General features: G+C 57.5%; 59 protein-coding genes (2 of these 59 cut by a window edge). 20 read left to right on the top strand and 39 right to left on the bottom strand.

Annotated features, from left to right (window positions below; translation table 11 throughout):
* A protein-coding gene (phnA, locus tag ACR0DJ_RS12195) for a phosphonoacetate hydrolase (RefSeq protein ID WP_480685129.1) crosses the window boundary here: on the bottom strand, positions 1-778 show its 5' portion. It extends 467 nt beyond the left edge of the window; only the first 778 of its 1,245 coding nucleotides appear in the window; its start codon is at positions 776-778; the stop codon falls past the left edge of the window.
* A gap of 18 nt (positions 779-796) precedes the next feature.
* Positions 797-1,984 carry a 2-aminoethylphosphonate--pyruvate transaminase gene (locus ACR0DJ_RS12190; protein WP_170346844.1) on the bottom strand — a complete coding sequence of 396 codons (1,188 nt, stop codon included), beginning with the start codon at positions 1,982-1,984 and terminating at the stop codon, positions 797-799.
* Positions 1,985-2,104: 120 nt separating this feature from the next.
* Between ACR0DJ_RS12190 and ACR0DJ_RS12185 the strand changes: the two genes are divergently transcribed.
* Entirely contained in the window at positions 2,105-2,995 is an 891-nt protein-coding gene (locus tag ACR0DJ_RS12185; protein WP_425079143.1) for a LysR substrate-binding domain-containing protein, read from the top strand.
* Between the two features lie 24 nt (positions 2,996-3,019).
* On the opposite strand, the gene ACR0DJ_RS12180 is transcribed toward ACR0DJ_RS12185, so the two are convergent.
* The 7 genes from ACR0DJ_RS12180 to glyA form a co-directional block, all read right to left on the bottom strand.
* On the bottom strand, positions 3,020-5,041 hold the full coding sequence (locus tag ACR0DJ_RS12180; protein ID WP_480685128.1) for a putative 2-aminoethylphosphonate ABC transporter permease subunit: 2,022 nt from the start codon (positions 5,039-5,041) through the stop codon (positions 3,020-3,022).
* Positions 5,038-6,153 carry a putative 2-aminoethylphosphonate ABC transporter ATP-binding protein gene (locus ACR0DJ_RS12175; protein ID WP_480685127.1) on the bottom strand — a complete coding sequence of 372 codons (1,116 nt, stop codon included), beginning with the start codon at positions 6,151-6,153 and terminating at the stop codon, positions 5,038-5,040. Before ACR0DJ_RS12175 ends, ACR0DJ_RS12180 begins: the two co-directional genes overlap by 4 nt.
* A gap of 132 nt (positions 6,154-6,285) precedes the next feature.
* On the bottom strand, positions 6,286-7,305 hold the full coding sequence (locus ACR0DJ_RS12170; RefSeq protein WP_170346841.1) for a putative 2-aminoethylphosphonate ABC transporter substrate-binding protein: 1,020 nt from the start codon (positions 7,303-7,305) through the stop codon (positions 6,286-6,288).
* 269 nt (positions 7,306-7,574) lie between these two features.
* A complete protein-coding gene (locus ACR0DJ_RS12165) occupies positions 7,575-8,414 on the bottom strand; it encodes an EamA family transporter (protein WP_480685126.1) in 840 nt (279 codons plus the stop codon).
* Positions 8,415-8,451: 37 nt separating this feature from the next.
* Positions 8,452-8,748: an FAD-dependent oxidoreductase gene (locus ACR0DJ_RS12160; protein ID WP_480685239.1), complete on the bottom strand. Its 297-nt coding sequence runs from the start codon at positions 8,746-8,748 to the stop codon at positions 8,452-8,454.
* Between the two features lie 123 nt (positions 8,749-8,871).
* Complete coding sequence (locus ACR0DJ_RS12155) at positions 8,872-9,627, bottom strand: DeoR/GlpR family DNA-binding transcription regulator (RefSeq protein ID WP_480685124.1); 756 nt, start codon at positions 9,625-9,627, stop codon at positions 8,872-8,874.
* Positions 9,628-9,789: 162 nt separating this feature from the next.
* Positions 9,790-11,025: a serine hydroxymethyltransferase gene (glyA, locus tag ACR0DJ_RS12150; protein WP_480686264.1), complete on the bottom strand. Its 1,236-nt coding sequence runs from the start codon at positions 11,023-11,025 to the stop codon at positions 9,790-9,792.
* Between the two features lie 138 nt (positions 11,026-11,163).
* Here glyA and ACR0DJ_RS12145 point away from each other — a divergent pair, with 138 nt between their 5' ends.
* The 10 genes from ACR0DJ_RS12145 to pqqE all read left to right on the top strand — a co-directional run bounded on the left by ACR0DJ_RS12145 (position 11,164) and on the right by pqqE (position 19,342).
* Positions 11,164-12,048, top strand: a complete 885-nt coding sequence (locus ACR0DJ_RS12145; RefSeq protein WP_480685122.1) for a LysR family transcriptional regulator — start codon at positions 11,164-11,166, stop codon at positions 12,046-12,048.
* Positions 12,049-12,268: 220 nt separating this feature from the next.
* Entirely contained in the window at positions 12,269-13,015 is a 747-nt protein-coding gene (locus tag ACR0DJ_RS12140; protein ID WP_480685121.1) for an ABC transporter ATP-binding protein, read from the top strand.
* On the top strand, positions 13,012-13,803 hold the full coding sequence (locus tag ACR0DJ_RS12135; RefSeq protein ID WP_480685120.1) for an ABC transporter permease: 792 nt from the start codon (positions 13,012-13,014) through the stop codon (positions 13,801-13,803). Before ACR0DJ_RS12140 ends, ACR0DJ_RS12135 begins: the two co-directional genes overlap by 4 nt.
* Positions 13,800-15,401, top strand: a complete 1,602-nt coding sequence (locus ACR0DJ_RS12130) for a sensor histidine kinase (RefSeq protein WP_480685118.1) — start codon at positions 13,800-13,802, stop codon at positions 15,399-15,401. The genes ACR0DJ_RS12135 and ACR0DJ_RS12130 overlap by 4 nt, the downstream gene beginning before the upstream one ends.
* Before the next feature lie 3 nt (positions 15,402-15,404).
* Positions 15,405-16,088 (top strand): response regulator transcription factor, encoded by a 684-nt coding sequence (locus ACR0DJ_RS12125; protein WP_170346833.1) that lies wholly within the window; start codon positions 15,405-15,407, stop codon positions 16,086-16,088.
* A gap of 102 nt (positions 16,089-16,190) precedes the next feature.
* Positions 16,191-16,292, top strand: coding sequence for a pyrroloquinoline quinone precursor peptide PqqA (gene pqqA / locus ACR0DJ_RS12120; protein WP_480685117.1), 102 nt, complete (start codon positions 16,191-16,193; stop codon positions 16,290-16,292).
* Between the two features lie 23 nt (positions 16,293-16,315).
* Positions 16,316-17,212, top strand: a complete 897-nt coding sequence (gene pqqB, locus ACR0DJ_RS12115) for a pyrroloquinoline quinone biosynthesis protein PqqB (protein WP_257601191.1) — start codon at positions 16,316-16,318, stop codon at positions 17,210-17,212.
* The gene (pqqC, locus tag ACR0DJ_RS12110; protein ID WP_480685116.1) at positions 17,209-17,958 is read left to right on the top strand and encodes a pyrroloquinoline-quinone synthase PqqC; all 750 of its coding nucleotides are present in this window, start codon (positions 17,209-17,211) and stop codon (positions 17,956-17,958) included. Before pqqB ends, pqqC begins: the two co-directional genes overlap by 4 nt.
* On the top strand, positions 17,958-18,230 hold the full coding sequence (pqqD, locus tag ACR0DJ_RS12105; RefSeq protein ID WP_170346830.1) for a pyrroloquinoline quinone biosynthesis peptide chaperone PqqD: 273 nt from the start codon (positions 17,958-17,960) through the stop codon (positions 18,228-18,230). Before pqqC ends, pqqD begins: the two co-directional genes overlap by 1 nt.
* On the top strand, positions 18,230-19,342 hold the full coding sequence (pqqE, locus tag ACR0DJ_RS12100) for a pyrroloquinoline quinone biosynthesis protein PqqE (RefSeq protein ID WP_480685114.1): 1,113 nt from the start codon (positions 18,230-18,232) through the stop codon (positions 19,340-19,342). The genes pqqD and pqqE overlap by 1 nt, the downstream gene beginning before the upstream one ends.
* A 2-nt stretch (positions 19,343-19,344) precedes the next feature.
* On the opposite strand, the gene ACR0DJ_RS12095 is transcribed toward pqqE, so the two are convergent.
* Genes ACR0DJ_RS12095 through ACR0DJ_RS12065 form a run of 7 tightly spaced genes read right to left on the bottom strand, consistent with a single transcriptional unit; the run spans position 19,345 to position 24,518 of the window.
* Entirely contained in the window at positions 19,345-19,941 is a 597-nt protein-coding gene (locus ACR0DJ_RS12095; protein WP_480685113.1) for an ABC transporter ATP-binding protein, read from the bottom strand.
* Entirely contained in the window at positions 19,938-20,687 is a 750-nt protein-coding gene (locus tag ACR0DJ_RS12090) for an ABC transporter permease (protein ID WP_480685111.1), read from the bottom strand. The genes ACR0DJ_RS12095 and ACR0DJ_RS12090 overlap by 4 nt, the downstream gene beginning before the upstream one ends.
* A gap of 6 nt (positions 20,688-20,693) precedes the next feature.
* On the bottom strand, positions 20,694-21,659 hold the full coding sequence (locus ACR0DJ_RS12085) for an ABC transporter substrate-binding protein (RefSeq protein WP_480685109.1): 966 nt from the start codon (positions 21,657-21,659) through the stop codon (positions 20,694-20,696).
* 20 nt (positions 21,660-21,679) lie between these two features.
* Positions 21,680-21,928, bottom strand: coding sequence for a PepSY domain-containing protein (locus tag ACR0DJ_RS12080; protein WP_170346825.1), 249 nt, complete (start codon positions 21,926-21,928; stop codon positions 21,680-21,682).
* A 15-nt stretch (positions 21,929-21,943) separates the two neighbouring features.
* Positions 21,944-22,381: a cupredoxin domain-containing protein gene (locus tag ACR0DJ_RS12075; RefSeq protein WP_170346824.1), complete on the bottom strand. Its 438-nt coding sequence runs from the start codon at positions 22,379-22,381 to the stop codon at positions 21,944-21,946.
* A gap of 19 nt (positions 22,382-22,400) precedes the next feature.
* Positions 22,401-23,372 (bottom strand): YVTN family beta-propeller repeat protein, encoded by a 972-nt coding sequence (locus ACR0DJ_RS12070; protein WP_480685107.1) that lies wholly within the window; start codon positions 23,370-23,372, stop codon positions 22,401-22,403.
* Positions 23,373-23,384: 12 nt separating this feature from the next.
* On the bottom strand, positions 23,385-24,518 hold the full coding sequence (locus ACR0DJ_RS12065; protein WP_257601401.1) for an ABC transporter substrate-binding protein: 1,134 nt from the start codon (positions 24,516-24,518) through the stop codon (positions 23,385-23,387).
* 366 nt (positions 24,519-24,884) lie between these two features.
* Between ACR0DJ_RS12065 and ACR0DJ_RS12060 the strand changes: the two genes are divergently transcribed.
* From ACR0DJ_RS12060 to ACR0DJ_RS12050, 3 genes are read left to right on the top strand one after another with little or no spacing between them, the layout of a single operon-like run.
* Positions 24,885-25,424 (top strand): SRPBCC family protein, encoded by a 540-nt coding sequence (locus ACR0DJ_RS12060; RefSeq protein WP_425079158.1) that lies wholly within the window; start codon positions 24,885-24,887, stop codon positions 25,422-25,424.
* Positions 25,411-26,355, top strand: a complete 945-nt coding sequence (locus tag ACR0DJ_RS12055; RefSeq protein ID WP_480685104.1) for a YncE family protein — start codon at positions 25,411-25,413, stop codon at positions 26,353-26,355. Before ACR0DJ_RS12060 ends, ACR0DJ_RS12055 begins: the two co-directional genes overlap by 14 nt.
* A complete protein-coding gene (locus ACR0DJ_RS12050; protein WP_170346821.1) occupies positions 26,352-27,170 on the top strand; it encodes a quinoprotein dehydrogenase-associated SoxYZ-like carrier in 819 nt (272 codons plus the stop codon). The genes ACR0DJ_RS12055 and ACR0DJ_RS12050 overlap by 4 nt, the downstream gene beginning before the upstream one ends.
* Position 27,171: 1 nt before the next feature.
* Here the strand turns inward: ACR0DJ_RS12050 and ACR0DJ_RS12045 are convergent, their stop codons facing one another.
* From ACR0DJ_RS12045 to ACR0DJ_RS12015, 7 genes are all read right to left on the bottom strand, one after another.
* Positions 27,172-27,726, bottom strand: a complete 555-nt coding sequence (locus ACR0DJ_RS12045; RefSeq protein ID WP_171170163.1) for a PQQ-dependent catabolism-associated CXXCW motif protein — start codon at positions 27,724-27,726, stop codon at positions 27,172-27,174.
* The gene (locus tag ACR0DJ_RS12040) at positions 27,723-28,565 is read right to left on the bottom strand and encodes a substrate-binding domain-containing protein (RefSeq protein WP_371813750.1); all 843 of its coding nucleotides are present in this window, start codon (positions 28,563-28,565) and stop codon (positions 27,723-27,725) included. Before ACR0DJ_RS12040 ends, ACR0DJ_RS12045 begins: the two co-directional genes overlap by 4 nt.
* Positions 28,549-29,052 carry a c-type cytochrome, methanol metabolism-related gene (locus ACR0DJ_RS12035; protein WP_425079161.1) on the bottom strand — a complete coding sequence of 168 codons (504 nt, stop codon included), beginning with the start codon at positions 29,050-29,052 and terminating at the stop codon, positions 28,549-28,551. Before ACR0DJ_RS12035 ends, ACR0DJ_RS12040 begins: the two co-directional genes overlap by 17 nt.
* A gap of 69 nt (positions 29,053-29,121) precedes the next feature.
* On the bottom strand, positions 29,122-30,924 hold the full coding sequence (gene xoxF5, locus ACR0DJ_RS12030; RefSeq protein ID WP_170346817.1) for a lanthanide-dependent methanol dehydrogenase XoxF5: 1,803 nt from the start codon (positions 30,922-30,924) through the stop codon (positions 29,122-29,124).
* A 136-nt stretch (positions 30,925-31,060) separates the two neighbouring features.
* Complete coding sequence (locus tag ACR0DJ_RS12025; RefSeq protein WP_368040374.1) at positions 31,061-31,450, bottom strand: c-type cytochrome; 390 nt, start codon at positions 31,448-31,450, stop codon at positions 31,061-31,063.
* Positions 31,451-31,472: 22 nt separating this feature from the next.
* Positions 31,473-32,306, bottom strand: coding sequence for an S-formylglutathione hydrolase (gene fghA / locus ACR0DJ_RS12020; RefSeq protein ID WP_217355958.1), 834 nt, complete (start codon positions 32,304-32,306; stop codon positions 31,473-31,475).
* A gap of 1 nt (position 32,307) precedes the next feature.
* Complete coding sequence (locus tag ACR0DJ_RS12015; protein WP_117873003.1) at positions 32,308-33,420, bottom strand: S-(hydroxymethyl)glutathione dehydrogenase/class III alcohol dehydrogenase; 1,113 nt, start codon at positions 33,418-33,420, stop codon at positions 32,308-32,310.
* A gap of 165 nt (positions 33,421-33,585) precedes the next feature.
* Between ACR0DJ_RS12015 and ACR0DJ_RS12010 the strand changes: the two genes are divergently transcribed.
* Both ACR0DJ_RS12010 and ACR0DJ_RS12005 read left to right on the top strand, forming a co-directional pair.
* Positions 33,586-34,200, top strand: a complete 615-nt coding sequence (locus ACR0DJ_RS12010; protein WP_425079162.1) for a hypothetical protein — start codon at positions 33,586-33,588, stop codon at positions 34,198-34,200.
* Between the two features lie 29 nt (positions 34,201-34,229).
* On the top strand, positions 34,230-35,009 hold the full coding sequence (locus ACR0DJ_RS12005) for a pentapeptide repeat-containing protein (RefSeq protein ID WP_170346815.1): 780 nt from the start codon (positions 34,230-34,232) through the stop codon (positions 35,007-35,009).
* A gap of 5 nt (positions 35,010-35,014) precedes the next feature.
* Here ACR0DJ_RS12005 and ACR0DJ_RS12000 read toward each other — a convergent pair whose 3' ends face one another.
* On the bottom strand, positions 35,015-36,046 hold the full coding sequence (locus tag ACR0DJ_RS12000) for a quinoprotein relay system zinc metallohydrolase 2 (protein WP_425079163.1): 1,032 nt from the start codon (positions 36,044-36,046) through the stop codon (positions 35,015-35,017).
* A 122-nt stretch (positions 36,047-36,168) separates the two neighbouring features.
* On the opposite strand from ACR0DJ_RS12000, the gene ACR0DJ_RS11995 reads away from it, so the two are divergent.
* Positions 36,169-36,981, top strand: a complete 813-nt coding sequence (locus ACR0DJ_RS11995) for a quinoprotein dehydrogenase-associated SoxYZ-like carrier (RefSeq protein WP_170346813.1) — start codon at positions 36,169-36,171, stop codon at positions 36,979-36,981.
* 15 nt (positions 36,982-36,996) lie between these two features.
* Here ACR0DJ_RS11995 and ACR0DJ_RS11990 read toward each other — a convergent pair whose 3' ends face one another.
* From ACR0DJ_RS11990 to ACR0DJ_RS11920, 15 genes are all read right to left on the bottom strand, one after another.
* Positions 36,997-37,350 (bottom strand): hypothetical protein, encoded by a 354-nt coding sequence (locus ACR0DJ_RS11990; protein ID WP_170346913.1) that lies wholly within the window; start codon positions 37,348-37,350, stop codon positions 36,997-36,999.
* A 32-nt stretch (positions 37,351-37,382) separates the two neighbouring features.
* Positions 37,383-38,057 carry a hypothetical protein gene (locus ACR0DJ_RS11985; RefSeq protein WP_480685098.1) on the bottom strand — a complete coding sequence of 225 codons (675 nt, stop codon included), beginning with the start codon at positions 38,055-38,057 and terminating at the stop codon, positions 37,383-37,385.
* Between the two features lie 45 nt (positions 38,058-38,102).
* Positions 38,103-40,358 carry a PAS domain-containing sensor histidine kinase gene (locus tag ACR0DJ_RS11980; protein WP_480685096.1) on the bottom strand — a complete coding sequence of 752 codons (2,256 nt, stop codon included), beginning with the start codon at positions 40,356-40,358 and terminating at the stop codon, positions 38,103-38,105.
* A 2-nt stretch (positions 40,359-40,360) separates the two neighbouring features.
* A complete protein-coding gene (locus ACR0DJ_RS11975) occupies positions 40,361-41,518 on the bottom strand; it encodes an FIST N-terminal domain-containing protein (protein ID WP_170346810.1) in 1,158 nt (385 codons plus the stop codon).
* A 9-nt stretch (positions 41,519-41,527) separates the two neighbouring features.
* Positions 41,528-42,247 carry a response regulator gene (locus tag ACR0DJ_RS11970; protein ID WP_257601176.1) on the bottom strand — a complete coding sequence of 240 codons (720 nt, stop codon included), beginning with the start codon at positions 42,245-42,247 and terminating at the stop codon, positions 41,528-41,530.
* A gap of 110 nt (positions 42,248-42,357) precedes the next feature.
* Positions 42,358-43,539, bottom strand: coding sequence for a hypothetical protein (locus ACR0DJ_RS11965; protein ID WP_480685093.1), 1,182 nt, complete (start codon positions 43,537-43,539; stop codon positions 42,358-42,360).
* The gene (locus ACR0DJ_RS11960; RefSeq protein WP_480685091.1) at positions 43,536-44,210 is read right to left on the bottom strand and encodes a hypothetical protein; all 675 of its coding nucleotides are present in this window, start codon (positions 44,208-44,210) and stop codon (positions 43,536-43,538) included. The genes ACR0DJ_RS11965 and ACR0DJ_RS11960 overlap by 4 nt, the downstream gene beginning before the upstream one ends.
* Complete coding sequence (locus ACR0DJ_RS11955; RefSeq protein WP_480685089.1) at positions 44,207-45,106, bottom strand: vWA domain-containing protein; 900 nt, start codon at positions 45,104-45,106, stop codon at positions 44,207-44,209. The genes ACR0DJ_RS11960 and ACR0DJ_RS11955 overlap by 4 nt, the downstream gene beginning before the upstream one ends.
* Complete coding sequence (locus ACR0DJ_RS11950; protein ID WP_480685088.1) at positions 45,106-46,065, bottom strand: VWA domain-containing protein; 960 nt, start codon at positions 46,063-46,065, stop codon at positions 45,106-45,108. The genes ACR0DJ_RS11955 and ACR0DJ_RS11950 overlap by 1 nt, the downstream gene beginning before the upstream one ends.
* Positions 46,058-46,429 carry a hypothetical protein gene (locus tag ACR0DJ_RS11945; RefSeq protein WP_170346804.1) on the bottom strand — a complete coding sequence of 124 codons (372 nt, stop codon included), beginning with the start codon at positions 46,427-46,429 and terminating at the stop codon, positions 46,058-46,060. Before ACR0DJ_RS11945 ends, ACR0DJ_RS11950 begins: the two co-directional genes overlap by 8 nt.
* A complete protein-coding gene (locus ACR0DJ_RS11940) occupies positions 46,426-47,331 on the bottom strand; it encodes a DUF58 domain-containing protein (RefSeq protein WP_480685087.1) in 906 nt (301 codons plus the stop codon). The genes ACR0DJ_RS11945 and ACR0DJ_RS11940 overlap by 4 nt, the downstream gene beginning before the upstream one ends.
* Complete coding sequence (locus ACR0DJ_RS11935) at positions 47,328-48,284, bottom strand: AAA family ATPase (RefSeq protein ID WP_425079173.1); 957 nt, start codon at positions 48,282-48,284, stop codon at positions 47,328-47,330. Before ACR0DJ_RS11935 ends, ACR0DJ_RS11940 begins: the two co-directional genes overlap by 4 nt.
* Before the next feature lie 84 nt (positions 48,285-48,368).
* Positions 48,369-49,295 carry a hypothetical protein gene (locus ACR0DJ_RS11930; RefSeq protein ID WP_170346802.1) on the bottom strand — a complete coding sequence of 309 codons (927 nt, stop codon included), beginning with the start codon at positions 49,293-49,295 and terminating at the stop codon, positions 48,369-48,371.
* Between the two features lie 975 nt (positions 49,296-50,270).
* On the bottom strand, positions 50,271-51,380 hold the full coding sequence (locus ACR0DJ_RS11925) for a ParB/RepB/Spo0J family partition protein (protein WP_480685085.1): 1,110 nt from the start codon (positions 51,378-51,380) through the stop codon (positions 50,271-50,273).
* Positions 51,377-52,684 carry an AAA family ATPase gene (locus tag ACR0DJ_RS11920; RefSeq protein WP_170345133.1) on the bottom strand — a complete coding sequence of 436 codons (1,308 nt, stop codon included), beginning with the start codon at positions 52,682-52,684 and terminating at the stop codon, positions 51,377-51,379. The genes ACR0DJ_RS11925 and ACR0DJ_RS11920 overlap by 4 nt, the downstream gene beginning before the upstream one ends.
* Positions 52,685-53,380: 696 nt before the next feature.
* Here ACR0DJ_RS11920 and ACR0DJ_RS11915 point away from each other — a divergent pair.
* The 3 genes from ACR0DJ_RS11915 to ACR0DJ_RS11905 form a co-directional block, all read left to right on the top strand.
* Entirely contained in the window at positions 53,381-53,851 is a 471-nt protein-coding gene (locus ACR0DJ_RS11915) for a DnaA N-terminal domain-containing protein (RefSeq protein ID WP_480685084.1), read from the top strand.
* A gap of 40 nt (positions 53,852-53,891) precedes the next feature.
* Entirely contained in the window at positions 53,892-55,031 is a 1,140-nt protein-coding gene (locus ACR0DJ_RS11910) for an aminotransferase class I/II-fold pyridoxal phosphate-dependent enzyme (RefSeq protein WP_480685082.1), read from the top strand.
* A 78-nt stretch (positions 55,032-55,109) separates the two neighbouring features.
* A protein-coding gene (locus tag ACR0DJ_RS11905) for a helix-turn-helix domain-containing protein (protein ID WP_480685081.1) crosses the window boundary here: on the top strand, positions 55,110-55,410 show its start. Its footprint extends 308 nt past the window's final position; the window shows 301 of its 609 coding nt (coding positions 1-301); its start codon is at positions 55,110-55,112; its stop codon lies off the right edge, out of view.

Below are 55,410 nucleotides of genomic sequence, written 5' to 3'. Positions count from 1 at the left end.
ATCCATCCGCCAGATGCTTGGGCTTCATGCCGTGATCCGCGGTCACCACGATGGCCGCACCCAATTCATCCAGTTCGCCAAGATACCGGTCGAACATGGCATAGAAATCGAGTGCACCTTTTTGATCGGGTGCAAACTTGTGCTGGATATAGTCGGTGGTCGACAAATACATCACGTCGGGCTTGAACTCTTTCAGCAGCTTGACGCCAGCGGCAAAGACAAATTCGGAAAGCTCAGCCGAGTAAACCTCGGGGACGTCCATGCCCAGCCATTTGCTGGCGTTGTCGATGCCATGTTCCGCCAGCGTCGTTTCGCCCGACCGTTCGGAAGAAAAGGCAACCGCCCTGCCTTCGTCAAATTTCAGCCCGGCACCCAGCAGCGCGCGCAGCTTGTCCTTGGCGGTCACCATCGCCACACGGAAACCCGCGTCGTAGAACTGGGAAAAAATGGTCGGCGCACGCAGGAAACGGACATCATTCATCATCACCTCTTCGCCACTGTCCGGGTCGATGAGGTAGTTGCCGCAGATTCCATGCACGATTGGCGGACGACCAGTGGCAATCGAAAGATTGTTGGGGTTGGTGAACGAGGGGATAACGGAATGTGCCAGCCGGTCCGTGCCCTCTTCCCGGATCCGCTTGAGGTTGGGCATCAGCCCTTTCGCAATCGCGACATCGAGGTATTCCGGCTCGCATCCATCAAGGCAGATGGCTATGGCGGGCACCTTCGGCGTCGGATAGACGCGCTCATTTGCTTCGACAGGGGTTTGAATGGTCATCTGTATTTTCCTTGATGTTTAAGCGGCCAGCTTGGCGCGTTCTTCCAGTGCCCGAAGAGGAGGAGCGGCGCTTGTCACACCCATTTCTTCCAGGGATTCCTTTGCTGCGTTCACAACCTTACGCATGACGTCTTCATCCATCTGACCGATACATCCGACGCGGAAACTGTCGACGACGGTCAGCTTGCCCGGGTAGATGATGAACCCTTTGTCCTTCATCAGATTGTAGAACTGATCGAATACGAACCTCTCATCGGCGGGGCAGAAGAACGTGACGATGATCGGGCTGAGCCAACGATTGTCCAGCAGCGTTTCGAAACCCAGTTCGCGCATCCCCGAAACCATGACGTCCCGGTTGCGGGTGTACCGTGCGCCGCGGCCGGCAACACCGCCTTCAGCGGCATGCGCCCGAAGCGCTTCGATGAAGGCCGCGACCACGTGCGTCGGCGGGGTAAAGCGCCACTGACCGGTCTTGTTCATGTGCGCCCACTGGGCGTGCACATCCAGAGACAGGGAATGACTGTTGCCCTTTGCGGCTTCCAGCTCGCTCTTGCGCGCCACAATGAAGCCAAAGCCGGGAACGCCCTCGATGCACTTGTTGGCCGAAGACACCATGGCTTCATATCGAATATCCGAGGGCCTGAGTTCGATCGCGCCAAAGGCAGACATCGAGTCGATCAACAGCTTGCGTCCGGCTGCATATGTGGCTTGGGATATTTCCTCGACAGGGTTCAAGATACCCGAGCTGGTTTCGCAGTGAATGGCAACAACATGCGTGATGGCCGGGTCATCCGCGAGAATGCGCGCAACCTCGTCGCCCCGTGGCGGCAGGTAATCGCCCTTGTCCAGCACGATATGGTCCCGCCCCAGATACTGTAGCGTCTGCGCAGAACGCTGCCCATAGGCGCCGTTGGCCAGTACCAGCGCCTTTCCTTCCGGTGGGATGAAGGATGCCAGCATTGCTTCGACCGAGAACGATCCGCTGCCTTGCATTGGCACGCAATCGAACGCGTCGGCGCCGTCACCAAGCAGGTCCAGCAGGCTTGACCGCAGCTCTCTTGTCATGGCGCGAAAGTCGTCGTCCCAGCTTCCCCAGTCCTTCAGCATGGCCTCTTTCACGGCGTAGGACGTTGTCAAAGGGCCGGGTGTCAAAAGGTATGGTTCGCCAAGGCGCGGTTGCTCGATTTTTGGATGGGAAGGCGTCATTACCGGGCTCCAGAACAGCGTTTTCACAAACACCATTGCAGCAACGGTTGCTATATGTGAAATTGCAAATATCAATCTAATTATAAGTGCAGCCTATGCACAAATCATTGGGGACCGGTGATGCGGCACAGCCAGCTCAAAGCCTTTCATTACGTGGCCAAACATGGCGGGTTTTCCCGCGCGGCCGAGGCACTTTTTCTGACGCAGCCGGCGATTTCCGAACAGGTTCGAAAGCTGGAACAGGAACACGACCTGCTGTTGTTTCAGCGCGAACGAAAACGCGTGAACCTCACCCCTGAAGGGGAACAGCTTTACCGGTTCACAAAACAGTATTTCGAGATCGAAGATCAGATCGAGGACTACCTCTCGGAAACCAAGGCCGTGATCGACGGAGAATTGCGGATCATCGCCGATTCAGCGCATCACATGACGTCTTTCCTGGGGTCGTTTCAAAAGAAATACCCAAAAATCACGATCACCGTTCGATCCGGAAACACCGAAGAAATTCTGGAAGAACTTCGGTCGTACAATGCAGAGATCGGCGTTGTCGGCAGCCTGTCCCCTGGCAAGGATATGGATGTGTTGAATCTGGGGTCCACTGAAATCGTGGCCTTCGCTGCGCAAGGCATGCTTTTGGCATCCAAACCTTCGCTTTCTTTGGAAGAACTGGCCGATCTGCCGCTGGTTTTCAGAGAGCACGGGTCAAAAACACGTCAGAAACTGGAAGAAGAAGCCGAAAGGCGCGGTATCGCGTTGAATCCTGCAATCGTTGCGGAAGGGCGCGAGGCCGTTCGCGAGCTTGTGGCCTCGGGCGCAGGCATCGGATTTGTCTCTGAAGCAGAGTATGGGCATGATGATCGGTTGCGGCAAATCAAGCTGAAAGGCGTGAAGTTGCAAATGGGTGAAAGCATGATTTCGCTTTCGCAACGGCGCAACGTAAAGATCATCCGAGCCTTCATGGACTTCGCCCAGCGCGCGCTGGAAGAAAAAAGCCCCCCCGCCGATACCTGACCGGCGGGGGCAGGGTTCCTTTGGCTACCTGCTTCGCCAAGCCTGAGTGCGCTTGAGAATGCCTTTTGAAGCAATCAGGTGAACGATCCGGGCAGCAGCATTGGTGTAAAAGATCATCATGCCCATCGCCGCCGCAGGCGCGATATCCCCGGCATCATCCATGTTCAGCACCGCGATAGAGGCCAGCGTCGTTTTGGGAGAATAAAGAAACACCACTGCCGACACGGTCGTCATCGCGTTGACGAACAGATAGATCGAGATGTCCAACACCGCCGGCAGACAAACCGGAACCGTTACCCGTGCAAACAGCTTCATCGTCGGTTGTTTGAGCGAGGCAGACACCGACTCAAATTCCCTGTCCATTTGCTTGAGCGCGGTGACGGCCGTCAGGTGCGATACGGTGTAGAAATGCGTCACGGTGCAAATCACCAAAATCGCCATCGTGCCGTAAATCCCGTTCAGCGGATTGGACGGGTTGTTGAAGAAGAAGATGTAGGACAGCCCCAATACCATGCCCGGGATCGCCATGGGCAGCATCGCGAACATCTGGAAAATCGACCGGCCGGTTCTGAACCCGTTTGATTTTTCCACCAGATAGGCCCCGAAGAACACAACCGTCGTGCCGATGACTGCCGTCAGCAACGCCAGTCTGATCGAGTTGAAATACGACCCCCAGCCGCCGCCGTCCATTCTGTTGAACTGATAGTTCTTGAGGCTCAGGCTCAGGTCGTAAGGCCAGAACTTGATCAGCGCCGCAAACTGACACACAGCCAGAAGACCAACGATGAACAGGCCGATCAGGCTGCAATAGATCAGGAATATGCGGTCAGCTTTCGGGTTTGGCGTCGCCTGATATGGCACGGAACGGGCCGAAAGCAGCGCCACCTGCTTGGACTGAACCATCCGGTCGATGGCAAAAGCCAGAATGGCCGGGATGACCAGAACCACGGATACCACGGCGCCCATTTCAAAGTTCTGCTGGCCGATCACCTGTTTGTAGATATCCACGGCAAGCACGTTGAATTGACCGCCAATGACCTTTGGCAGTCCGAAATCAGTGATCACCAGGTTGAACACGACAAAGGCCGCCGAGATCAGGCCATAGCGCGCGCCGGGTATCGTTACGGTCCAGAAGGTCCGCCATGGCGTCGACCGCAAGCTGGCCGCAGCTTCATACAGGCGCGCGTCAGATATCGCGAGGGCGGTCGATATGATCAGGAATGCGTGCGGAAAGGTAAAGAAAACCGATCCGATCACGATGCCGATGGGGCCGTATATACTGGCACCAAACAGCAACTCCTTGATCATCCCCTGGTTGCCGAACAGGTAGACCAACGCGATGCCCGGCAAGAGCGACGGAACCAGGATCGGTGCCATCGCAATGAGGCGAAAAACGCCCTTGAACCGCATGCAGCTTCGGTTCAGCGCATAGGCGAACCAAAACGCCAGTGTCACCGTCACAATGGTGCTGACAACCGAGATCCAAAGCGAGTTCTTGATCGAATTGAACAGTGCCGGTGTCGAGAAGTAGTTGATGAAATTGTCCAGCCCTCGCGACTGGACCGGCCGCAATTGCACCCGGCGGAACGTGTTGGAATCAAGCTCGACCCAATCGGTGCCTTCATTCAAAGTCGACCCGACAAGAAAGCGCCCGGTATCCGTCGTGTTGCGGATCTTGTACATGACCGGACTGCGAAAGCTGAAATCGGGGAAGAGTCCGGTCACAGGCAAACGCCCGTCGGAACCCGTCACCAGATCAGAGTCGGAAAAGACCCCCAATTGCCTGTTCAACTCGTCAGCCGACAGGATCGTTCCATCAAAGACGCCCGCGTCGTCACTTACCTGAAACTCGTACTGGGACAGCTCTATCCGATAGGTCGAAAACGACTTGGACAGCATCGTGTAAAGCGGCAACGCCAGTGTCACGACCAGATACAGCGCGATCACCATCATGCTGCCGCGCATCAGGATATCATCACGGCTGAGCTTGGGCTTGATGTCCGGCCCGACAGGCAGGCTGTCCTGATTGGTAGAAACCGAGCTCATGCCTTGGCCTCCGGCACGTCAAACGCCATAAGGCGGTTCTCGGGGAGCTCAATCACCATGCAGCGCCCTTCTTCCAGTTCCAGACGACGCACGGCGTTGATCGAGAAATCCGCGATCAGTTCCGATGATCCGAACCTCTCGTTGTGCAATCGGCAGCGCCAGAACGAACCCAGGAACTCCATCTCATCAAGCGTCACCTCTATGCAGTTCCGATTGCCGCCCGTGTCGAGGTAACCAGCTTCATGAGGGATGATGTCTTCGGGTCGAATGGCCGCGATGATCGGGGTTCCATCGTTGAACTTGTGGCTGAGGCAGGCAAAGGTCTTTTCCCCGACGCTCAATCGTCCGCCTTTGGTAACCTGCGACCGGATCTGGTTCATTTCACCGATAAAATCGGCAACGAACAGATTGGCCGGTTCCCGGTAGATTTCGGTAGGAGGCCCCACCTGTTCGATTACCCCGTGATTCATGACCACGATCCGGTCTGCCATGGCCAGCGCTTCTTCCTGATCGTGGGTCACCATCACGGTGGTCACACCCAGCTTGCGCTGCAACTCCTTGATCTCATGCCGCAGATGAACGCGCACTTTGGCATCCAGCGCCGACAGGGGTTCGTCCAGCAGCAAAAGTCCGGGATTGGTTGCTATGGCACGCGCCAGTGCAATCCGTTGCTGCTGCCCACCTGACAATTGCGCCGGATATTTCTTGCCCTGATCCGGCAGACCAACCAGGTTCAAGAGTTCGTTCACCCGAACAGCGATATCCGATTTGCTGCGGCCGGTGTTTTCAAGGCCAAAGGCGATGTTCTTTTCAATCGTCAGGTTCGGGAACAGAGCGTAGGACTGAAACACGATCCCGAAATCCCGCTCGGACGGGGGCAGATTGGATACGTCTTTGCCATCCTGCATGACCGTACCCTTTGTCTGCAAATCCAATCCGGCAATCGCCCGCAAAAGAGTGGTCTTGCCGCACCCGGATGGGCCGAGAAAACAGACAAATTCCCCTTCATTGATTTCCAAAGAGATGTCCTTGAGCGCCAGAAAGCTTCCGAACGCTTTCCACAAATTCTGGATGCTGAGATACAGTTCACCGGGTGGTGTTTTCTGAAGCACGGGAGAGGTCCTCACATCTGCACCTCGGGCACGGCCGATCCTGGCCGGTTGAATCCGGGTGAGTAAGTTGTTTGTCGGGGAACAAGAGACTGGTGCGCAGGAGAGGCACGAAAGCCTCTCCTGCCAAAGGGGTTACTTCGCTTCCGACTTTCCGTCATAGCGAGACTGCCATTCCTTCAGGATTGCCGCGCGATTGTTGGCGGCAAACTCAAAATCATTTTCGATCATTGCATCCAGAAGACCGTCTGGGAAGTGCTCAACCGGTTTCGCAACGCCCGGATAGGCCACGACGGCATAGCCGGTGTTGTACATCTCGTTGGCCTCTTTGGTGACGGTGAAGTCCACCAGCTTCTGCGCGGCCTCCAGATTTGCGGTACCGGCGACAATTGCGGTGGCTTCCATGTCCCAGCCCACGCCCTCAGAAGGCACGATGATCTCAAGCGGCGCGCCGTCGGCTTTGGATTTTGCTCCGCGGAACGCGAAAGAGATGCCAATCGGGATTTCGCCTGCCGCGGCCAGTTTGCAGGGTTTTGAACCTGAATGGGTGTACCGCGCGATGTTCTCGTGCAGCGCATCCATGTATTCCCAACCACCTTCTTCACCGAACATCTGCAACCAGCTGGACACGTCAAGGAACCCGGTGCCCGATGAATTCGGATTGGGCATGATCACCTGATCTTTGTACATCGGGTCGGTGAGATCCTTCCAGGATGTCGGCGGGGTCAGCCCGGCTTTCTCTGCCTCGACGGTATTGTAGCAGACGGCAGCAACCCAGGCGTCCATGCCGACCCAGGCAGGGGGGTTGTCGCCATCAACAAATTTTTTGTCCAGCTTTTCCACACCGGCCGGCGCATAAGGTTCCAACATACCTTCTGACTTCAGCAGCAGCAGCGACGTGGCGGCCAGGCCCCAAACAACGTCTGCCTGAGGATTATCACGCTCTGCCAACAATTTCGCCGTAATGATCCCGGTCGAGTCGCGAACCCAATTGATCTTGATATCAGGGTGGCTTTGATTGAACGTCTCGGCGTACCGCGCCAAGTCTTCCGCCTCGACTGCGGTATAAACTGTCAATTCCGTTTCCGATGCCGCAACCGTTGCCGTTAGCGCACCTATAGTCAGAGCTGCGAGAAATGATGTTTTGTGTTTCATTGTGATCCTCTGTTGGTGATTATGTTGTTTTCGCCATTCTTGCGCGGCGTTCGAACTCGATTATTGTGCACCGATTGTTTGACAGCAGTTTGACAGATAAAAACGCCAATAAAAATCGATTATATCTTCGATGTCATAAGCATTACTTATAGATGGAAACCACCCGTCCCGGTAGATCATTGCGGAACTGGATCAGAACGATCAACAGAACATCAGGGCATGTAAAAGGCGCTGAATTCTTCAGACTTTCTTGCGGTGGCGCAAAACGCTCAACGTGTCATCGCAAGCAGTCCTATCCCGATCGCGACAATGATCGCTGCAAGAAGCCTGTTGGACTTTGGCCCCTCGCCGAACCACATCACACCAATAAGCGACGCAAAGATAACCGAACTTTCCCTAAGCGCGGATACCACGCCCAAGGGCGCAATGGTCTTGGCATACAGCACCAGCCCATACGCCAGGCCAGAGATGACGCCGCCTGTCAGGCCCGCCCAGACATAACGCCTGGGCAGTGCGACGAAACGCTGCCATCTGGTCGCGAAGATAAACCCGGCAACAAGTATTTCGGCAACGAACAATGCCGCAATGTATCCCAGTACGTTCCCGGACAGCCGGATACCAATACCATCCACAATCGAATAGGACGCTATCATCAGGCCGGTGCCAAACGCCGCCGCCACGGCGACCCAGCTTGTGTTTCGGCCCAGCCCGACCAAGGACAGGCACCCAATCCCAGCCGAGATGCAGACAATGCCGACCCACGCGATCGGCGGCAGAAACTCGCCCGCGAAAAGAATGGCACCCACCGTGACCAGGATTGGCGTCATCCCGCGTGAGATCGGGTACACCACCGACAGATCCCCATGTTTGTACGCGGTGTTGAGAAACCAATAGTACCCCCAGTGGATCAGGGTCGAGCCGATGATGAAGGGAAGCGCCGCCCAAACCGGCAAGCCGATAAAAGGCAACGCAATCAGCGCAGGCACGGCATGGCCAAGCGCCACCAACCCCAAAACAACCGCTTTGTCGGGCGCGCCTTTGACAACCGCATTCCAGAGCGCGTGCAACACGGCTGCGGTCAATACGATGAGAACTGCCTGTATTGTCATTGTGGCCCGACGAATTGAGCTGAAAACTTGTCTTGCGTCACAATTCGGCTTTCGGAGCGCTTTTTGCGCGCGCATGCAGCGGCTCGACCAAAGCTTGACCTGTATTGCGGCGGCAACGGTTTAGGGGACTCAAACCCGCTGGGCAATGCAACCCCGGCGAGGGGCGGATCAGGTTGGTCATTGCGGGTTGGTTGCACAACTGACGATCCAGACCAGCCGCATGCCATGTGGTGCCACGGCTTGGTTGCCCATGCTCAAAAAGCACCACGTCGCGATGCCCCTTTCCGGTCTGATGAAACGCAACCGCGCAGCCAATGATGATGCCTCCGACAATGACATGTCGCGCAGCGTGGAAGTCTGGTATCAGCCATCGGCTCGCTCCGTACTCAGGGATTCGAATTTCCCTTCACCCTATTTGCACTTTGCAAATTTTGGCAATTGTTTTCCTGTTTTTGCGTTATGCCTTCACAATATCCACGGGTTGGCTTTGCAGCGCGCCAGCTATGCTGTCTGGCAACTCCTCATCCACCACCAATGTCGCTTTCACCGGCAGCGGTTTCATCACGATCGGACCAACCACGTCGAACTTGCTGCCATCAGCCAGGATCAGCGGCCGCTGCGCCCGCTGCATCATCATATGACGCAGGTTGGCGCCTTCCAGCGAGAAGTCCGTAAACAATGCCCGAGAGCTCACACCGCCGACCCCGATCAACGCATATTCCGCATTGTATCGCGACAGGTGGTCGAGCGTGTCCAAACCCAATGTGGCATTCACTGAAAAATCCAGCCGCCCGCCCAGCAGCGTGACTTCGGCGGCCGCCGACGCCAACACGGATGCAATCGTCAAATCATTGGTATATATGGCTAGGTTTTGCCGCACAGCCGCCAGAGCCTGCGCCGCCGCCACTGTCGTTGACCCACTGTCGATTATCACGCTGGCCCCGTCCGGGATCACGCTTGCCACATAGGCTCCGATCCGCTCTTTGCCTTGCGGATTGGTTTGAGCCCGGTCGGCCATCGGAGGTTCCCGCCTGCGAATACTGGTCGCGCCGCCCCGCACCTGATGAAGCTTGTTCTCCAGCGCCAACTGTTCAATATCCTTGCGCACGGTTTCCCGGGATACACCAAGCCGTTCAGTCAGCGAGCGGATCGAGACCGCAGGCTGGCGCGAGACTTCTTCCAGTATGATGGCGTGGCGTTCGGGTGCGAGCATTGGCCGGCCCTTTGGTTTCGGACTGCACGAATATGCCAAAATTTGCAAACAGGGTACAGCCCAAACACCCGATCAGGCACGCGTAGCCATGGCCGCCGCGGTGACGCCCTCACACCAGTGGTCCAGAGCGGTCAATGGACCCTGCCACCGGGCACGCAGTGACTACGCCGGGTAGATGGGGAACGATTTGCACAACGCGGCGACCGAAGCTTTGCAGCGCAGAATGGTCGCGCCGGTATCATCCCCGGCCTCAGCTTCGATCAAATCCGCAATGACGTTTGCCAACTGGTCGAACTCGGCCTCTTTCATTCCACGGGTCGTTGCCGCGCTCACGCCCAGGCGCAATCCAACCCATTCTGGCGGTCGCGTGCTGTCATTGGGGATCGCGTTTTTGTTGGTCGTGATATTGGCCTTTTCCAGAACGACCTCGGCACGTTTGCCTGTGATACCCTTGGGGCTGAGGTCCACGAGCACCAGATGCGTGTCAGTACCTCCTGACACGATACGCAACCCCCGGGACTGCAAGGTTTCTGCAAGTTTGGCGGCGTTGGCTTTGACCTGCGCGCCGTAGTCCTTGAATTCATCCGTAAGCGCTTCGGCGAGGCAAACCGCTTTGGCCGCCAGAACCTGGCTGTGGATCGAACCCTGAACACCGGGGAAAACCGCAGATTGCAGCGTCTTGAACCAGTCCTCGTTGTTGGTGAGGATCAGCCCGCCACGAGGACCACGCAGTGTTTTTGTCGTGGTGCAAGTCACAATGTCCGCGTGCGGAAAAGGCGAAGGGTGCACGCCCGCGGCGACCAGCCCGGCAATATGAGCCATATCCACGTGAAAATGCGCGCCGACCTTCCTGGCAATTTGTCCCATGCGCTCGAACTCGATTTCGCGCGGATAGGCAGACCCACCCGCAATCAGCAGCTTTGGCTGGATTTCCTCGGCCAGTTTTTCCAGCGCATCGCAGTCAATGACCTCGGATTCGGCATCGACACCATAATGATGCGGTTCGAACCAGCGCCCCGACAGGTTGGCCTTCAGACCGTGACTCAGGTGACCGCCGGCGGCCAGATCCAGCGACAAGACCCTGTCGCCCGGCTTGAGCAGCAGAAAGAAAACAGCAAGGTTCGCCTGGCTGCCGGAATGGGGCTGAACGTTGGCATAGTCGCACCCGAACAGTTCCTTGGCGCGGTCGATTGCCGCCTGCTCGACGACGTCGACGAACTGACCACCCCCGTGGAACCGGTTTCCCGGGTATCCCTCAAGCGTCTTGTTGTTCATCTCATGTCCGAGGGCATCCAACACCGCGCGGCTGACGATGTTTTCGGACGCGATCAGCTCAATTTGATGCTGCTGACGCTTTTTCTCGTTTGCAAGAGCTTCTGCGACCACGGGGTCGGTCATCCCGACTGAGTTTTCAAAGTGCCGCGACATCCGGGCTCCTCCGATGCGATTACGTTTTCTCCAGAATTCCAGAGTTCCACTGGCCGAAGCAAATCAGTATTGCTATTTATTTGCCGCAGAAAAACTAAGGCTCAAGTGATGTCACTTTCTCCTCGTCGCCCGAAAGGTCCACATCTCAATGCCCTCCGAGCATTTGAAGCAGCGGCTCGGCTGGGCAGTTTTGCCGCGGCGGCAGACGAGCTATCCGTTACTCCGGGCGCGATAACTCAGCACGTCAAGACCCTGGAAGCCTGGACCGGCACCCAACTTTTTGTTCGAAATGCCCGAGGGGTCGAGATGACGGCGCTTGCCGAAGAGCTTTTGCCCGGGTTCACCCAGGCGTTTGATCAATTGGGAATGGCCGTGCAGGAACTTCGAACCAAGGCCCTACCGCGCAAGGTCAAAGTTGCTGCGTTGCCATCGATCGCGCAGTTGTGGCTGGCCCCGCGGCTTGGAACGCTTAGGCGAATTGCCCCGGATTTGTTCGTGTCTGTCGTGGCCCTTGAAACGCCGCCAAACCTTGCGCGCGAACCATTTGACATGACTTTGTTTTTTTCCGGTGAACCGATCGGCAACAACGAAATCAAAATTGCCGAAGATGTGATTTTCCCGGTTTGCGCCCCTTCGGTCGCGAACAGATTGAATTCTGTTTCGGATCTTTCGAAGGAAACACTTCTCCATGACGGGGCATGGGCAGATGATTGGGACAATTGGCTGAACAGCCAACCAGATGGCCCACGTGTACCGAAGACGGGAACCGTGCACTCGTTGTATTCCGTCGCGCTGGAGGAGGCGCGTCATGGCGGCGGCGTGTTGATGGCGCACGAAGTTCTGGTTCAGAACTTGCTGGACAATGGCGACCTGGTTCGCCCGTTTTCGGCCTCGTTGAAGCTGCCCCGCGCAATGGTAGCCAAATTCACACCCTCATTCAGCAGATCCCCCGCCTTCAAAGAGTTAAGATCGTTTTTGCTGAACGCAAACTGAAGAGCGGTGCCCGCAAAACGGGTTGTTCCCGCCAATCAGGCCCGCCTTCCCCTGACAGTCTCGGCTGGCCAAATTTGGCGACGGATCCTTCGGGCAATCCCATCAAATCCGTGAACCTTCACATACTTAAGTCGTGGTCCAGCCTCGGACTGGAAGGTTGAGAAACGCGGCCCGACGATGCAAGCTGCTGTAAAGAACCATGGTTCGGGACGGAGGAAGAATGTCAGACGCGCGCCCCTCGGCGGAAACCGATCCTGGTCTCGCCGTACGCGACCTGAGCTTTCATTATGGCGCCAAGACGGCTTTGGATGCTGTCTCTTTTGACGTGTCGGCGGGGGCGTTCTGCGGTCTGCTCGGTCCGAATGGGGCCGGGAAATCGACACTGGTGTCGTTGCTCACGCGATTGCTTGTGGCGCCGGACGGTGAAATCACGGTCGCAGGCCATGATCTGCGCCAATCCCCGCGCAAGGCGCTGGCAAAGCTTGGCGTGGTCTTTCAGCAACCGACACTGGATCTGGGTTTGACGGTGCGCCAGAACATGACCTATTTCGCAGCTCTGCATGGGCTACCACGATCCGAAGTCCCTGGCCGTATCGACGCGGCGCTGGATCGACTGAACATGCGGGAACGTGCCGGGGAACGTGTTCGCGATCTCAATGGCGGTCATCGCCGCCGGATGGAGCTGGCGCGTGCCCTGCTGCACGAACCTTCGGTGTTGCTGTTGGACGAGCCGACCGTTGGGCTTGATGCCGCGGCTCGGCACGCGATAACCGACCATGTGCACGACCTGGCGGAACAGGGGCTGTGCATCCTGTGGGCCACGCATCTGACAGATGAAATGCGCGACGACGACCAGCTGCTGGTTCTTCATCGCGGTCAGATTCTTGCCAGTGGGCAGGTGGGCTGCTTGCGGGGGGATCAAACATTGTCCGATTGGTTCCTGTCCCGAACCGAGGTCCCGACATGAACGGTTTCCTGGGAGTCGCCCGCGCCATCATCGGACGCGAGTTTCTGCGTTTCATCCATCAACGCGAACGATTTCTCGCAGCTCTGGTCCGGCCAATGGTCTGGCTTTTGATCTTCGCAGCAGGGTTTCGTGCGGCCCTCGGCCTGTCGATCATTCCACCCTATCAGACCTATATCACTTACGAGACCTATATCGTCCCCGGCCTGTGCGCGATGGTTCTGTTGTTCAATGGGATGCAAAGCTCGCTCAGCCTTGTCTATGACCGCGAGATGGGCTCGATGCGCCTGCTACTGACCAGCTCGTTCCCACGCTGGTGGCTGTTGTTCTGCCGTCTGCTGGGATCAACCGCGATATCCATCCTGCAAGTCTATACGTTTCTCGCACTGGCCGCTTTGTTCGGCATAGTCCTGCCGTTGCCCGGATATGTCGCTGTTCTTCCGGGATTGGTTCTGGGCGGTCTGATGCTGGGCGCGCTGGGGTTGGTGCTGTCCAGTTTCATCAGGCAGCTGGAGAATTTCGCCGGGGTGATGAACTTTGTCATCTTCCCGATGTTCTTCCTGTCCTCTGCCCTCTATCCGCTGTGGAAAATGGCTGAAAGCTCGCCGTTGCTGCGTGATATCTGTGCGCTCAACCCGTTCACGCATGTGGTCGAGTTGATCCGGTTTCTGCTTTACTTGCAGATCAACTGGGGGGCCCTGCTGTGGGTTCTGGTGTCAACCGCGATACTGAGTGCGATCGCCGTTTGGGGGTATGATCCGGCCCGGGGCCTGATGAGGCGGAAATCATGACGGCCGCGCCTCAAAGCGCAAAGCGCAGTCTGCTTCTGAAAACCCGGTTGGGCCTTGGCGCCGTGGTGCTTGGATCCGGCACGCTGTTGGCGGCCGCAACCCTGTATTTCGGGATGCAGAACGTCGCCAGCCGTCTGGAAACCGCGCTGGCGTCAGAAACCCGTATGGCACGCTATGCCGCTCTGTCGACCCAGGCCGCCACCTTTCTTGTGATCGCAACCGAGTCGATACAGACCGGCCAAACAGTCGAGTCACGACTTGATCGCCTGTCCCCGATCCGAGACCAGATTGCGACAACGTTTCTACAGCTTCGCTCTGATGTGGAAGATGCCGTGGCCGCGGTTCGATCTCTGGGGCTGGACGAACAATCGCGTTACGGAACCCAATCCCTGGGTCTGGCCAGAATGGAGGCGCTGCTGGCCAGCACGCTGGAAGGGCTAGCCGACGCAGAAGCCGATCAGGCCCAGCTGCGCGCCTATGTCGACTCGTTTGCGTCGGCGTTTGATCCTCTGCTCAGCCAGGCGGTGAATACCGAGGTTCTGTTTCGAAATTCCGTATTGGCCGGGATCGAAAGGACCCGCTGGGTTCTGACCTGGGTGGCACTGACACTGGCACTGTTCGCCTTGCTCAGCACGGCGTGGTTCTACTTTGGTCTGGTGCGGCCGCAGTTCTCTCGTCTGGATCGGCTGCGCAATGCGGCGGTTCAGGTCGGCCAATCCGAATTCGCAGTTTCTCTGCCGCAAACCCGCAATGACGAGATCGGCCAGTTATATGGCGAGACCAACCGAATGGCGGCTGCATTGAGAAAACGCCAGGCCGAGGTTGACGCAGAATGGACCCGGTTGAACGAGACCATTGCCCAGCGAACCCGGGAACTGAGCGCTGCAAATGAATCCCTGTCCAAGATCGACGAAAACCGGCGCCGCTTTTTTGCTGATGTCAGCCACGAACTGCGCACACCGCTGACCGTCATCATGATGGAAGCTCAGATAGGCCAGAGGGATATTCAGACCGCACCAGAGACGTTGGCAACGATCGAAAGCAGCACCGCAAAACTGAACCAGAGAATCGATGATTTGCTGCGCGTCGCCCGATCCGAAACCGGTGAGCTGGCTCTGGAACCAACCAAAGTTGCACTATGCGATCTGATGCAAACAGTTGTGAGCGACATTCAACCTGAAATCGACGGCGCCGACATGCAGCTTGAAACGGGCGACTTCCCGGATTGTGCGTTACACTGTGACCTGAACTGGATACGTCAGGTCCTGCTCAGTCTGATACGCAACGCGATCCGACATGCGCGGGACGGGAAGGCGTTGCTGCTGTCGGGTCAATCGGTTGACGGTGACGTTCAAATACAGCTGACGGATAACGGCCCCGGAATTCCCCACGGCGCCCAAACCCGGATCTTCGAGCGGTTTGTTCAGGGAGGGACGGCAAACAGTCAGGGTTTCGGTGTCGGGCTGGCGCTGGCCAGGTGGGTCGTCGAGGCCCATGAAGGAACCATTTCGGTTGCAAGCCCGGTTCCACGTGAAAACGCCCTGGGGTCAAATGCCGGTACAAATGTCTGCATTCGATTACCGCTGGCAGAGGCATAGAAAATGGTCTCCAGACTGCTGATCATAGATGACGACCCCAGAATCACGTCGGCCCTTGTCCGGGGCCTTTCGCTGCACGGCTACTCAGCCGAGGCTGAAAACCGCGCCGACCAAGGGTTGGAGCGGTTGAAAAGCGGTGCATTCTCAGGTGCGATTGTAGATGTGATGCTGGGAACGGATAGCGGTGTCGAACTGGTCCGGGCCGCGCGCCGTGCCGGGGTCGGAATCCCGATCCTGATGTTGTCGGCCCTCTCTGATGTCGATCACCGCGCCGCCGGGCTGGAAGCCGGGGCCGATGATTATGTCGTGAAGCCGTTCAGCTTTGATGAGCTTGTCGCCCGGTTGCAAGTACAGGAACAACGCGTGCTCTCTCAGCGCCCGGACCCCGCGCGCCTGTCGTCGCGGGACAGAACACTTTCAATCCGCGAGACAAGCATTGCGCTCACCGAACGTGAATTCGAACTGCTCACGCTGCTCAACAGCAAGGCCGGATCGCCAATATCCCGAGGAGAGCTGTTTGACACGCTTTGGTCACAGGACGGGTCCAGTAACGAAAACGTGGTGGACGTCTACATCGGATATCTGAGAAAGAAATTGGGATTGGATGATTTTGGGTTTGAAATCAAAACCATACGCAACCAGGGGTTTTGCATACAGGGGGTCGCCCCGTTATCGGATGACACCTGAGTACCGACCAAAGTCTAATTCATACTTATTAATTAAGAGTCGCGCCAACCGGCAAGTCCTGCCACATTGAATATCAGCACACCCCAGGAGGAGGACCCTGATATGGCTTGGAACAGACCTGTTATTCGCGAAATCGAATGCGGCATGGAAATCAACATGTACGGCCCCGATCATGACGAAGAACGCGGTGGCGGCCTGATCTGATCAGCCGCAGGCGCCAACAAAAGATGACGTTGCGCGCAATAATACTTGGGGCCGCTGCTGGCGGCGGCCTTCCGCAATGGAATTGCGGATGTGAAAACTGCAATCTGGCCCGAAGCGGACATATTCCGGCGCAGACGCAATCATCACTCGCGGTGTCACCCGATGGCCACAACTGGGCCATCCTGAACGCGTCTCCGGATATTCGAACGCAGCTTGGCAAAACGCCCGTCCTGTATCCGACCGGGTTACGAGAGGTACCGATTCAATCGGTGCTGGTGACGAATGGCGACATAGACCATGTGGCTGGCTTGCTGACGCTGCGCGAGATGCAGCCATTTACGCTGTTTGCAACCCAAAGCATTCAGGATGTTCTTGCGCAGAACCCGATATTCGACGCCTTGAACGCCTCGGTCGTGACACGTGCGCCGATCTCGTTGAATCAGACGTTCGATCTGGTTCCCGGCTTGCAGGCAACTTTGTTCCCGGTGCCCGGCAAAGTGCCTCTGTATCTTGAAGGGGAACATGTCGAAACCGAATTGGTTGGCGAACAAACCGTCGGGGTGGCACTGAGCGCGCAGGGGAAGACGGCATATTACATACCGGGCTGTGCCGCATTGACGCCCGAGTTGCGCGCCCGCCTTGACGAGGCCGATCTTTTGTTTTTCGACGGCACGCTTTGGCACGACACGGAAATGGTGCAGGCCGGGCTGGGTCAGAAAACGGGCAAGCGCATGGGCCATATGTCGATGGACGGCCCCGATGGATCGATCGCAGGTTTCGCCGATATGAAAATCGGCCGGAAAGTGTTCATCCACATGAACAACACCAATCCGGTTCTGCGCCCCGACAGCGCCGAGAACGCTCGGGCACGGGCCAAAGGCTGGACGATAGGCCAGGATGGCATGGAGATAACGCTATGACCCAAAGCCGCGAAGAGTTCGAGGCCCGGCTTCGTCAGATCGGAGCCGAGCGTTACCACGACCTGCATCCGTTTCATCATCGCCTGCACGGTGGTCAATGCACGCCTGACGAAGTGCGGGCCTGGGTGATCAACCGCTACTATTATCAGCATTCCATCCCGATGAAGGACGCCGCCTTCATGTCGCGTGTAGAAGATCCGGCGCTGCGCCGAGCTTGGCGGTCCCGGATCGAAGATCATGACGGCACGGAAGACAACGAAGGTGGTATCCGGCGCTGGTTGCGGCTGGCCGAAGCGGTCGGCCTGGATCCGGACTATGTCGCCTCATGTGACGGCGTATTGCCTGCCACCAGATTTGCGGTGGATGCTTACGTGCGATACGTCCGCGAAAAGTCGTTGCTGGAAGCGGTTGCGGCCTCACTCACTGAACTGTTTGCTCCCAAGATTCACGCCAACAGGATCGAAGGCCTGCTTCGGCATTACGATTTTGCGGATGACAGCTCACTTGCCTATTTCCGCAACCGCCTGAAAGAAGCCCCCAAGGATGTGGCCTTTGGTCTGGCATGGGTATTGGATCATGCCGACACCGCAGAAAAACAGGACGCGGCAGCCAAGGCTCTGATATTCAAGACCGATGTCCTCTGGTCGCAGTTGGATGCCCTGTGGGGCGCCTATGTCGAACCTGCCCGAATTCCGCCGGGGGCGTGGAAGCCGGACACCGGTTTACGGATGCGGCAGGCATCGTGATGTTGGCGCAGCAGGTCCCCTTGCTTCCACGTGGTGTCCGCATCCAGTACGATTCCGTGCGGGAACAATGGGTACTGCTGGCACCTGAACGGGCGGTGACGTTGGATCAGATCGGACATGCAATTCTGAGCGAAGTAGACGGCCAACGCAGCTTTGGTCAGATCACCGCAAGCCTGTCCAGGAAATACAACGCCCCGGAAGAACAGATTGTCGAAGACAGCTCGGGGTTTCTGGATGCCCTTCGGGTGCGTCGTTTTCTGGATGTCGTCTGATGCAGGTAAAACCCCCTCCCCCAATTGCCATGCTGGCCGAGCTGACGCATCGATGCCCATTGTCCTGCCCTTATTGCTCCAACCCAGTCGAAATGGCCAAACTCGACAGTGAAATGGATACTGAAACATGGGCACGTATTTTCAAGGAGGCGGCGGCTCTTGGTGTCTTGCAATTGCATCTGTCAGGTGGAGAGCCCGCATCCCGCCGCGATCTGGTTGCGCTGGTCAATGCCGCGCGTGAGGCCGGGTTGTATACCAACCTGATCACGTCGGCGATCGGCCTGTCCGAGCGACGCCTGCATGAACTGGACGACGTCGGCCTGGACCATATCCAGCTTTCTCTTCAGGGCACTGACGCCGCGATGGCGGATAAGGTAGGCGGCTATCGGGGTGGGTTTGACCGCAAGATGAAAACGGTCGAATGGATCAAGAAGATCGGGTTTCCGCTGACCCTGAACTTCGTGCTGCACCGTCACAATGCCCACCAGCTGCCGCGGGCGCTGGAACTGGCGCGCGAAATGGGAGCACGACGGATCGAGGTTGCAACGGTACAGTTCCACGGCTGGGCCTTGCGGAACAGGGATGCCTTGATGCCGACGCGGGAACAGGCGCAACAGGTGACGCGACAGGTGGCCGAGGCCAGGAAGAACCTCAGGGGACAACTGGTCATTGATTATGTTCCGGCGGACTATCATGATGACTATCCCAAGCGATGCATGGGCGGTTGGGGCACAACCGGGCTGAACGTGGCGCCAGACGGTCAGGTTCTGCCTTGCCATGCGGCACAGTCCATCCCGCATCTGACATTTGACCGGGTACAGGACAAACCGCTTGCGGATATCTGGTTCCATGGCAGCGCGTTCAATGCCTATCGCGGCACGGATTGGATGTCGGACCCGTGCAAAACCTGCGAACGCAAAACCATTGATTTTGGCGGCTGCCGCTGTCAGGCCATGGCCGTTATCGGAGACGCAGGCGCCACCGATCCGGTTTGCATCAAATCACCCCATCATCAGACCCTGCAAAACCAGGCAAACGAACATGCCGCCAAAGCGGATGCGCCCTTCATATATCGAACCGCACCCGGTGCCGCGAGAGAGCCTGCGGAATGACCCTAACCCAGAACGGCCCCGTCTGGCCCGGCTACCAGGTTCAGGATCCGGTCGGAAAGACGCTGTGCTTCGGGTTGGGAATGCGTCACGAACAGGGTCGCCGGGCGATGCCGCGCGATGAGGTCCTCGGTCAGGGTCAGCATCGTCTCGGCCGTTTCGGAATCCAGTGATACAAAGGGCTCGTCCATAATCAGAAACTCGGGCTTCCCGGCAAAGGCGCGCGCCAGAGAAAGCCGGCGCTGCTGACCCAGTGACAACTGGCCGGGAAACAAATCCCCCTTTCCGTCCAAACCCACGTCAGTCAGCGCGGCGTCGGCCTCAGCCTGCGACAGGTCGCCATGAATCAGGGTCAGATTGTCGATAGCCGAACGCCATGGCAGCAAAGTGGGTTCCTGAAACACAATGGCCAGTCGATCCGGCCGCACGATCTGGCCTTCGAAATCCGGGTCAATGCCTGCCACCAATCGCAGCAGCGTCGTCTTTCCAATGCCCGATGGACCGGTCAGCGCGACCGTTTCCCCGGCGGCGATGTCAAACGCAATGGAGCCCAGGACGGCGTGGTGTTCAAAACGCTTCTTCCGGATGTCAATTCGGATCATGCAGTTCTCCACCGTCGAGCGTTCCGCTCCAAGGGTTGAAGAACCAGCCATTCGACAACCAGCATGACGGCAATGAACGAAAACGCATAGACCAGCACCATTGCCACATCAAACAGCTGAAAATACAAGTGGATTTGAAACCCGACTCCGGATGAGCGCCCAAGAAACTCGACCACAAGCACGATTTTCCAGATCAAAGAAAGCCCGGACCGTGCAGCAGCTGCGATAAACGGCGCAAGCTGCGGCAGGATCACATGACACTGTCGTGTTTGCCACGGCATCCGGTAGACCCGTGCCAACGCATCCAGATCCGGGCTCAGCGCCCTGCCGCCCTCTCGGAGGATCGTTGCGACATTGGGAATTTTGTTCAGCGTTACCGCGGTGATCGCCGCAGCTTCGGTCAGCCCGATCCAGAGATAGCACAGCACGATCAGAACCAATGCGGGCAGGTTCAGGAAGATAACCAGCCATGGATCAAGCCAGCGGTTCAGCGCATCCGATCGCCCCATGGCCAGGCCAATGATCGTTCCCAAGATCATCGCCAACACGAAGGCCCAGATCACACGTAACAGTGTCGCACCAAGGCTGCGCAGCAATTCGCCTGACGCAAGTTCTTGCTGAAACCGGGGGATCAGGTCCCAGGGTTGCGGCAGAATCTGAGGGTCTGCGGTCAGCGACGCCGCAACAATCCACAGCGCCACAAGGCCTGCGATGGACAAAAGCGGCGTGAGGCGCGCGTTTTGCATCTGATCCTATTCCACGTCAGCAAAAAGACCCTGTGGCACTGTCGTCGCAGCGCCCACCAGCTCAGCCCCGCCCAATTCGGCCATAAGTTCCAGCATCTTGTTGGCCGCGACCGCATCGACCGGGCGACGATCGGGAATACCGGCGATCCAATCGAGCCTGAGTTGTTCAAACTGTGCATCAGACTTGACGTTCATCCGCGGTCTGATCGCCTCCCATGCCTCGGGCGAATTGGCCAGCAGGTCCTTGGCGTCGCGGCTGGCGGTAAACAGGCTTTGCGCAAGGTCGGGGTGTTCGTTCAGAAAACTCTCTTTAAGGTAATAACCCAGCAGGGGTGTATTCGTGTCGAGCCCCAAAGCCTGCCCGGCTTCCTCAACCGAGATCAGCTCTTTCATGCCGGACGCTTTCATCTTGGCCAGGAAATGCCAGAAATTGATTGCCCCGGCATAGTCACCGTTCAAAGCAGATTTGAAGATCAGTGGGGGCGCACCAAACACCTGTTCGGTGTCGGCTTTCAAGTCCATCCCGTATTCTTTTGCTGCATAGGCGCGCAAAATCAGCCAGGATTTATCCAGCGGACCACCCGCGATGCCGATCTTGCCGCCCGCCAAATCCTTCAAACTGGTTGCCGGGCTGTCAGCGGGCACAACCACGCCGCCCACGGCTTTGGAATAAGGGATGAACACATAGTCCTTGCCGGCAGCCCTTTGACGAGCAACCCAAATCCAGTCGGCAACCGCCAAATCAGCCTCATCCCCCTCGACCGCGATACGCGTTGCGCCATTGTCGGCAAATGGTTGAACATCAAGGACAAAGCCATGTTTCCGATCCAAGCCGTTCCGGCGAATGGTCTCCAGTTCCCAATTCACCGTTCCGATCTTGAGTACGGCCGCGCGAATGGTCGGCAGGGTCTCGGCTGCCAAAGCCCCCGAACTGAGTGCAAGTGCAAGGCAGGCGGCAAGAAGTTTGGTCATGACCCGATCCCTTTTATTCGCTATTCCGCCTTTCGGCTGACTTCATTCAAATCCTTGTCCAGCTTGATATCGAACTGGTTGCCGCCCTTGCAGATGACGTCATCCAGATCATAGCCATCGTCTTCAACCTCGATATCATCCGGATCCATCTGGCACTCGATAGAGGCAAGATAGGCTTCGATCTTTTCCACCGTTTCCGCGTCAATGTCGTCGGCGAAAGCCGGGGCCGCGAGAAGCCCGACGGTTATCAAAACTCCCATATTTTTCATGTACCTATCCCTTCTCTATTGAATACTAACCGTGATGCGTTGCGTTTCACCGGTGGACCCGGGGATGCGAATTTCATGACTGCCGGGTTTGATTGCGATGAACGACAATTCAGCCACGCCGGCCTTGTCAAACTCGATGCTGTCCACCGCCATCGGACGGATCTCGATCTTGTTGATCACGATCTCGTTCATCCAGATCGCGCGAAAGAACGATGGCCCCTCGATGGCCAGTTCCGCTGACCCATCAGCGGTGATCTCAAGCTTGTAATACGCGCCGGATTGCAGAACCACGTCTTCACCCAGGGGTTGCCCCGAAGCAAGCGTCAGCTTGATGGTTTCCCCACGGTTGCATTTCGCCAGAAGCCCGGCAAATCCCAGATCGTCACACAGCGGCGCCGCCGATACTGGCCCACCCAACGCCGCAACCATCGCTGCAATCACTAGTTTCTTCATTCCCGTCCCTCCCAGAACTTCAGTCAATGGTCACCACGCCCCAGGGCTGTTGACCGACCTGTACTGACTTGATGGCTTTCTCTGCGGCCACATCAATGATTGTGATGTCGTTTGAATTACCATTTGTGGTCAGCAGGTATTTTTCGTCCGGCGTGAAATCCAACTGCCAGACCCGCTGCCCCACCAGTATATAGTCCAGAACTTCAAGGCTTTGCGCGTCAACAACGGCGACCCGGTTTGCAGGCCCCAAAGCAACGAACAGGCGTTTGCCGTCCGATGTCACCTTGGCACCAACGGGCTGCAACCATTCCGGCTGCACGCCCGCCACTTCGAAGCTGATCTTGCCGACAACCGTCGGCGTTCCGTCTTCTGCAATGTCCATGACCGTGACGGTTCCACCGATTTCCGATGTCACGAACAGACGCTTTCCATCCGCTGTATACTGGGCATAGCGCGGGCGCTGGTCCACCAGGACATTATGCTTGATGGAATAGTCCTCGGTTGAAATGAAATGCGCCATGTTGGTGGTCTCGGACGTGTTGACCACGAATTTGGCGTCGGGACTCATTCCCATGCCTTCGGGTTCGACACCTACCGGAATTTCGGCCAAAACGGTGCGGGTTTCGGTGTCTGTGACCGTCACCAGATTGTCGTCTTCATTGGCGATATAGAGCCGCTTGCCCGAGGGTTCGAGAATGAAAAGTTCGGGGTCCGGACCAGAGGGCAAACTGGGAAGTTCCTCATAGGTCTCTGTATCAAATACCCGGATGATATTGTCATCCGAGGCACAGACATACAGCGTGCCGCCATCCGGGCTGACGGTGATCCCACGCGGTCGGTTGCCGCCTGGAAATTCGGTGATCACCTCCCAGGTTTCGGTATCAACCACGGTAATGGTGTTGCCCCGCTCGTTCGAGACAAAAGCCTTGCCCGCGAACACGGGACCGGCGGTCAGCGCAGCACAGGCAACGGTCAGCAATAGTCGTTTCATCAATACCTCCGGTTACTCAAATGCGCGACAGCTGGATTCCGCCCGATCCAACCCCATCGTATCGAGCGGCGAGACCTGGTGCAGAAACCCCTCTTGCGGGCTGACGCTGACAGTGATCGACCCGTCATACAGAAGGATCGGCTGACGCAACTGCCCGTTCCAATCGCGGAATGTCACTTTCTGCCCTTTGAATGCGGCAAGTTCGAACTGGTCAGAAAGGGCATAATCCCGCACACCTTCCGGTTCGGCGGTGCTGGCGCGGGTCACGGCCTCGCCGATTACGCGCAGTGCAAGCCAGGCGTTGTAGTCCTCGGGGCGGACATAGCGGCCTGTCAGATCCTCGAAACGGGTCTGGAACTGGGTCGCGCCCCATGCCTCATGCGCGCCGTGAAACGTCGTCGGACGCAAGCCGCCTGAACCCATCACGGGGCGTGGGGTCCAAAGGTGATAGGACAGATACCGCGCGAAATAGTCGGTTTCGTCCGCGGCAATCACGACGTCATGGTCTCGCGCATCTTGCGTGTCCAATGGCAATTGGCGCTGAACAAGAACATGACCGGAATCCGTTCTACGAGATCCCCCGGTATCCGCAAAGGTCCGATCTTCGGCAATCTTCGCGCCGAACTTGTTCGCTGCACGGCGATACGCGTCCGCGAGCTTGACATCCTCGGGGTTGGATCCGGCCAACAGGAACCAGTCGCCCCATTTCTTCCAGACGGCAAACTGAGCAACGGCATCGGCGTTCATGGCGCGGGACGGGGCGATATGAAGCAGGTTGCCCCGGCAGTTTGCGTCGCGAAGATCGACATCAGGCGCGGACACGTTGAAGACAAGCGCCCCGGAATCTGCCGCCTTGTCCGTCAGGCGCAACATGTCCGGTGCCTTGGCCAAAAGGACGATCAGGCGCACGCCTCCGGCAAGGATCTGGTCCATTGCGGCGTCAGCCTCTTCCGGCGGAACGGCCATCGTTATGGTCTCGTAGGTATGTCCCAGAAATCCGCCCGTGGTTCCGTTATCCTCATCCCCAAGCGCCGCACCGGCAAACCCCAGATCGTCCGGTTTCAAATCATAACGCGAGATCGGCAGAAGCGACGGATAGTCGATCCGCAGCACCGCAGCCTTCACATCGAGCGCCGCCGCGGTCATCGCGGATGCACACCAAAGAAGCGCCGCAAGCAGCGGCAGCAGGCGAATGCTCAAGATGTCCTCCCGTTGCCTGAAAGTCAGAGTTCAGGTTGAAATATTCGGGGCATAACGCCCCGAAAAACGGAACCAATACTTTTGGCCGTGTTGTAAAACAAAGCCTATCAGCTTCATCATTAAGCTCGATTCTTATTTTATAAGAATGCGCGTATATGGTTGATCTTGCTGCGGTTTCCCGCGACACCCGCCGATTTTTCAGGGGGTGTGACGGGTGACCGTCAACGTGCGCTCGCACGTCAGGTCTGACAAAAGAAACGCCGCAAGCGCGCGGCGTGTGCCAAAGCTCTGCGCATTCAGGGAGGACATGGAATGAATCGACGATTTCTTCTTGCCGCAACCACCGCTCTGCTGGTGCCGGGTCCGGTTTGGGCCCACGGGCCGACCCGGCAGAAAGTCACGCTGACTGCCGAGGTCGCAGCCTCACCAGAGGAAGTCTGGGCCGTTGTCGGGAACTTTGATGACATGTCGTGGCATCCTGCTGTGTTTGCGACCGAAGGAAACGGCGGCAACGCGATTGATGCGACCCGATTGCTGACACTTGGTCAGGAAGGCGGGCCGACGATCAATGAAATTCTGTACAAGTACAGCGCAGAGAAAATGAGCTACTCCTACCGGATCACCGAGGTCGCGGTAGAGGTGCTGCCTGTCACCAACTATTCGTCGCATCTGACGGTAAAACCGCGCGACGGAGGTGGTTCGATCATCGAATGGCGCGGCGCCTTCTATCGCGGGTATCCAAACAACGATCCTCCGGCCGAGTTGAATGACGAAGCCGCCGTTGCCGCCGTGACCGGCGTCTATCAGGCGGGTCTCGACGCGTTGATCGAGCGGTTCGGTGCGGCAAGTTAGCCACCTGCTGACGTTGTTCTTGGCGCTCTCTGGCAGCCCGGCACTGGCACAGACAGCATTCATCACCTGTCAGAACGGAGAAGAACTGAGCCGGATAGATCTTGCACGGATGCAGGAAACGGCCCGCTGGCCCCTACCTGGCAAGCCTGCGGGTGTGGCGGTTGGTCTGGATGAAACGCTGTTCACCATGTCCCCGGACAGCAAAATGGTAAGGCGTTTGTCTGCCGAGACCGGTGAAACGGTCGCGCAAGTCACGCTAGAAGGGGGGCCGATTGGTATCGCTCTGGATCAGGATCGCGGGCGGGTTTTTGTCTCGGATTGGTACAATGCCCGACTTTGGGTGCTGGACAGTGAAACTCTGAAAGTTCAATCCGAGTTGCCCACCGGAGCCGCCCCGGCGGGTATTGCGATATCAATAGACGGGCGCTTTCTGGCGTCGGCCGACAAGGATGCGGACCAGGTGTCGGTTTTCGATGCCGACACTCTTCAGCTTCTGCACCGCAGCCCGGTTGGATCACGCCCCTTCGGGCTGCGTTTTGCCCCCGATGGGCGTCTGTTCATCGGCAATGTCGGCAGCAATGATGTCAGCGTGGTCGATGCGGAAACCGGCGCCATCACCGCAACGGTCCCGGTCGGGGAACGCCCTTATGGCATCGCCTTCGCCCACGGCAGGGCGTTCGTCACGAACCAATATGCCAATACGCTCAGCGTCATATCTCTGGAGACGCTCGAACATGAGGGCGTGATTGATGTTGGAGAATACCCCGAAGGCATTGATGCGACGGCGGGCGAAGATCTGGTGGTCATCGCAAACTGGTTCGACAACACCGTCAGCATCGTGGACCCACAGGCCCTGTCGGTGGTAGAAACACTAGAAACCTGTGATGGACCACGTGCCTTTGGCAGGTTCCTGCAAGGAGGACAACAATGAAAGCATCTCACCTGATTGCGGCCCTGTTCAGCATGTTGGCGGCCCCGGTTTGGGCATCCAACGAGGCATGGGAAAATGTCCGAGCGCTGCTTTATGGCGACAGACCGATGCAGAACGGAGATGCGTTGATCGCGATTGATGCACCTTACCGCACACCCGATGACGCGCGGGCTCAACTGGCGGCTCAGGTCCTAGCCCCTCGGGGGGCAAAAGTGGCCAAGGTGACATTGGTGCTGGATGAAAACCCGATGCCGGTTTCTGCCGTGTTCGAGCTGGACGAGCCACTGCCGAGTTTTTACTTCGACGTGACCATGCGCGTGAACGGCCCGACCCCGATGCATGTCATCGCCGAAACCACGGATGGCCGCCTTTGGGTGTCAGAAACTTTCGTCAAAACCTCGGGCCTTGGCGCCTGCGCGGCGCCTCCCGGGACCGATCCGGAACTGGCCCTGGCAAACCTTGGCACGATGGAGGCCGAACTGGTCGGCCGAGTCCCTGCGCTGAACACGCGGACACGATTGTCAAACCTGGGTGCGGGCCGGGCCAACAAGATGGATCTGAACATTGATCATCCGTCGCATTCCGGAATGCAGATGGATCAGATTTCCCTGCTGTTCATCCCGATGCGATATGTAGAGACCGTGGATATCGATCTTGATGGCGCCGGGTATGTCCAGATGACGGGCTCGATTTCTCTGTCCGAAAATCCAAGGGTTGGCATTTCCGTTCCAAGCAGGGCGCAAGCGGTCGATGTGACCATGACGGATACGGACGGTACGGTCAGTCATTTACACAAAAAACTGGCGGGTTTTTAGATCACCCGCCTCCGGCAACGGGTTGGCCCGGGGCTGGCTTTACCCGCTCCAGTGGATAGCCCCACAAGGCCCAGCCGTCGGTGCCTTCCGGAAACCAGTAGACTTTGGTGTATCCCCATTCGATTGCGCGTCGGGCGGCATTCCAGCTCATCCAGCAATCTTCCAGGCAAAAGAACACGACACCGTGGTTGATATCGCCATTGGTGCTGGCCTCTAAACCGGTTCGAAAATAGTCTGCCGTAACATCGGCAATTGCGCCATAGCCGACATTTGGCAACCAGAGTGATCCCGGAATGCTGTCACGCGGCTTGTCGCGCCAGATCGTGCCTTCAGGCAGATTGGCGGGTTTGGGCGGCTGCGGCAAAACGTCGATGAACGCGACGCTTTGTTCCTGCCACAGGCCGTATGCCTCTTCCGGGCCGATGACCGTCCCGCCGGTTATCTGATCCGGCACCGGCGCGCGGTAGTGATCCATGCGATAATCACTTGGTTCGGGTACTGTCTGCGCTGTTGCGGCGGTCGAAATCAACGCAATTGCCACCGCTGCCCGCATCATTGCGACAGGTCCAGAACCTCGGTCCCCAGATCATTCACAAGTGGAACGCCTGCCTCGGCCAACACAGCATTGATCTCATCCTGATTGCGGCGGATCAGCGAGTTCAACTGCCGCTGCCAAACCTTCTCACCCTGACGCACGCCCATGGTGATGCGGTAAAACAGACGCGGCGGCAGTTCTTCCTTGACCAGCGGGATCACCTTGAAATCAGGATAGTCTGCTGTGACCAATGGTCCGCCCAGCGGACCCCAGAGAATGGCCGCATCGATCTCACCCGATTGCAGATCATCCAGCATGTCGATGGCCGGGCTTTCCACACGTCGGTCAACGAACAGGTTATAAGGCTTGGCTTGCCCGATCAGCCCGTTCCGCGCCATATGAGCCGCAGGCGGTGTACCCGCCACGATCCCGATCCGTTTCCCCTTGAGCATCGGATCGTTCAACATGTCCACCCGGGCCAGATCACTGTCCATCGGCACGATCAGCGCATAGGCGGACGTATAGTAGTGGTTGGTGTTCTGCACCAGCTCATGACCTTGCGCATAGCCGATCACCACATCGCATCGTTTGGCGGCCAGCGTGTTCCGTATGAAGCCCGTCGCCTGCGGAAACCAGACATATTGCACGGGCAGTTCCAGCTTTGCGGCAATCAATTCGGCCAGTTTGTTTTCAAATCCCGATCCGTCCTCGGATGACATGGGATTGTTGGCCGGATCCGCACAGACGCGAAAAGCCGTTCTTGAAACCAGGTCAGAAGTCTGCGCCGACACGGGCACTGCCTGACAAAGCCAGACGCAAAGTCCGAAAACCGGCAGGCAGGCCTTAGCCCATACACGCATCTTCATCCTCGCGGATCACGTCAGATTTCGCCTCTTTCTTGGGCGGGCGGCCACGCGGGATCGCACCCGACCCATGAGCCTTCAAGTATACATAGATGTCATCCAGAAAGCACATCACATTCGGGTTGTCGCCAAATCCCGGCATTACCGAGTTTTCAGCGGCGTTCACCACCTGGCGGCCATTGGTGACGACATCAACGAAGTCGTAATAATCCATTTCCAGCGCAGACTCTTTCAGAGCCGGCGCATAGGTCGAGCCCTCGCCATCCGGGCCGTGACAGACATGGCATTCCGCGTGATAGCGCCGGAAGCCCGAAAATGTCATCCAGTCTACGGTTCCATCCTCGGCCACGTTGAATGTCGGGATATCGTCTTCGGTGTAATACCGTCCATCTTCGGAATACGCGACTGCCAGATTGTCGGCAATCGCGGCAACAGGAAGGCAAGATGCAAGAATTGATGCCAGAAGACGTACAGAATGGTTCATGGAACGCTCGTTTCTTTTCAAGTGAAAACCGGCGCGGTCCGATTGAACCGCGCCGGCCAGATCTTTGGCTTAGTTCGGCAATGCGAACACGGTCAGCTGACCGCCCAGCGCGGTATAGTCGCTGAGTGCGGCATAGCCACCCACGGCGCCCAGACCGTCATTCGGGTTGGTCAAACCAGCCGCCAGACCGATACCGGCCCAACCACCGACACCGGACAGAATGCCGATATACTGCTTGCCACCTTGCTCGTACGTCATCACGTTGCCGATGATGCCAGAGGGCGTTTTGAACTTGTACAGTTCTTCCCCTGTTTCAGCATGAACCGCCTTCAGATACCCTTCGAGCGTTCCATAGAAGACAACGTCACCCGCTGTCGCCAGCGCACCGGACCAGACCGAGAACTGCTCGGGCAGTGACCACTTGATGCTTCCATCAGTGTTGTCCCAGGCAATGAAGTTGCCCATGCCACCATGGCTGTCGGGTGCCGGATACATCGCCAGAGTTGCACCCACATAGGGCTGACCAGCGGTATAGGACACGCGGAACGGCTCATAATCCATGCAGACATGGTTGGTTGGCACATACATCAACTGAGTCTTCGGCGAATAGGCCGCAGGCTGTTGGTCCTTGGTGCCCAAAGCCGCCGGGCAGATACCGGTCGAGTTCACGTCCTCGCCGTTCTGTTCCGTCGAATACTGCGCGACCACGGCCGGGCGGCCATAGGTTTCGCTGTTGGGATCCATGTCGACGCCAGTTGTCCAGTTCACAACCGGGTCGAATTTTTCGGCCACCAGCAGCTCGCCCGTCACGCGGTCCATGGTGTAACCAAGACCGTTGCGGTCGAAATGGGTCAGCAGTTTGCGCTGCTCGCCATCAATTTCCTGTTCCGTAAGGATCATTTCATTGATGCCGTCATAGTCCCATTCATCATGCGGCGTCATCTGGTAGAACCATCTTGCCACGCCGGTGTCGATGTCACGCGCCATGATGGTCATGGACCAGCGGTTGTCGCCCGGGCGCTGCGCCGGGTTCCAGGTCGATGGGTTCCCGGTGCCATAGTACATCAGGTTCTCGTCCAGATCCGCGGAATACCAGCCCCATGTGGTGCCGCCGCCGATCTTCCACTGATCGCCTTCCCAGGTGTTTGTACCCGAGTCCGCGCCAACCGGCTTACCCAGATGGGTGGTCTTTTCCGGATCAACAAGAATGTCCGAATCCGGCCCCATGGAATAGGCCCGCCAGACCAGCTCGCCCGAGTTCATGTCATAGGCCGTAACCGACCCGCGCACACCGAATTCGCCACCCGAGATACCGACAATGACCTTGTCCTTGATAGGCAACACCGTGGCTGTGTTGGTTTCGCCAATCGCCGGGTCGCCATTCTGGACTTCCCAGACGACATCCCCGGACTTGGCATCAAGCGCCACAACCTTGGTGTCGGCCTGATGCAGGAAGATCTTGCCATCCGCATAAGCCACACCGCGGTTCACCGTGTCACAGCACATGACCGGAATCACGTCCGGGTCCTGCTTGGGCTCATATTTCCAGACGATTTTGCCTTCGTTTGCCAGATCCAGAGCATAGACAATGTTCGGGAACGGCGTGTGGACATACATCATGTCGCCAATCACCAGCGGCGAACCCTCGTGCCCGCGCAGAACACCGGTCGAGAAGGTCCACGCCACTTGCAGATCACCTACATTGTCTGCGTTGATCTGATCCAGTTCGGAATAGCGCTGATTTTTGTAGTCACCCGTCTGGATCGCCCATTGTTTCGCGTTCTCCATCTGGGCAACCAGGTCGTCATTTGCATAGGCCGCGGTGGCCAGTGCAATGGCAATCCCGGAGGTCCAAAGCGATAGATTTTTCATTCAATCTCCTCCCTTTCGTGCAGCGATCTCTCTCTCTGCATTGCAACACCTCACCCAGGTCGGATTACGGTGTCTGTTGATGCTCGCCCCGACCGACGGTTTTCCGGTCGCTTAGGTGGGAGAGCAATGCGATCTCCTACGACCCGTTGTCCTCAAAGGTCGCAAGATATGCGATGATGTTCGCTCGATCGTCCTCTTTTCTCAGCCCGGCGAAGGTCATCTTGATCCCCTTCGCATAGTCGCGCGGTTTCGTCAGAAACGCGTCCAGTTCTTCGGGTGTCCAGACCAGCCCTTCTTCGGACAGCGAAATCAACACCGGTGAATAGCCAAATCCTTCGACGCTTGCGGCCTGACGTCCAACAATACCGTTCAGCACCGGCCCCACCTTGTTTTCAGCCCCTTCGCCCACCGCATGGCAGGCCTTGCACTTGCGAAAGACTTTTTCGCCCGCTTCGGGATCGCCTTCGGCGCTTGCAAAGGCCGGGAAAAGCATGAGGCAGGTTGCTGCGAATACCGTTCTGATCACTATCAATCTTTCCTTGCTGTTTTCATTGGCTGAGACGTTCCGCGTGCCATTCGACATGGTCGCGGGCAAAACTGTTCACGAAGAAGTACGAGTGGTCATACCCTTCCTGGATTCTGATCTGTCCGGGCTGGCGGCGCTTGGCCATCATGTTGGCCAGTGCTTCGGGTTTGAGCAGATCAAGAAACTGATCATCCGCGCCCTGATCGATCAGCAGGTCACCTTTCCAGCCGTGTTCTTCCAGCAGCAGGGTGGCGTCATGTTCGACCCAGGTGTTTTCGTCGTCACCCAGATAGCTGCTAAGCTGTTTACGGCCCCAATCCGACCGCGTCGGGTGTGCAATCGGCGCAAATGCCGAAAGAGACCCGAATTTGTCGGCGTTGCGTATCGCGATCGTAATCGCACCATGTCCACCCATGGAATGGCCCGTGATCCCGTGACGATCCTGCACCGGGAAGTTCTTCAGAACAATTCCGCGCAGCTCGTCGACGATATAGTCATACATTCTGAAATGGGCCCGCCATGGGTCCCGTGTGGCGTTCACGTAGAATCCGGCCCCCTGCCCCAGATCATAGGCGTCATCGTCGGCAACATTCTCGCCACGCGGGGATGTATCGGGAAACACAACCGCGACACCGTAATCCGCCGCCGCCTCCTGAAATCCGCCCTTGGTCATCGCGTTTTCATGGGTGCAGGTCAGGCCGGACAAGTACCACAACACCGGCACCGGCCCGGATTTGGCCTGAGGCGGCAGGTAGATGGCAAAGGTCATCTCGCAATCACAGGTCTCGGACGGGTGGGAGTACACGGTCTGCTCCCCTCCGAAACTGCGATTTTGCGAGATGGTTTTCAGACCCATGTCAGTACTCCACGACCGCGCGGATCGATTTACCCTGGTGCATCAGGTCAAAGCCGTGGTTGATTTCATCAAGTGTCAGCTTGTGCGTGATCATGGGGTCGATCTCGATCTTCCCGGCCATGTACCAATCAACGATCTTGGGAACATCCGTCCGGCCCTTGGCACCGCCGAACGCGGTTCCGCGCCATGACCGGCCGGTGACCAGCTGGAACGGGCGCGTTGAAATCTCGGCGCCAGCAGGTGCCACACCGATGATGATGCTTTCTCCCCAACCTTTGTGCGCGCATTCCAAAGCGGTTCGCATCACGCCGACATTGCCGGTCGCGTCAAAGGTATAATCCGCGCCACCGCCGGTCAGTTCGACCAGATGTGCCACGATATCGCCGCTGACTTTCGAGGGATTCACGAAATCGGTCATACCGAAATGAGTCGCCATTTCGGCCTTGCCGTCATTCAGGTCGACACCAACGATCTGGTCACAGCCCGCCATGCGACAGCCTTGAATGACATTCAGGCCAATTCCGCCCAGACCAAAGACCACGCAGCGTGAACCAATTTCGACCTTGGCCGTGTTGATAACGGCCCCGATGCCGGTGGTGACGCCACAGCCGATGTAGCAAATCTTGTCAAACGGCGCGTCCTTGCGCACCTTGGCCAACGCAATCTCGGGCACAACGGTGTGATTGGCAAACGTCGAACAGCCCATGTAGTGATGGATGGGTGTCCCGTCCAGCATGCTGAACCGGGTCGTCCCATCCGGCAGCAAGCCCGCACCCTGCGTGGCACGTACTTTCTGACACAGGTTTGTCTTGGGATTCAGACAATATTCGCATTCACGGCATTCGGGGGTGTAAAGAGGGATCACGTGGTCTCCAACCTCAAGGCTGGTAACACCTTCCCCTACTTCCAGAACCACTCCGGCGCCTTCATGACCCAGAATTGCCGGAAAAATCCCTTCAGGGTCATCACCTGAACGAGTGAACTCATCCGTATGACAAAGACCGGTCGCCTTGACCTCGATCAGGACTTCACCTGCTTTCGGGCCATCCAGCTCAACCTCCATGATTTCCAAGGGTTGGCCTGCCGCCACAGCAACCGCCGCGCGTGTTCTCATCTCTGTCTTTCCTCCCATGGCACCGGAATCAACCGTAGTCCGGCAACTTGGGTCGAGTATGAGGGCGAGCGCCATGTTCAAACAATTAAGACAATGGTGTGTATTGGGTTGAATGGACTTCGCGCGCAGATTCCATGCATGATGTCCGCGTGGAGGAGAGCTGCGATGTCTAACGGCAAGCTAACACTTATGGCTCTGGCCTGGCTCGGCGCGGCTGGCCCGGGCCTGGCAGCGGATTTTTCCGACCCAACCTGGCCGTGCATCCAACGCAAGGTCGAGGACCTGTCGCTGGGCCTCATGTGGCCGTACCAGGTCCCTGACAGCGAAACCACCGAAGACAGTGCCGACATCGATGAAATTGCTGGCCTGTTGGCGCTGAGGCGGATCGACCTGGAAGACCTGCGGCCCCAGGTTGCAGAGTTTGCCGCGCGTCACAACGGCGATCCGGATATTCTGGGTCAGGTGTTCCAGCGCGTCTTTGACACCTTGTCCAAAAGACGCAAGCACATCATCGCGGGGATCGGAGAGTTTTCTCTGAAGCAGATCGATATGGCTGAAAAGATTGATCTGGCCCGGGTGGAAATGGAGCAGGCCCTGTCTTCCGACCCGCCTGATTATGACCGCATTGACGCCCTTGAGGAGCAGCTGGATTGGGATCAGCTGATCTACTCTGACCGTCAACGCTCGATCACCTATCTGTGCGAAACACCGCAAATCATCGAGCGACGCCTGTTTGCGATTTCGCAAATGCTGCAACAGTTGACCTCAGATCAAGGTTAATGCAGCGGCCTCTTGGCAAGGAGGGAAATATGAAACACCTACTGATCGTCTTTCTGACGCTGTCGCCCCTCTCGGCCCTTGGCCAGTCCCCGCTCAGCGGCGTTGACATGACTCTGCCCAAGATGACCCAGGCGCAAATGACCCGCGCCGACGTTGTTGCCCGGCTTGCGGCTGCTACGGCCGACGCCCCCGCAGATTTCACCCGGGTCTGGCTGAACAATCTCGACTTGTCCGGGTTGGATTTCAGCAATGCGATCCTGCGAGCGACGTCTTTGAACGGCGCCAATTTGTCGGGATCCACTCTGGACGGCGCGATTCTCAGCCAGTCCTGGATGATCGGTGCCAATCTTTCAGGTGCATCGCTTGTCGGGGCCGAGCTGTTCCAGACCCAGCTCAGCCAGGCGGATCTGAGCGATACGGATTTCACAAACGCCCGAACAGCCGCCGATTTTACCAAGGCCAACCTGAACCGGGCTGTATTCAAAGGGGCGGATTTTTCGGCCGACATGCGCAACCAATCCATGGGGCTTATGCGCGGCGTCCTGTCCTCGGCTCGTGGATCGGACGTGGATTTCACTGACGCGAAAATGTCCCGCGCCGATCTGGAATTCGCCAAATTGCCCAACGCAGATTTCACAAATGCCGATTTGTCGATGGCCACATTGGGCGGGGCCGACCTGACAGGGGCTACATTGTCCGGTGCCGATTTTACGAATGCCGATTTGACGGCAACGCGGCTGATTGACGTTCGGGGCGCAGATCAGGCCAATCTGGGCGCCGCGAAAAACCTGGATCGGGCTATTCGCTGACAGGGCTATTCCCATTCAAGTTCGGTGAATGCGACGGTCGCATTGCGCGGGTTGTAGGCGTCAAACAATTCCCAGTGCACCGCTTCTTCCTGAGCGATCGTTTCAACCGCATCGCCCAGTCGCTGACCACTGTCGATTGCTTCGCGCGTGTCTGTTTCCAGCACGTTCAAATAGCGCATCATATCCTCGGCACCTTCAGGCCACGCCAGGATCGGCCCACCGTGGCCCGGTACGATTTGGGTGACGTCAAGCCCGGTCATCTGTTTCAGTACGCGTTGCCAGCCGATCAGTTGACCATCCAATGCCGGGGTATGCCGGTGAAACACCAGATCGCCGGTGAACATGACGCCGGTGTTTGCATCCATGACGGTCAAGTCATTCCCGGTATGTGCCCGGGGCCAGGCCCGCAGGATCAGTTTGCGCCCACCCAGGTCGATCTCGTCCGTGGTTTCAACAGCAATGTCGACGGAAATCGGCCCGACACCCACATAGGCACTGTCGCCGATCGCGGCGCTCAGGCTTTCGACATAGTTGCCCAACCGGTCCAGCAGTGCTCTCTCCAGCCCCGCATGGCCGACAACCTGTGCACCTGAAAGGGCCAAAGGCTCTGTTCCCAATGTGTGATCGGGATGCATGTGGGTCACAATTACGTGACTGACTGGCTTGTCCGTCTCGGCCCGAATGGCCCGCCAGACGGCCTCTCCTATCCAGGGTGCCGTTCCCGTATCAATCACCGCGACACTGTCCTGGCCGATGACAAATCCGATATTGGACACATCGCCCAGATTGTCCGCGTCGGGTTCCGCTATCAAACCGCGATGCACGAACAGACCCGGCGCAGCTTCTTCAAATTCCAGTGCCTGACCAATGTGTTGGCAATAGGGCTCGCCGCTGCGCCAATCGGAAAGCAGCGGAGGAGTTGTTTTCAGCTTCTGCTCGCATTCAGCCTGTGATCGGGCCTCATAACCCGGCAAAAGCTGTTCTCTGCAAGGCTCTGTCGCAACCTGAGCGCATAGCAAAATCACGGCTTCAAACATAGCAGCCCTCCGACCGGAACATTGGCACAGATCTCTGCCAGAACCACCGCGCCTTTCGTCGGCATATATTTTCCTTGCGTTTTGTGGCACATTCTTGGCCACCGGTTGCCGGAGGAGACAACATGGCCAGAGCACTAGCACCCGTAGCAATCCTTTCACTTGCACTAGCCCTGCCTGCATGGGCAGAGCAGCCAATCAAAAATCCGCTGGTCGACAGCGAAACCTGGAAGGACCTGCAATACGATGTCGTGGGCGAGGCCCAGATCGGAAATGCGGACACGCTGCTTTCGCTCGACGCCCCGTACCGGGCGCATGATGCCGCAACGGTGCCCATCGTTTTGAAACAGCTTGATCCCGATGCCCGGATTTCCGCTGCCACTGTCGTGATCGACGAAAACCCGGCCCCGGTCGCAGGCGTCTTCAGCTTTTCACCAGCTATGGGTCAGTTGGATTTCGAGATGCGAGTCCGCGTGAACCAGTATTCGAATGTCCGCGTGATCGCTGAAACGCCTGACGGGCTTCATATGACCGGCCGGTTTGTCAAAGCATCGGGCGGCTGTTCGGCACCGGCCAGCAAAGACCCTGAGGTCGCATTGGCGTCCATGGGCAAGATGAAGCTGCGCAGCTTTGGGCAAGAGGCGCAGATTTCCACGCCGCGTCGAGAAGCTCAGATCATGATCCGTCACCCGAACTATTCCGGCCTGCAACGCGATCAGGTCACACAACTGTTCATCCCCGCGCATTTCATCGACCATATCGAAGTCTGGCAGGGGGAAGAGTTGCTGTTCACGATGGATGGCGGCATTTCGATCTCGGAAAACCCGGCCTTCCGTTTTGCCTATAACGACAACGGCTCGACCATGTTGACGGTCAAGGCAACGGATACCGAGGGCAACACGTTCGAGAAAGACCTGCCCAAAGCCGCGGCCAGCTGACGGACCAGACTGCGTTTATCGAAAACAGACAACCTCGGCTTCAGCCTGCGCCCGGCGCAGGTCGGCCACCATGTTTTCGGCCAGCACCGCACTTTTGAAAAACGCCATGCGCTCTCCCCCGACCCGACGCATCGACAGAACAGTTTCCGCCTGTTCATATTGCTCATACGGCAGGATCGAGGCGATCAAATCGATCGAGCATGAACACCTGTCCAGCATCTCGCGGGTTTGACCGTTGGTGACCATGCATGCAAACACGTAATCCGCGCGTGCCGCGGTCGGGTAGTCATTGAGCCGATCCGCGACGCTTTGTGCAGACGCTGCAATGGGCGCAACCAGACTGCCTGCGATCAGGGCTGCAAAGGTCATGCGGCCGCGTTCCCGAAATTGGCATGGCGTTTTCATTCGCGCCCCTCCTGCATTCCTTCAAACCGCATTTCCGATCGATAAACAGCCGCGCCGTCACGTTCGGAAACAGCTTCCGCCACGAGGCTCAGATACCAGCCGGGGACCTCTTCCGACACCGTGACGCGAAGAACCAGGTCTGCGAACCCTTGCATCCGGTCGCGGTTCGGATCCTCGGCGAATGGGCGCAGGACAATGGTCTGAACGGGAATGGTTCTGCCATCGATCGCCGCCTCGCCCTCGACGATCTCGGCAGGTTGAACCAGCGCATCTTTGATACGGTTTCGGATATAAAACGGGCTACCTCCCGCGGACTCGGCCATATCCCGGATGGCGCTTTCATAGAAAACCATGATCATCGGATTGCCGACGCTGGCCGGAAAAACACCCATGGCGCGGTGTTTGTCGTCTTGGCGGAATTCCAGATGGGCCATCTCGTTCCCGTCATCCGAAAAACTCAGAGAGATAAGACCGGTATCACGTTCCGCCGTGTCGGGCCTTATCCGGTTTGTGACGGTACGCTGATAAATCAATTCCTTGTCACGTTCGATTGTGTCCAGAACGCCATTTTGGAACAGCAAATCATAGGCTTGCTCGGCATCGACCGATGCCGCGGAAACCGAATTCAAACTCAGAAACAAAACGGCGATACCGCAAAAAAGCCTTCTCATGGTTTTGTCCTCCCCGCGATGAGAGTATGGGCTAATCGCCCCATGTCACCGCCGACTTTTGTCGGTATTGAGCGGTTGCGTGTGCAAAGCGTTCTGAATCTTCCAGATGATCAAAGACCGGAGCCGCGGCAGTTTGACTGGTTTCGCCATCACCGAAATCTCATGCCGCAATCCGTCTTTGCGCAGGGCTTCACTGCGATCAGCGGTGATCAGGATTGCCGGAACTTGGGTCTGCGTCATCTCTCGGATCCGGTGAATTGCATGAACACCGGTTTCCCCATCATCCAATTGATAGTCGGCCAGAATGATATCCGGCGGCATGCCAATGTCTTTTATGAATTGCATCGCTTCCTTCGGCGACCGGGCCGGCAGAACACTGGCACCGTTCTGTTCCAACCACTGCGTTGTCCCAAACAGAACATCACGGTCGTTTTCGATCACCAGAATGATGAAATCCAGCGGCACGTCGCCCGTGTTGGCCAGAAGATCCAAGGGTTCGATGGTGCTTGGCCCGGTTTCGACCCTGTCCATTTCTATGCTGAACACTGAACCAACGCCAGGTTTGGACCGCAGCGAAAGCTTGTGACCCAACAGCCGGCAGGCGCGGTCCACGACGGACAAACCCAGGCCCATGCCGGAACCCAGTGGCACGTTTTCGGCCCGCGTGAATTCCTCGAACACGCGTTGCTGATCTTTGCGTGCGATCCCGATACCCGTATCCCAGACTTGCAAAATGACCTTGTCGCCGCGCCTGCGACACCCCACCAGAACCCGACCGCCCGGTTCGGTATACTGGATGGCATTCACCACCAGATTCTGGATCGAGCGCAACAGATAGATCGGATCGGATTTCACGATTTCCGAACACGGAACCACATCAAGCCTCACGTTCTTGTTCTCGGCCACCAGCGTTTGATCGCCCTGTATCCCTGCAATCATCGTAGCGAGGCTAACTTCCGTGGGTGAGACCGTGTCCGGATCGGTAGTTTCGAGCCGCGAAATATCCAGCAATGAGTGCAGCAGTTGTTCAGCAGATCCAAAGGCACCGTCCAACCGCTCCATCATCTCATGAAGCTCGGTCTCACGCGTGATCTCCAGCAGGGTCGAGATCATGAGTTTTGCGGCATTGATCGGCTGAAGCAGGTCGTGGCTGGCTGCCGCAAGAAATCGTGTCTTGGAAGAAACCGCAGCTTCGGCGCGTTCCTTTGCGATCCGCAGCGCCTCTTCCACCCGCGCTTTTTCTTCGTATTCCTGAACCAGCTTGGCGTTGGCATGGGTCAACTCTGCCGTGCGTTCCATAACCCGGTTTTCCAGGGTTTCGGTCGCGCGTGCTTCAAACGTCACGTCTTTCAGTTCGACCAGAAAACCACCATCCGGCAGTTGGTTGACCTGAATGTCCAATACGCGGTCTGATCCGTCGCGCACACGTTTGCGCAACCAGCCGCGGCTTTTCAGCTCGTATTGCCACTTGCCGATCCTGAGTTCATCATCGGCCTTGATCAGCCCACGCGTCCGCATCAGATCCAAAAGCGTTTGCACTGGCATGTTTGCCTGCAAGACGGATAGCGGCAGGTTCAGTATTTCCCGGAACCGCGCGTTGTGCATCATGATCTTGGTATCTGATGAAAACGTGCAAACGCCTGAGCTCATGTTTTGGAAAACCGCCTGAAGGTAGTCCTCCTGACGGTCAATCAGGGTTTCTTTCTCATCGCGGTTCCTGCGAACAACGGATGTGATGTCGGTCAGCAGAATGACCACATTCTGAGGCGACGTGTATTGTGCGCTGAGTTGATACCAACGATCCCCACGCAGTTCGATCACGTCGCTGGACACCATCCCGGTATGACAATTGCGCTCAAGCGTATCCAACATTTTCGATATTCCGTGGTCGGACGATACGAACTCGGGACTGTTCTGTACCAACAGAAAAAACCGACCCAGGCTGAGGCCGGGCCCGACAACGTCAGACATATCCGGGAAAATCGCCTGAAACAGCTCGTTGCACAGGTTCAATTCGCCATCCGTGAACAGCGCGAACCCTTCTTCCATGGAAGACAAGGCCCTGACGAGGCTCTTCCGGGTTTGTTCGCGTTCGTACCTGGCGCTTTCAAGTTCGGTGGTCGCGCGTTCCAGATCGCGACTCTGCTCCATCACCTGCTGCTGCAACTCTATCGCCGACTGAAACGCCAGGAAGGCGGACGGACCCACATCTTTCTGGCGGTTGGCGCGCCGCATCAGCGCGTCGATGATCTTGGCCTGTTTGGATATCTGGATCTCTGGCGGGTCGTCTGGATTCAGCATGGTCAGCTCAGGTCCCGCTTCTCGGGCTCAAAGAAAGCGACCCCCACAAAGGTCTGGTTCATATGTACGCCGGATTGCTGTTCTCCGTAGGTGTTGAAGCCAACCACCCGGTGAGATTGCAGAACATCCGAAACCTGTTTGCTCAACTGTTTCTGTTCGATTTCGAGTTTCCGCAGAATACAGTCGAATCCAAGAATGAAATCCGGGGCGGTTCCGGTGTTGTCGCGCACATTCAGCCCGGCTTCGAGCGTTTCAATGATCTCCTTCCCGCGCCCCAGTGTCATGATCAGGCCGTCATCGATCGCCGCGAGAAAAGACAGGGATCCCCCCTCCATCGGTTCACGAATGGCACGTACGTAGTAATTGAGGTTCTGCCTGAGAAGCAGAGGGTTTTCCGCAAATACCAGCGGCGACAGATCTTCGGCCGCGCACCCGACCAATCGGGCATATTCCTGCGCCGCCGGCGCCCCGTTGATCTCATAGACCACACGTTCTTCCGGGTTGGCGTCGGTGATGATGATCTCGGACCCGATGGGCAGGAAATGATCAAAACCGATACCCTGAAAACCAAGGTTGGTTTCAATCAACAACAGGACGGCAGCATTGTTGTGCGCCTTGCCACCGTGAAAAACGAACGTCTCTTCATATTGAAGGCCATCCCCGGCAGAGCCGCCGAATATCGGCAATCCATCCAGAACGGTTTCCAGCGTTGAGACCAGCAAGTCCTCCTGCTTGGACAATCCATCCGTAAACACCAGTGCCAGCCTGTTCCACCCCGCCGTGTGGCGGAATCTTTCGGCCAGTCGCTGGGCTGCGGCAGCGATTTCCGTTGAATTGAGCGGTCTGAGCGATTCGAACAAAACGGACGAGCATCGAAAGTTGGACTTCGGAAAGGCCAGCAGCAAAAGCGCATGCGATTCATAACCCGAACGCGTGATTTGTCCTGCGGTGGTGCAGCCGAAGACAGGAACACCCGCAAGTCTTTCGTTCAGGCAACGCGACACTTCCACTGGATCAAGAGTGCTGGGAACGAAGGCCAGGACAAAGCAGGACGACAGACTATCGATTTCCGCGCAGGCTTCTTCAACGGCGGTCGTCGGGTCCAAATCATCGGAACGGCCAATCGCAATGAAATTCGGTTCATGCTCCAGATCCCGCATGTGCCCCCCCTAGTGTTGAAGAAAGGATTTGACCTCCGGCTCGTGTCGCGACTGTCTGGCGACAACCGAGTCGACCAGAACAGCGGCCTGGGTCCGGTTGCGCACCCCAAGGCGGCGCAGCAAAGCGGTGATATGCGCCTTGACCGTCGCTTCTGCCAAAGACAGCTCATAGGCAATCTGCTTGTTGGATTGGCCCACGCAGATAAGCTTGAGAATCTTGACCTGCTGCGGCGTCAATGATGAAAGCTCGGGGCTGGACTGGTAGACGGTGCTTTCGGAGGGCTTCAGCTCTTCGACCCGGCTGTATTCGGTGGGTACGTATCTCCGCCCAGAGGTGATCTCCTGAATGGCGTGTTTCAGGGTTTGCGCCGGCGTGTCTTTCGGCAGAAATCCCATCGCACCGTGGTCCAGCAAAGATCTTACCAGCTCTCCGGATGCAAGGGACGATATCACCAGAACCGGGGCATTCGGACAGCGCTGCCGCAGCTGCTGAAAACCCGATATACCCGTCACGTCCGGCAATTTCAGATCGAACATGATCAGATCGGGCTTGAAGCCTGCGCCAAGTATCTCGATTGTCTGCTTCAGCGTGTTGGCTTTTTCAATTCGGCAGTTCTCGAAGCTCAACTGCAACGCCGCGGCCAACGCATCGCTGAACAGCGGATGATCATCCACGATAAGCACGCTGGACACCTGGTCCACCGGTTTAGGACATCCCGCAATGTGCATTGCTTCTCCTCCAAAAGGAAAAGTACAGCATTTCCAGATCAGTTCAACTGTTTCGTTTTGATACTAGCGAAAGATACCATAGATAACAAAAGCTTGATGACTCAGATGACCTAATTCTTGAGGAAACTTCTGGCAAACTCCTTCAAATCAGGCTTTGCGGCCTTGGGATCGAAATACTGCCTGTCAAAATCTTGCACGTGTTTGAGTCGACTGGATGAATGGCCGTCGCGGTGCAGGATGGCAGAAGCCGCTTGCCGCAGCCTGTCTGCGCGACCAGCCCCGGCACTGCGCCGCAATTCTCGGGCCAACGGATCGAAAATACCAAAGCGTTGCAGTGCCCTTGAAGCGGCCAGTTTGTGACCGGACATGCCCAATACCAAACCGGCCAGAAAAACAACACTGGCGATTGCGGCACCTTGCCAACCCAACAGCTTTGCTGGTGGGGCATATTCCTCCGATCTGTCGGGGCCTGCCTCTTGGACAACCGTGCCGTAGGCAATGCGCTGCGGCGAGATGATGACCTCTCGGGTTTCGCGGATCACAGTGTCAAAATAACTGAATTGAAGGGGTTCAACGATGCCGGACGTGTCGTTCGAAGGGCGTATGGTCCAGCGCCAGAACGCATAGGTGACCGGCCCTTCCGGGGTCAGTTCGACAAGCCTTTTCTCAGGATGTGCGAAGATCAGGGCCGAAGGCGATGTCAACTCAGGCATGGGCGGCATCATCTCGGGCGTCGCGCCCAGGGCTTCCAGTCGAATGACGCGCAAGACCCCCTCACCCGGTGCAAGTTGATCCGGCGCATTCGACCACTGATCCGAAATCTGCAACCTGCGAACCGGAAACCACCAATCCTGCGTGGCCGGGGCTTGCGCCACCTGAATGGTCAGCGGCTCTGACTGAATCTCATGTTCGAACCAGTCGTCGTTTTCGTCTGTCAGGGTCAACCTGTGCACAAACGGACCAATTGAAAGCTGGCCTGCCTCGACAGGATAGATCGCCATACGTCGGGTAAACACCTTGTATTTCCGACCATTGATCCTTTCTTCCGACCAGCTGTCCGGCCCCAGCTGCGCCCAGCTGAACCCATCCAAGTGGGGCTGGATCAGTTCTTCGCGCGTGATGTGCCGACGATAGACACCCCGGATCGTCAACAGCACCATCTCGCGGGTGAACGGAACGGGGGCATCGTCTGCAATGGTAACCTCTATCGACGCCTCGGACGGCAGCACTGTTTTGGACTGCGCCAAAACCTGCATCGGAAGTGCAACAAGAATCAGGACCAGCCACTTCATTCCGGGTTCTCCGCTTCTGGCGGCGAAAGACCAAGCTTTTCCCGGCGCTTGTGTTCGTGTGCGATCCGGGCCGCCATGAATTCACCCGGAACGTCGGACAGCTGATTGAGCCAGCGCAGATCGGCAACCATGAACTTGTCATCAAAGATACGGCGCACGCCCAGTTGCCCGCGGCTGTCCAATTCCGCCAGTCCCAGCATCGTGTTCGCGTTCGTGACCTCACTGCCGGTTCCCGCCGCCCGCGCATTCCCGCGCGCGACAAAACTGTCGGCCTTGGGCCCGGAATTGCGTTCGGGGAAAAGACCCAAAGCCTCGGGGTCGATCTGCTGCCCCGCGTAAAAAGCGGCCAGCAGATCGAAATTCGCCTGAGCATCCAGGTTTCCTTTGGCCATGGCCCGATCATAGGCTTCCAGCGCGGCGGCCAATTGGCCGGTCCGGGCGTAAGCATTGCCAAGGTTGTACTGGTTCCCGGCGTATTCGAAAGCACTGGCTGCTTTGTCAAAAACCCCGGCACGGTAGAAGGCAACACCTTGCCAGTCAGGGTCGGAAAACAGCTTTGCAGCCATTGGATACAGACCGATTGCCAATGCGACGCGGCCAAAGGGGGCAGCGCCACCCAGCGCAAAGGCAAAAGCAATACATGCGGCACCTGCAATCGCGAACCACCTCATGCCTCTTCCCTCCAGAACAAAAACAGCAGGGGGAACAGTGCGAAGAACAACAGGTACCGTCCCAGATCGTGCCAGAACAGCACCGGATAGTCCGCCCGTTTCAAGCGGGTGGCGGCATCATCTGCCAGCCAATTGGCCAGATCATCTGACTGGTCCAAAGTGAAGACGGCACCCCCGCCGAGCGCGGCGTGAGTTTGGATTTGCGCAGTCGGAGGGTGAACTGAAACCAAAGACACACGTGCCCCTCGTGTGGCAAGCGATGCGACCCCCTGCAATGAGGGTGATCCAAGCCCGTCCCCGTCAGAAAATAGGACCACGTCCCCGGCCAGGATGCCCGCCTCTTCCATCCGCTGCAACGCCAAAGCCAGTGCGCGTTCGGGTCGCGATCCCTTGTCCGGAACGGTCTGCCCATCGATGAGCGAGAGCGTTTGACCCAATTGGCGGTGATCGGTTGTCATATCCGTGGCGACATAGGCGTCGCCTGCGTATACGATGATGCCGCCGGGGCGGGACCCAAGCGCACTGACACCCAAACGCCCCATGCTCAGCACTTGCGGCCAGCGGTCGCCCTCCGCCACGCTGTCAGATGCATCCACAAGGAACAAAACGCCATCCAGATTGCGATAGGTCTGCGCGTCGCGCCGTTCGATTGCCGGGCCGGTCAGAGCAATTCCAATGATCCCGGTGGTCAGCAGCAACGCGGCCGGTTTGAGCGGAAAGGAGCCGCCTTCGATGCGGCCAATCGCGGCCATCGCCTGGACAAGCTGCGGTTCGGTAATCTTGTCCCAGGCTCCGAACCCTCCGGCGCGGGAAAGCAACCACCACCCTGCCCCGCAGACGACGGGCAGCAAAAGCCCCCAGACCGGTCTGAGCAGGGTGACATCCAGCTCAATCATCACGCTTGCCTCCACGCCGCCAACAGGGCAAGTGCGGCCGCCATTGCTGCGGGCCAGGTCCAAAATGATCGGTAGACCTCGGCCGTAAGGCCCGCGCTGTCCGTCGCCTCCAACCGATCCAGTGCCTGTGTCACTTCAATAAGATCATCGGTGGTCTTGACGCGAAATGCTTCGCCGCCGGAAATTTCGGCAATGGCGCGCAGGGTTGTCGCATCGACGACGCCGCGCTCACCAGGTTCGGCGCTTTGCAGGTCTTTTGGACCCAGAGCAATCGTATGGACCCGCACCCCCATCTCGGCCGCCAGTTCGGCCACGCCACCGGGGTTCGTGGCGCCCGCGTTGTTCACCCCATCCGACAACAGAATGACGACCCGCGACGCCGCCTGGCTGTTGGCCAGGCGCTTCAAAGCAAGGCCCAGACCATCGGAGATGTTTGTCGCACGGCCCGAGATACCGATCGTGGCCTCTTGGATCCGTCGCGCGACAGCCTCGGTATCGAAAGTGAAAGGCGTGGCGAAATAGGCTTCGGACCCGAAAACAATCAAGGCCACCCGGTCGCCGGCGCGGCGTCGGGCAAACTCGGATCCAACGCGGGTCACCGCCTCCAAACGGGTGACCGGGCGCCCGTCGAGATGAAAATCATCCCGCACCATCGATCCCGAAAGATCCAGAACAATCGCAAGGTCCCGTCCGGACACTTTCAAAGCGCTGACGGGTTGCAGTTGGCGCGGACCGGACAGTGCAAAAATCGTGAGCGCCCAAATGATCCACAAAATCAGGAGGTCCGCCAAAACCCGGGTCCTGGCCTTAACCTGTGGGCTGGCCGCCATAAGCATTCCGCCTATGCGGTCCGGGACTGGGAACCCCCGCTCGAAAACCGGCCGCGGTTTGACCAAACGCATGATGACAAGAGGCAATGGCAGCGCCAGCAAGACCCAGGGGTCAGCAAGTTCAAACACGACCCGCGACCTCCTCTTGCAGGGTCTCCAGATCCGGTTCACCGCCGGGTTGGTAAAGATCACCCGTCAACTCTGCATAACGCTTCGGATTCTGAGCGCGCAGTTTGTGCAAAAGAGCCACCCTGCGGCGATCCACGGACCACCCCGGTTGTTCGGCAGACTGATCAGATGGACCCAGCTGTATGTTTGCTGCGGTCCTGATGCTCAGCAACCGCAGGATGGCGACACAGCCAACCGAGGCCAGCGCCGCGATACCAAGAACAGCCGCGTATTCCGCGACTGCCCCGCCTGCGGCCTCGGCGGGCAAATGGATATCCCGCAGGCTGGCCAACATCGTGGCTTCAGAGAGTGCTTTCTCACTCATGCCACATATCTTGCCGCGAAAACCGACGAAATGCGACGAGAGGTTTGTTCGACCGGGTCACTGGCATTCAGGACAAGCGCAGGATGTGTTGCCACCTTCTGAAACGCAAGTTCACCGGAAGGCTCTGCCTGGGCCAGATAGACCCGCTTTTTCCGCCCATCAGAAAGGCGGAACGGATACCAGCCTTTGGGCATCTCGTGCGCTTTGCTTTCGGTCACAAGCAGCAGTCTGGGGTTGCGGCGATGATTGAGCCGGTCCAGCACGTCCGAAAAGCCGTCTCCCTGCTGATCGAAGCCAGACGCTATGATAATCTCGGCGCCAGTCGGCGTCAGGCGCTCAACGCCGACAAGTGCCTGTTCCAGTGCCCAGCTTTCATCCTCACCCTTTTGCAGCCCGGTCAGACTGTGCGCGTGGGCCTGAACCATGCCACCGATCACATCCAGCATCCCGCGCGTTTTTCCGCGCAAGGGTACGATGACGGGTGCGCCGGTGGTAAGCGCCAACAGACCAACACGGCCGCCGCTTTCAACCATGAACCACCCGATCAGGGTCAGGGCTTCGGCGGCAGCGACTGACAGAAACGCCCGTCGGAGGCCCCAGAACATCGGTGCACGAAAATCCGCAACCAACAGGGCGACGCGATCCTGTTCCTCCTGAAACTGCCGGATATGCAAACGCCCCGTGCGGGCGGTTGTACCGCGATCCAAATGACGAATGTCATCCCCGTCCACGTATTCGCGTACATCTGCAACCTCGACGCCCTGCCCGCGTTTTCGGGTCAGAAATCCTCCGGGCAGGGCCGTCATTGTCGGGTTGCCGTGGTCGGTCAATGCGATATGCCGCAATGCAATCAAAGCCTCGGTCGTCAGGCGAACCCCCGCATGTGCCAGTACCCCCGTCACAGCGGCTCGACCGCATTCAAAATGTCGGCCACCAGCTCGCGCGGCTTTTTGCCATCTGCAACGGCTCTCCAGGTCAGCACCATGCGGTGGGCCAGCGCATCGGGCGCGACGGCGGCGACATCTTCAGGCAGGGCGAAATCCCGACCGCGCAGATAGGCGCGCGCGCGCGATGCCGAGGCCAGGGCCAATGACCCACGCGGCGAGACTGCGTGCTCGACAAAATCGGCAAACGGGCCTTCACGGGTCGCAAGCACAAGCCGGACGATATAGTCCCGCAGCTCTGGCGCGATGTGAACCGACTGCGCCTCGGCACGGGCAGTCTTCAGCTCTTCAAGCGTCATCTGCTGCGCGACCGGCGGCCCATTCCGTGTTTCGGCGATGACCAGATCGAGGATTTCGCGTTCCGTTTCCAGATCCGGCAATGTCAGTACGACATGCAGCAGAAACCTGTCCAACTGCGCCTCGGGCAAGGGAAAGGTTCCGTCGTGTTCAATGGGGTTCTGGGTCGCCACGACCAGAAAGGGATCCGGCAGGGCATAGGTTTCATTTCCAACCGTAACCTGATGTTCTGCCATGGCCTCCAGCAAGGCGGACTGCACCTTTGGCGGCGCGCGGTTGATCTCGTCAACCAGCACCAGCGTGTGAAACACCGGCCCCGGAACAAATTCAAAGCGGCCTTCCTGAGGCTGGTAAACCGGTGTTCCGGTCAGATCGGACGGCATCAGGTCAGGTGTGCATTGAATGCGGGCAAAGCCGCCCTCGACAGCGTTAGACAGCCATTTGACCGCTCGAGTCTTCGCCAGACCGGGCGGACCTTCTACAAGAAGATGGCCACCTTCCAGCAGCGCGATCAAAAGAGAGTCCACCAGATGCGCGTGACCGATAAGCCCCTGCGACAGATACGCGGACAATCCCGCAATGGCGCGTGGCGGGTTTTCAGGCCTCGTATCCATATGTCCTCCCATAGCCTCTGAGGGCGCGTTGCCTCCGCTCAGGCTACCCGGAGTCACCCGCCCGACAAAACACGTCAGATGGTATTACCTGGCCACACGAACCGAATTGGTGCAGCCTTCATCAAAAAGGGCTGCAAATCTGGGATTGGCCAGGGTTTCATCCGTCTGCGCCCATAGGCGGTCATATTGGGCGTCAATGTAATCGATAAAGCCGGGGTCAATGGTTTGATCCACCGGGGATTGCGCGACAGCATGCATCATGAAGACGTCAAACGCACAAAGACCGCTTGGGTTCGAATCCAGCAATGCGCGCATGAAGTCGTGCGAACTCCAAGGCAGGCGCTGCAAGTTTACCGGCGTTTCCTGCAATTTGGACAAAAACCCTGACGATTTGTCATACAGCAGGATGTCCATGCCGAAGGTGAAGGACTGAAACAGCTCTTCCAGCAGAATCGATTTGTGAAAATCTCTTTCCAGCTTGCTGGGTCGATCATGCGCCGGTTGTTTCACCACGATATGGGTCCCCTGCCCCCGATGACCAAAAAAGGTCTGTGCCATCGCCGGTGATGTCACCACATAGGTCCGACCCGCAGGCAGTCCAAGCTGGTGGAGCTCACTGAGCCAGTCGATATCTGCGGAAAGGTCCCGGTTGGGAGGGTACCCGGAATACAATCGCAAAACCACGGTTCGACCGGTCCCACAATCCCGCGCAGATGGGCCAGCGTACCGCATGGGTGTCGGGTGGCCGAAGCTGTGTTTCAGCAAAGCCCGAAAGGTATCAAGAACGACAAGCGTTTGCGGATGCGGTTTTTCACCGACCAGGCACAAGGCTGCACCGGCCTGATCGCGGCCATTGATGTGAACGGGTATCGCCATATCACGGCCCAGCATCGTGGACCGCAGCTCATACCCCCATCCTCTTTGTGCAAGTTCGATGTAATCGTTCTTTTCTGCACAAAGCGCGCCTGCAAAAGCGACGATCGCCAATACTTGCAATAACAGATAGCGCATTCTGCCCCTCTCAAAGTGACGCGCATTGTATCCGGGATACGGGTCTCTCGCAAAATTCTTTGAAATCCGCCTGGATGGGAATGGCGATCCGCCAAGCCCGCCGGTCGAGAAACCTGCGGAACCGGGCAGCGCGGCCCGGCGTGAATTGAACTTTGCCTGCCATGTCGACCAAGTCCATTCCCGTCATGGCAGACAGCCTGGCATCGACGCACCTGGACCAAGGTTGGCGTGATGAACAACTTGATTTGGTTGGCCGCCGTGCAGATGGCTGCTCGGGGATCGTGGCCATGGTGCACGCTGATTCCGGACTGCACTGCATGACCAGGGAATATGCGCCTGCGTCACCCGCATTGCGATCGTCCATTATTGGTTGTGGACCCTGCGCCCAAGCCAAACCCGTGCGCCGAACCGATTTGGTGCGTTCAGGATTTCACATCACACCCCGGTTTTGCGTTGTTCGGTTGAATTAGGTGCCCCGAAATCGCGAAGATGCAAATCCCCTTCCCGGCTTTGTGTGCAAAAAATGATAATTTTGCACACTACTTTCGAATGCGACTCGAATCTTATAATCCATGATAATTTTTCTTATCACATGTAATTCTTGTGACGAGACTGCGCGCGCTGAACAACTGTCATGTCACCCGTGTTCCCACATCACATATTGCAAGCTGCAATCCCGAACCGGCTTCGAGTCCCCTACCCTGACCTGAAGGCACGAACCGGGACAAAACGCCGTGATGCGTGGCCCCGACAACATTCCTCGTAACGGGACGTTTCTGAACCAACGTCAATGACAGAAGCCACATGCGCCGTTCTCAAGCCCCTGCCGCGCCGGTGACAGGACACTGGCTTCAGGCAAGAAGACTCAGGGGGGACTCATGGGCAGGTATCCTTTGTTGAGAACGCCCAGGCTTTGCGACAAGACAAAGGCGCCGGATTCGACTGGCGCCTTTTCTCGGAGCTTCAAACCAAATCTTACCCGTGGGTAAGATCATCTTCCTCGGGAAGAGCATCGATGAAAGCAGCTATTGCCGCCTCAAGTTTGCTGCGATCAACACGTGTAAAGTCCAAATCATATCTCAACTCAATCCGACCACTGGATGCCGAGCACTTGGCGATCCCTGCCCGCCCAGATACCTGAAACGTGGTCTTCGCACGCCGTGGTTTACCGGCGCTTTCAACCGGAGCCTTCTTTGCCACGCTTGTTTCCTGTGCACCCAGAAAAGACCTGAGGATAGCAACTTCCCGCGCTCCGTCACGGTCCGGCTCGCTCATGACTGCGGCGCTCACCTGGCGCACCAGACCCGGTGTTGCGTCCAGCTTGCGCTTCAGCTCTACGCCTACGTTGCGTGGAATGTCGTTCGGATGTTTCAGAACCTTGTCCAACATCATCAGCAAACTGGCAAACGATCTAATATAGCTCCGCTTTGTGTAACTGGCGGATTTGAACAGCGTGGAAACCGCCTTGTCTACATCCGGGCAATCATTTGCCGGGTCTTCGGCATACGCGCGTGCCAAAGCACCCATTTCAGCAAACGAGATATCCTTGCGGATCAGGTTCTCATCCACCATGCGCCGGTAGCTGCTGTCGAGATCGCCCGCCTCTGAAATACCCGCTGGAATTCTGGCATAGGACTCGTCTCCCGTTTCCTCGTACAAGGCCCGATAGGCAGACAGGCGCCGCATCCCCTGGATCAGTTCAAATCGTCCATCTGTGCGGCGCTCAAGTCGGATGGGGTTGGACAATCCAATTTCCTGAATTGACGCCTTCAACTCGTCCAGCTCCGGATCCGGCCCTGGTTTGCGATCCCGCGTCAACTTTTCAAACAGAATGTCACCCAATGCCACGCGTTCCGTCACCAGGCCTTCGGAACGCAGCCGCACAAGCTCATGCGCAAGACGATCGTTTTCTGCGCGGATGGACTCTTCCGTCGATTGCTGGTCGCGCAGCGCATCGGCATTTTCCGAAATGGCCGCAGCCATCGGTCCGCGCCGCTTTTCAAGAACCTTGTCCGGAACCTTGCCGACAGGAATGTCATCCATTGCAGGCAGGTCGATATCAAACATTCTGCGCTTACGGCTCATGCGTCATCCTCCAGCTTGTCCCAGGCAGAAAGCATCACACCCCGGAATTCCTCGTAAACATTGTCAAAGGTCGAGCGGGCCCGACGCCAAGTTTCGCGGGTCATCTCGCGATAGTCCATCTCATAAACCGAACTCAGAAAGCGGCCGGATTGTTCGACCGCGCGGGTCATTTCAACCGGGTGCTGGGCGACGTGGTCCCCGAAAACCTTCTGAAAGGCATCGAACATTGCCAGATGCAAGGCGTTGCCCGGCTCGTACCGTGTAAGCAGGAACCGCAGTTCGCAGAAGGTTTTGGGAAGACCGATCTTACCCGTGGGTAAGGTTTTGTCGAACCCGTAGGCCAGGTCCTCCAAAGCTTCTGCCAGCTGACCGATAAAGGACGTGGTCGAGTCATATTCCCAGTATCCCGGGCCAGACGGGATGTACAACATGTCCGCCGCGAACACCGCGTTCATGGACTGATACCCAATGGCCGGCGGGCAATCGAACAGGATCAGGTCATAGGCGTCGTCAGGGATTTGATCCAGATACCGGGACACCGCTGCAAAGAAAGACCACTCAGGGTTCAGGTGGCGATACTGTGCCGAGGCAAATTCGACGAAGGCCGCGTTCGCACAGGATGGGATCGCATCGATGGTCGACCATGACGTCCGTCTGATGAAATCGCTGATCCGCAGATCTCCAAGCCCCATATCGGTGATCGCCGGGGGCAGTTCCCGGTGGGGCAGGGCGGTGCCGGACTCGGCCGCGGCGGGCCGATTGTTCATGCGCTCGGTCTCGCGGATTAGGTCACGGGCCATGATCCCCCAGACAGTATAATCCTCTGCGACATCGGTCAGGCCCATGGAATGGCTCAGCGTGGCCTGCGGGTCGAAGTCAACGACAAGAACACGGTACCCATCAAGCGCCGCAGCATGCGCAAGATGCAACGCCACCGTTGACTTGCCCGCACCGCCCTTGAAGTTCGCCACGGCTGCGCGAATGGCCCGCTTGCCCTCGGGACGCGGCGGCATGAGGGATTTGCGATTCACCTTGAGCCTCCGACGCAACTCATTCACTTCCTCCAGGCTGAACCAGCGCTGCCGCCCCTCGGGCTCAACCTCGCCACCGGGCAGCGACGGATCAGCGGCCAGCTTTCCGCGAAAGGTTGACTGGTTGACCCGGAAGATCAGCTCGGACACCTCCCAGCTCGAAAACCGGCGGAGTGTCTTCTCCATCTCGGGGCTAAAGGTCTGCTGACGAATCCACCCCTGGAGTTTGAGAGATTGATTGCGCAATGCATTCAGGTCTTCGTGCGTGTACATGCCTCATGTCTCTTTGTTTAGAACGTAAATTTCTGTTCGTTTCTTATTTACGCCCGATTTGCGCTTTACGCAAAAGAAAATATGATGAAACTCAAATCTTACCCACGGGTAAGAAAACAAGGCCCAGCAAGGCCATCGCCGATTCGGCGGCGCACAGGATGAGGGGTGACGATTCGCAACAGGCCCTCAACCGTATTTAGGGGGGCAATCTTCCTGGATCGACGATATATGGGGGGACATAACAGGCTGTTAAGGGGTCACCCTGAATGTCCCCCATCACCAATACTTCACCAGATTTCTTTTATTTTTTGATCTGGATTGGCGCAGTTTTCTGACCGGTTTCAGACTCTTCTTGACAGAATCGAAGCTTTGGACGCTAATTAGGCCAAGATGACGAAAAGCGTTGGCAAACAGCGCAAGATCGGCGGGACACACCCGTCTGAGGCAGACAGAGCGGTGAGAACGGGTATGCAGCTGGCTAAACCGGTCGGGCGAAATGCGGCGGCCTTAAAATATGATATACTATCTGCGCTCACCATTTATGCGTTGTCGGGTGACAAGCATCGACAGCGCAGCGTGCTGCGTATCATCGCATTGATTACGACACGGTATAACTGGCAAAACAACGAATTATCGATTGGGCGCGAAGAAATTTCGCGCCTTTGGGCGGTGAATGAAAGGACTGTAAAGCGCGAAATGGCCAGATTTCGCGCATTAGGTTGGGTAACGGTCAAACGGCCTGCTGCACGGGGCCGGGTCGCGGTCTATGAAATCGACCTCAAACAGATCATGATCGATACGCAGGAGGTCTGGCCGATCATAGGTTCCGATTTCCAGGCCCGGATGAGCGAGGATTCCGAGCCCGTTACAAATGTCGTGCCTTTCGCGGCAAAACCCCCGGGGCCTGAAATCAACACCCCCGAAGCCAAGCCCGAGGATATCTGGTCGCAGGTACAGTCAATTCTTCACGGGCGCGATCCCGAGTTGTGGGCGAGTTGGTTCCAGCATCTGTCCGAGTCGGAAAGGGCAGGGGGGCGCGTCATACTGGTTGCACCCTCGCGGTTCATGGCTGATTACATTGCACAGAAATGGACGGCACGATTGCTGGCCGCCTACAGCCGCGTCGATCCCAGTATCAGAACGGTTCAAGTAAACGCAGCCGATTGAGGTTGCGAGGTGCGCAGCACGGCCGAGCAAAGGATGCGTCATGATCAACCGAGATTTCCAACCATTTCGGGTCGAACAGTTCCTGTCCGAAACGGAACACGGGGTGGTCTTCAATTTCTCGGAAAGCGGTGTTCATCCCATGTCGTTGCAGGGATTGATGGATCTTGCCCGGATTGATCTCGACGCTCTGCTGACAACGATGATTGATTACCCGCAAGTCAATGGAAAGCAATCCCTGCGCGAAACCATCGCAGGCTTGTACCCGGGGGCCTCGGCGGATGGGGTATTGGTCACGGTCGGGGCAACCGAAGCGAACACGCTGGTGGCCAACACCTTGTTGGAGCCCGGCGACAATGTTGTGTGTTTCCGACCGACCTATGAGCAGATTTTAGGAAACGCCGCCAATCTCGGCAACGAGGTGCGCTGGGTCGATCTGATCGAATCCGCAGGGTGGGGCATTGACGCAGAGGCGCTGGAGCGGGCCATCGATGACAGGACCCGCATCATCCATGTGGTCAATCCGAACAATCCAACGGGCCGTATTCTGACCGAAGCGGACCGCGCGCGTATCGTGTCGGCTGCCGAGCGCGTTGGTGCCTGGATCGTTTCGGACGAAGTTTATGCCGGAACCGAGCGCGAAGGTGATACCGAAACGCCTTCGTTCTGGGGAAGGACGGACAGGGTTCTTGTGGTGAACTCCATGTCCAAGGCCTATGGGCTTCCGGGGCTGAGGCTGGGGTGGCTTGTGGGGCCGGAACAAATCATTCAACAATGCTGGCGGCGGCACGAATATGCCTCGATCGCGGCATCCATGTTGTCGATGGAACTGGCGGACAAGGCGCTTGCCGAACCGGCACGGTCCAAGTTGAAAGCCCGCGCGCGCCGTCTGATCCGCACGGGGTTCGACGTTCTCACGGAAGAACTGGCGCGGCATCAGGGGGTGTTTTCCGTTGTACCACCTCAGGCGTCGGCCATGTCGTTCGTGCGGTTCAATCTACCGATCGCATCCGAGGAGTTCAGCATGCGCCTTTTGCGCGAAAAAGACGTGCTGGTCATTCCGGGGTCGCGGTTCGGGGTCGAGAACCATTTTCGGTTCAGTTCGGCCCTGCCAGAAGATCATCTGCGGGCAGGGTTGGCAAAGTTGAATGATCTTACAGGCGACATTCTGAACAGAGGCTAAGGGTTTGCCGCCGAACTGGTGAAAGTGGTTCGGTGACATTTCTTTTGCCTTTTTCATACGTGTCGATAGGCTTCGCGAATGGAAGATTCATCTGTGCTTTCCACCGAAAAACCGCCGCTGGATCACCTGGTCGGGTCCGCGGTGAAAACGCATCGCGCGCTGGCCGGGTTGACTCTGGCCGAACTGTCTCAGCGGTCCGGCGTATCCACGGCGATGATTTCCAAGATCGAGCGCGGTCAGGTGTCTGCTTCACTGGCGACGCTGGAGGCCCTGGCCGGCGGAATCGGCGTTCCGCTGATCAACTTTTTCGCCGGCACGGTCAAACGCACGGATGTGTCATTTGTGGCCGCAGGCGAAGGTGTAACCGTGCAACGGTTGG

Source organism: Ruegeria sp. BF10, from assembly GCF_056538725.1.
This window is presented reverse-complemented; position numbering and strand designations above follow the sequence as displayed.

What these genes read in the sequence shown, in the direction of transcription:
- ACR0DJ_RS12190 (WP_170346844.1), bottom strand. Translation starts at nt 1,984, where the DNA reads ATGACGCCTTCCCATCCAAAAATCGAGCAACCGCGCCTTGGCGAACCA.
- ACR0DJ_RS12185 (WP_425079143.1), top strand. Translation starts at nt 2,105, where the DNA reads ATGCGGCACAGCCAGCTCAAAGCCTTTCATTACGTGGCCAAACATGGC.
- ACR0DJ_RS12180 (WP_480685128.1), bottom strand. Translation starts at nt 5,041, where the DNA reads ATGAGCTCGGTTTCTACCAATCAGGACAGCCTGCCTGTCGGGCCGGAC.
- ACR0DJ_RS12170 (WP_170346841.1), bottom strand. Translation starts at nt 7,305, where the DNA reads ATGAAACACAAAACATCATTTCTCGCAGCTCTGACTATAGGTGCGCTA.
- ACR0DJ_RS12165 (WP_480685126.1), bottom strand. Translation starts at nt 8,414, where the DNA reads ATGACAATACAGGCAGTTCTCATCGTATTGACCGCAGCCGTGTTGCAC.
- ACR0DJ_RS12155 (WP_480685124.1), bottom strand. Translation starts at nt 9,627, where the DNA reads ATGCTCGCACCCGAACGCCACGCCATCATACTGGAAGAAGTCTCGCGC.
- glyA (WP_480686264.1), bottom strand. Translation starts at nt 11,025, where the DNA reads ATGACCGACCCCGTGGTCGCAGAAGCTCTTGCAAACGAGAAAAAGCGT.
- ACR0DJ_RS12145 (WP_480685122.1), top strand. Translation starts at nt 11,164, where the DNA reads ATGTCACTTTCTCCTCGTCGCCCGAAAGGTCCACATCTCAATGCCCTC.
- ACR0DJ_RS12140 (WP_480685121.1), top strand. Translation starts at nt 12,269, where the DNA reads ATGTCAGACGCGCGCCCCTCGGCGGAAACCGATCCTGGTCTCGCCGTA.
- ACR0DJ_RS12135 (WP_480685120.1), top strand. Translation starts at nt 13,012, where the DNA reads ATGAACGGTTTCCTGGGAGTCGCCCGCGCCATCATCGGACGCGAGTTT.
- ACR0DJ_RS12130 (WP_480685118.1), top strand. Translation starts at nt 13,800, where the DNA reads ATGACGGCCGCGCCTCAAAGCGCAAAGCGCAGTCTGCTTCTGAAAACC.
- ACR0DJ_RS12125 (WP_170346833.1), top strand. Translation starts at nt 15,405, where the DNA reads ATGGTCTCCAGACTGCTGATCATAGATGACGACCCCAGAATCACGTCG.
- pqqA (WP_480685117.1), top strand. Translation starts at nt 16,191, where the DNA reads ATGGCTTGGAACAGACCTGTTATTCGCGAAATCGAATGCGGCATGGAA.
- pqqB (WP_257601191.1), top strand. Translation starts at nt 16,316, where the DNA reads ATGACGTTGCGCGCAATAATACTTGGGGCCGCTGCTGGCGGCGGCCTT.
- pqqC (WP_480685116.1), top strand. Translation starts at nt 17,209, where the DNA reads ATGACCCAAAGCCGCGAAGAGTTCGAGGCCCGGCTTCGTCAGATCGGA.
- pqqD (WP_170346830.1), top strand. Translation starts at nt 17,958, where the DNA reads ATGTTGGCGCAGCAGGTCCCCTTGCTTCCACGTGGTGTCCGCATCCAG.
- pqqE (WP_480685114.1), top strand. Translation starts at nt 18,230, where the DNA reads ATGCAGGTAAAACCCCCTCCCCCAATTGCCATGCTGGCCGAGCTGACG.
- ACR0DJ_RS12095 (WP_480685113.1), bottom strand. Translation starts at nt 19,941, where the DNA reads ATGATCCGAATTGACATCCGGAAGAAGCGTTTTGAACACCACGCCGTC.
- ACR0DJ_RS12090 (WP_480685111.1), bottom strand. Translation starts at nt 20,687, where the DNA reads ATGCAAAACGCGCGCCTCACGCCGCTTTTGTCCATCGCAGGCCTTGTG.
- ACR0DJ_RS12085 (WP_480685109.1), bottom strand. Translation starts at nt 21,659, where the DNA reads ATGACCAAACTTCTTGCCGCCTGCCTTGCACTTGCACTCAGTTCGGGG.
- ACR0DJ_RS12080 (WP_170346825.1), bottom strand. Translation starts at nt 21,928, where the DNA reads ATGAAAAATATGGGAGTTTTGATAACCGTCGGGCTTCTCGCGGCCCCG.
- ACR0DJ_RS12075 (WP_170346824.1), bottom strand. Translation starts at nt 22,381, where the DNA reads ATGAAGAAACTAGTGATTGCAGCGATGGTTGCGGCGTTGGGTGGGCCA.
- ACR0DJ_RS12070 (WP_480685107.1), bottom strand. Translation starts at nt 23,372, where the DNA reads ATGAAACGACTATTGCTGACCGTTGCCTGTGCTGCGCTGACCGCCGGT.
- ACR0DJ_RS12065 (WP_257601401.1), bottom strand. Translation starts at nt 24,518, where the DNA reads ATGACCGCGGCGGCGCTCGATGTGAAGGCTGCGGTGCTGCGGATCGAC.
- ACR0DJ_RS12060 (WP_425079158.1), top strand. Translation starts at nt 24,885, where the DNA reads ATGAATCGACGATTTCTTCTTGCCGCAACCACCGCTCTGCTGGTGCCG.
- ACR0DJ_RS12050 (WP_170346821.1), top strand. Translation starts at nt 26,352, where the DNA reads ATGAAAGCATCTCACCTGATTGCGGCCCTGTTCAGCATGTTGGCGGCC.
- ACR0DJ_RS12045 (WP_171170163.1), bottom strand. Translation starts at nt 27,726, where the DNA reads ATGATGCGGGCAGCGGTGGCAATTGCGTTGATTTCGACCGCCGCAACA.
- ACR0DJ_RS12040 (WP_371813750.1), bottom strand. Translation starts at nt 28,565, where the DNA reads ATGCGTGTATGGGCTAAGGCCTGCCTGCCGGTTTTCGGACTTTGCGTC.
- ACR0DJ_RS12035 (WP_425079161.1), bottom strand. Translation starts at nt 29,052, where the DNA reads ATGAACCATTCTGTACGTCTTCTGGCATCAATTCTTGCATCTTGCCTT.
- xoxF5 (WP_170346817.1), bottom strand. Translation starts at nt 30,924, where the DNA reads ATGAAAAATCTATCGCTTTGGACCTCCGGGATTGCCATTGCACTGGCC.
- fghA (WP_217355958.1), bottom strand. Translation starts at nt 32,306, where the DNA reads ATGGGTCTGAAAACCATCTCGCAAAATCGCAGTTTCGGAGGGGAGCAG.
- ACR0DJ_RS12015 (WP_117873003.1), bottom strand. Translation starts at nt 33,420, where the DNA reads ATGAGAACACGCGCGGCGGTTGCTGTGGCGGCAGGCCAACCCTTGGAA.
- ACR0DJ_RS12010 (WP_425079162.1), top strand. Translation starts at nt 33,586, where the DNA reads ATGTCTAACGGCAAGCTAACACTTATGGCTCTGGCCTGGCTCGGCGCG.
- ACR0DJ_RS12005 (WP_170346815.1), top strand. Translation starts at nt 34,230, where the DNA reads ATGAAACACCTACTGATCGTCTTTCTGACGCTGTCGCCCCTCTCGGCC.
- ACR0DJ_RS12000 (WP_425079163.1), bottom strand. Translation starts at nt 36,046, where the DNA reads ATGTTTGAAGCCGTGATTTTGCTATGCGCTCAGGTTGCGACAGAGCCT.
- ACR0DJ_RS11995 (WP_170346813.1), top strand. Translation starts at nt 36,169, where the DNA reads ATGGCCAGAGCACTAGCACCCGTAGCAATCCTTTCACTTGCACTAGCC.
- ACR0DJ_RS11990 (WP_170346913.1), bottom strand. Translation starts at nt 37,350, where the DNA reads ATGACCTTTGCAGCCCTGATCGCAGGCAGTCTGGTTGCGCCCATTGCA.
- ACR0DJ_RS11985 (WP_480685098.1), bottom strand. Translation starts at nt 38,057, where the DNA reads ATGAGAAGGCTTTTTTGCGGTATCGCCGTTTTGTTTCTGAGTTTGAAT.
- ACR0DJ_RS11980 (WP_480685096.1), bottom strand. Translation starts at nt 40,358, where the DNA reads ATGCTGAATCCAGACGACCCGCCAGAGATCCAGATATCCAAACAGGCC.
- ACR0DJ_RS11975 (WP_170346810.1), bottom strand. Translation starts at nt 41,518, where the DNA reads ATGCGGGATCTGGAGCATGAACCGAATTTCATTGCGATTGGCCGTTCC.
- ACR0DJ_RS11970 (WP_257601176.1), bottom strand. Translation starts at nt 42,247, where the DNA reads ATGCACATTGCGGGATGTCCTAAACCGGTGGACCAGGTGTCCAGCGTG.
- ACR0DJ_RS11965 (WP_480685093.1), bottom strand. Translation starts at nt 43,539, where the DNA reads ATGAAGTGGCTGGTCCTGATTCTTGTTGCACTTCCGATGCAGGTTTTG.
- ACR0DJ_RS11960 (WP_480685091.1), bottom strand. Translation starts at nt 44,210, where the DNA reads ATGAGGTGGTTCGCGATTGCAGGTGCCGCATGTATTGCTTTTGCCTTT.
- ACR0DJ_RS11955 (WP_480685089.1), bottom strand. Translation starts at nt 45,106, where the DNA reads ATGATTGAGCTGGATGTCACCCTGCTCAGACCGGTCTGGGGGCTTTTG.
- ACR0DJ_RS11945 (WP_170346804.1), bottom strand. Translation starts at nt 46,429, where the DNA reads ATGAGTGAGAAAGCACTCTCTGAAGCCACGATGTTGGCCAGCCTGCGG.
- ACR0DJ_RS11935 (WP_425079173.1), bottom strand. Translation starts at nt 48,284, where the DNA reads ATGGATACGAGGCCTGAAAACCCGCCACGCGCCATTGCGGGATTGTCC.
- ACR0DJ_RS11930 (WP_170346802.1), bottom strand. Translation starts at nt 49,295, where the DNA reads ATGCGCTATCTGTTATTGCAAGTATTGGCGATCGTCGCTTTTGCAGGC.
- ACR0DJ_RS11925 (WP_480685085.1), bottom strand. Translation starts at nt 51,380, where the DNA reads ATGAGCCGTAAGCGCAGAATGTTTGATATCGACCTGCCTGCAATGGAT.
- ACR0DJ_RS11920 (WP_170345133.1), bottom strand. Translation starts at nt 52,684, where the DNA reads ATGTACACGCACGAAGACCTGAATGCATTGCGCAATCAATCTCTCAAA.
- ACR0DJ_RS11915 (WP_480685084.1), top strand. Translation starts at nt 53,381, where the DNA reads ATGGCCAGATTTCGCGCATTAGGTTGGGTAACGGTCAAACGGCCTGCT.
- ACR0DJ_RS11910 (WP_480685082.1), top strand. Translation starts at nt 53,892, where the DNA reads ATGATCAACCGAGATTTCCAACCATTTCGGGTCGAACAGTTCCTGTCC.